This is a genomic window from Natronorubrum marinum (genome assembly GCF_052040125.1).
In the GTDB taxonomy this organism is placed as follows: Archaea; Halobacteriota; Halobacteria; order Halobacteriales; family Natrialbaceae; genus Natronorubrum.
The window spans coordinates 56,628-107,622 of the sequence record NZ_JBPPFV010000006.1; the positions used below are offsets into that span (position 1 = coordinate 56,628).

Here is a 50,995-nt window from a genome sequence, read left to right on the forward strand (position 1 = left end):
GCGGTCGCTCAGGTCGAAATCGGTTGGGCATGCCAATGACTAGTTTATTACAGAAATATAATCGAACTATGGCACACAAAACCAATGGCGATATAGACAGTGACGACGGCGACCTGTCGATCGGCCAGATCAAGCAGGTCGCACTCGAGGAACTGGAGACCGGCCCGAAGCACCTGTCGCACGTCCAAAGCGCGTGTTTCAGCGAGTATGGCACTCGAGTCGACGACAGCACGGTCTGGAATGTACTCGAGCAGCTCCGACTGGAAGGCGAGATCGAACTACTCGCCGATCCCGAAAACTGGTTCCAACTCGCCGGCTGGAACGATCGGCCGCTTCGGGTGCTCGCAGTCAGCAACCACACCGTCAAGTTAGACGGCGTCGGTGACCTCGAGACGGTCTGGTTCGACGAATCACTCCGGGCCGCTCGTCACGAACACGGGATCGAGGACTCGAGACTCGTGGGCATGGCGACGACGGACGATCGTCGACAGTACCTGATCTCGACGGCTCAGTTGGACGTTCTCGAGTCCTACCGATCAACGCTTCGGCGGCTCGCAGCCGATATGCGCGGGACGAACGACGAGAAAGCCGAAGTCTTCGATCGGCTCTCCGATGCAACCAGGCTCGAGGACGAACACGAACGCCGCGAAACGGAGGTGATTCTCCGTGACGACTGAAACCGTGACCTGCAGCGACTGTGGCGACGCGTTCGAAACGAAGCCGAACTGTCTCGAGCGCAACGCGGTCTGTCCGGACTGCTTTGAATTCCCGGACGTCCACTACGACGAGACGCCGAACACCGAGTATTCGGTCTATCTGGTGTCATTAACGTCGTCGGGGATGCACGGCGCGTTCCACGGGGCGTACTACCGCGTGGCCGCACAAAGCGAGCGAGACGCCCGATTTTTCGCGCGTGCGTACGCCGTACTCGAGGATACGACCAACAACACGCGTGACTCGCTGGCCGATATCGAGTTCGACGGCGAACGCGTCGTCGATACCCGCGTTGGTGCCGGCGTGACTGTGCTCCGGGCAATGGAACTCCCGATCGCCGAACGCCACGACGGCTACGCCGTGACGAAACTCGAGACACGCAACGGCGACGACTACGAGAAACAACTCGATTTCGGCCCGACGACGATGGACAAACTCCCGGATCCAGACATGACCTACAAAGACGTACTCGTACACACGACTGCAGAACAGATCGATCACAAACGCGACGGGAACGTCCCCGACGGCCACGAGTGCTACTGGACCGTCAACGGGACACCACAACAGACGCGTGCCCTCCAGCGGATCTGGTTCGAAGTTGGTGGCCGAATCGTCGCCGCCGGAGAAATTCGGGGCGTCGAAACCGGTCGGATCTGGTTCACCCCGCTGTGGGACGTTGACCTTGAGCCACCCGAAGAGCCGCCGAATCAGGGTTTCATGTACGTCGAACCGATCGAGACCGATCAACGAACGCCAACCAGGGCCGAGCAATGAGTTCGGACTATCCCGCGTTCGCGTTCCGCGTCGACGAAGACACACGGTCGTGGGCGCTGTTCCGACAGACCAAGACCCAAGAGCGGCCGGTCGTCGTTCGCACCCGCGAGCGCACATTCTGGTTCGGACAGGACCGAGAGGAAAGCAACGGCACTCGAGAGCCAGTCAGAAACGATTTTCTCGACGCTGTCGCCGCACTGTTCTTCCGTGGGCCTGCGGGTCAGGACTGGACGCTTGATCCGATTTTCGACGCCCTCGAGTGGTACGAATCGGAGTGCATCGACGATCTCCGAGAGATCCGAAACGAAACCTCGAGCGCACGGTCGCCGCCGGAGATCAACGACAAACTGCGCGAGCAGGGCTACGACGTTCCCGAGAACCCCCGTGCAATGCCGAGCGAAGCGTGGGATCTCGTCACCGCCGCTCGGTCACATTTCGCGCTCACAGACTCGCGGGCGTTCAAAGCCGGCGACACCAGCACTCGAGATCACGACCGCGGCGACCACCCGGACGATGGGTCGCTACTCGATTTCAGCAACTCAGAATAACAATGACTCGATTCAACCCACCGCAGATAGCGAACCGTATCGGACGTATCACCCTCGCAACCGTGCTTGCGGGCATCTTGATGATGGTCGTGAGCGTGCCGTTCCGAGCGATCGACGGCGACCTCCCGGGTGTCACGACTCCGATCGAACTCTTCGGGACGACGCTTATCGACCTGCTATTTATGTCGGTCGGCGCAGTGGTCGTCGTCCCGCCCGCTGTACTCGTACTCTGGCTACTCAAACGACGATATCCCCACACGACGGCGTGGAAGGCGCTCTCCGCGCTCGCAGCAATCGTAGCGGTCGGATACGTCGTCGCCGGCACCTCGAGTACGCCGCTCGAGTACGCGACCAGTACCGTCGCGACGGCCGGCTACGTGGTCGCAATCCTCTCGAGTATCGCCGTGAGCGAATCGATCTTCGCCGGCCAACTCGGTGACGAACTCTCGATTCGACAGCTCGCAACCGGCTACGGGTCGGTCGTAATCGCGCTCTTCGTACTGGTCGTCGTCGCAGCCGCAGGCGCGGGCGCTGCAGGCGTCGTCGCAGACAGTGCTGGCCTCGATTGGGACGAAGAGGACACCTCGGACCAACTCTCAGACGCTGCGTTCGAAAGCGAATACGGCCACCTCACGGACATCGAGGACGCAGACGCGTTCGTGTGTGCGGGCGAGAGCGAACCCACTGAGGGGCTCATTGATCGGCCGGCCGCCGAACATCACCAGAACAACCTCACAGAATGGGGTGTCGACGTAACCATCGAAGAACAGTTCTCTGGAACCTATCTCGAGGCGACGTTCGAACCCGACTCTGAATACGGCGTTCTCGATGCAACCACCTCGGCTGGTTCGATTAGCTGGTCCGGCGACGACGCAACCGTCGAAGTGATCGACAGTGAGACCGCAGCGGACAATCCGGGGACGATCGACGAGCGGACCGTCACGTTCGACGTGGTCTCCGACGACGGCGAGATCATCCGGTACACCGCCGACCTCTGTTTTGACGGCTCCGAATCCACCGAATAGACTCTCGAACGATACGAGACCGGCGAAATCAGTCTCGCAGCGTACGAAGACGAACTCGAGTTCATACTCGACGACCGAAACGAAGCGATTCAGACTCAGGTCGAGACGATCAACGGCGTCGGTCCTGCGACCTCGAAGACGATCGCCCAGGAGTTCGACTCGTTGGACGACCTTCGGAGCGCCGACCGGGACGAACTCGAGGCGGTGTACGGCGTTGGGGAGGAGACTGCAGAGGCGGTACTCGAGCGGGTTCAGTAATTCAGCAGAAACGCGGCATATTGAACTCGCAGACTATCTATTACAGATTTTCCTGGATCCAGTCAGAAATTTCGTCACTGAGGCCAGACCAAGCTGCGGCACCAGATAATTTCGTCACTAATATTTCATCGTTATAATCTGTTTCGTCCAACAGATCATCTCTGATGTCTGCCGCACTCTTGTCGGTTTTCACGATCCATGTCGCATTGAGACACTTCGCATATGCTGGATACGCTTTAATTGCCTCGTGAAGTTCTTCATAATCTTGACCAGGGGCGTTTAGCCGGTACGTGATCATGTAGCCTTTCATAAACCGATATTACCACGCCAAGTATATAACAGGTCGTTAACCAGAATGGAACTGAAACTACTCCCGAACCTCGTCAATACTTTTCGCAACGTCCTCCGCCTGGATATCGCTGTAAGCGTCGTGCGTCGTCTCGATCGAGTTGTGTCGTAACGCTTTCTGAGCGAGTTCAGAGTGGCCCTTTTCGTACAACTCTGCCCCGAGTGCTCGTCTCGCGCCGTGGGGCTGCAGATACTCGCCGTTTTCAACCTTGATTCCGGCCTCGTCGGTCAACTGTTTCATGAGCTGTCGGCCGGCCTCTTTCGTGATCGACGGCGGGGCGATCTCCTCATCGCGCAGTAGTGCGTCGATATCCGTGCCGGTTTCTGGACGGTCGCCCGTAGCGTTCTCGACGGCTTTGTACTTACTCGCAGCGTGATCAGTCGGAAACAGCGGCCACTCATCGGTCGGCGGCTTCTGGACTCGCTCGAGGCGCGAGAGCGCGTCGTGAGCGGCTTCCGTGAGTCCCACGGCCTCACGCGTACGTGACTTCCCGTAGACCTCGAGACGGCCGCGCTCGAGGTTGATGTCGCTCCAGCGGAGTCCGTCGCGTTTCTCGTCGTTCGCGTCGCGAAAGAGTTCGGCTCCACGGAGCCCGAGTTCTGCGAGGAGGATGACGATCGTCCGGTCGCGGTAGGCGCGTTCGAGTGGCACGCTGATCGTTTCCTCTCGAGCCATCCCTACGCGCTCGTCGACGTACGCGAGTAGCTGTTCACGTTGTTCTGGGTCCCAAAACTGTGTCTCTCGCGTCGGCGTGTCTTCGGGCAGGAACTCTTCGGCCGACTCGGTGGCCGCTGGATTCGTGTCGAGCTCTTCGTCGCGAACACAGAACGAGAGGAACGCACGGACATACGCGAAATACGTATTCGCCGTCGAACCGGCAATCTCGTCGTTCGTGTATTTCGTTTTGAGTCGAAGTCCGTACTCGCGAAGGTCGCCGGACTCCAGGTCAGCAACGTGATCGACGCCCTCCTGGTTGCAGAACGTCGCGAAGTCCTCGAGCACGGGCTCCATCGTCGTTCGACTGCCGCCCGACTCGAGTTTGTGTGTAAGATAGCGTTCGACCATGCTTTGGACGGTCTTACTCTCGGGGTTTCGGTCTTGAGTCACGACTGTAATTCCCTCCGTTTGTCGAGAATCCACTCGACTCGTGTGAGCGCTAAGGCAACCCATGCTGCGGCCAGCAAGTAGGCGACCCAGTGATCGAATAGAGCTGCGAGTACGAGACCCGCCGTTATTGTGACGAGACCCAGCAGCAGTGTCTGGATTCGTGGCCTTCCCGCCCCTGAACCCCCGGAATTTCCGTTTTGCATGATCCTCACTGTGGGGTACAGCTTCTACCCTAGTAAAACTACTTGGTCAAACTGGTATTTAGACAAGTAAGTTCTGTATTGTCCCTACGTGCTGTTCACGGCCTATCTGAGTTCTCTACCCTCGATATCGCGGATTGTCAACCCTATGCCGCTATACAAAACCTGTCCCTCTAATGCTAGAATTTATTCCGCCGGAAACGAGCGTCTAACTAGCTCTTGTAGGCCGACAATGTTTTGCAAGACACTCACATAAAGTGATATATGACATCCGACAGTGGGGGAGAATCCCCATCACTAAAAGAACTGTTCCAGGAAGGATTCCACACCTATCTTAAACGGGCACGGTCAATGATAATTGATGACCACGATCCAGGGGATGAAGTTAAAATACTGATAACCGCCCATCGAACCGTCAGCAACCGAAATATCTGGGATATTGGATTTGAAAACGATTCTGGAGATTTTATTCTGCTCGATACATGGGACATCGAATCGTATGATTCTGCGAGTAGTTTAGCCAACGATATGGCGAAGAAAGCAGGTGTTGACTTCGATCAAGACGATAGCGAAGAGGAAATAGAGTTTGGCCAAACTCCTGATTCGCCTGCGTTCAGATAGTCCATTCCAGATTTCTATGGCGATGAATCTCAGATCAACGTCTCGAGTTCCATTCTCTGACTAATCGCATCACCGATCTCGAGGCCGTGCATCGCGGCCAACTCGCACGCGAGTACCCACGCTCGAGCTGATCGCTCCGGCCGAACGTCGCGTTCTCTGTAGCTAAACTCGACCAGCGCCTCGACGACTAACAGATCCTCCTGCGGAGTTCGGTCGTGCATGAACGTCGTTGGCCGCGGCTTTGCATAAAAAGAGCCGGACCGCGTCCACAGAAATCAGTCATCTACGCGCTTCAGTTCAAGACGGCCCGTATTCTCACGGTTTGGGTCGGTATAGTACGTACCTGAGAAAGAGTCGTCCTCTGGATCATAGTCTAACATCGTCGTTCCATAGTGATGATGCAATTCGTCACTGTGGGTATCACCAGGGTTCTCGTAGTTGTACGTTAGCGTCGGCCACTGTCCTTCAAGCAGTATTGTTGCCCCCACGCTCTCGGATGTCGAATCAGGCCCGTCCAGAAAGACGCGAATTTCGTCCCACGTCTGGGTGATGATCACCGTCGCTTCCATCGGAGTGAGACCTTCGTGCTCGATCTCTGCGGTATCACTGGGCTCTGCGTCTTCGTGCGACGTATACAGATGCCCTTCCCACCGACCATTGAAATCAGGCACCTTCGTGAGACCAATTTTCCGGGTGATGCCCCAGTTCCAGGCGTACTTCGTGAAACCGTGGTACACGACGACTGAAACAATACCGAGCGAGAGGGAACCAGAAATGAATCCATACTGGTCAAAGAGGGACTGAACAAGCAACCCACTCCCAAGACTGATAGCAAGCGCTAGTGCCCCAAGGCGGAAATAGACCTTCCACCGCTTGTGATCAGTGGAGTAGCTGTGCATTTTTCCTCTTGTCGTACCAGTCATTCCACATCTCTGCGAGACGGTCGATCAGCGTCTCTGCTTCGGAGATGTCCCACTGCGTGTTGCTCGATCCGAAGAGCTTCTCCATCTCCGATACCTGATCGAACGTTGAGAGATCGGCGTTGCCCAGAAACTCGAGCACTTCGACGAATCGATCTGACCGGCTCGACCGCTTCAAGATGCTATCTGGGACGTTGTAGATCAAGCACTCGATCCCATAGGAATGTGCGCCGATCGTCCAGACTGTGTCGAAGTAATCGTTGTAGTGGTCCCGCGCGTTCTTGAAGATCCGCACGGTCTCCTTGTAGTTGCCGTGCTTCCCACATCCGTTGTCGTAGTGGATCCCTGGATAGTTGACGATCTTCTCTGTAGAAGATCGCGGATGAAACGCCATTCCCGTGTCGTATACCCCTTCGCCATACGAAGGATAGCTGGTATAGCGACGGTGTTCGACACAGGGAACGAGGTCAACATCGACGTTGATTCGGCCACTCTCTCTGCTGATCTCGATGGCCTTCCCAGACCAACTAATGACATCGTAGTCGAACTTCTTAGTGAGCCACTGCCAGACATCTTGCGAGAACTCATCGTAGCCGTAGTCTGCGGAACTGTGGTGACGTTCGTATCGTTCTCGATCCTCGTCACTGAGCGCAGAAAGGTCGCGAGACCAGGCCGACGTGAGTTTCGCGATGATGTCTACGTCGCTACTGCCTCGAGTGTAGGTATGGTTCTTGTACGAACCTTGTCGCCGTATATCGTAGTTGCCGTCGCTTTGTTCGGCGGGGGAGCGATCTAAGCGTAAGAGCCGCTCAATCTTGTCGCTCGCCTCTTTCGATCCCTTATCGGCACCGGTCTTCTTCCAGACTTCGAACTGTGATTCCGGGATCGGCATCTATCGCTTTCCTCCAATCTCGTTTTCCCCATCGGCAAACTTTCCGTACTGTATCATGCGGCAAGGCTTGCTTGTGCCGGGACTATATTTAAAGTTCCGGGGGCGCGGTGAAAGTGAAAACAGTGGAGAGGCCCGCCCATAACTACGCTAAACGACGATTATCGCTTTCGATAATCGCCGAACATTATGGAGTGGTGCCTATTCCTCCCGCGACTCGAGCATCGACGCCTCCCGAACCCAGTCACCGATCCAGTCCAGCAGCATCTGGAACGACAACCAGAGCGCGACGAACACCAGGATCGTCACCACAAAGAGGACGCCACGAACGAACGCCTCGAGCGGGCCGATCGGCTGGGCGTACGAGATCGGCAGTCCGACGATCGCACCGAGGCCGAACACGACCGCGATATCCGCGAGCGTGAGCTGACCAGCCGGCGTCGAAACGCCGTACCGATCAAGGATCTGGACCGGTCGCTCGAGGACGGTCGTGTAGAGAAACCCGAGTACGAAGATACCAGCACCCAGTCCGGCAATGAGCGTAATCGAACCCCAGAGGAGATAGACGGCAAGCGTCCCGAGATAGACCGTCTCGTCACGGGCCTGCTCGATGTTCCCGCTGACGGTATCCGGATAGTCGTCATTCGACGGGAACGACGACTCGAAAAGTACCTCGAGTCCGTCGGCCCGAAGGAACGCGTAGATCAGTGCCGCAGCAATTGCAGCGACGACGGCCGTCACTACGAGGTTCTGGACTACTCCGAAATCGTCGCCGTCGCCGCAGTCGGGGTTACGGCCCTGCTCTGCCATACCGAACCGTCGCGTTCCGCTAGGAAAACGGTTAGCGATGCCAACCTAATCGCTCTCCTATCAAAAGCAATCTTCAAAGTGTTTAAGATGGCAGGTGTACCAGTGGTACACGTGGGACGCCGGGACCCGAGTGTGAGCTCGGCGATCCGGCTTCTTAGAGAACGATACTAACGACGAGAGAGGTCACTGTCGTGAGTAGCATCATCATCCGAGGACTCGCAGCCACTTCGAGTCGGAGATCCAATCCCGGATTGGGACGATCTCGTTCTCGAGGGGACGATGACGCGTTCGGTTCGTGATCAGTGTCGGGGGTGTCTCCTTCCGTCATGGTCGTCACTCGCAGTGTAGTCTTCCAGAACGGGTTCGGAGTGTGTGGGACGCCGGAACCCAAGTTCGGTCAGACTACACCCCAGTCGATGTCCGGTACCCACAAAAAGCCACCCTTTACGCGCGAGCGCGACGCGGTGAGACGGAATTATCCCCAAATCAGAACATTAGTTTTCGGTTCGGGCCATGAATTTTGGGAAGGGGAAAATATCGTGTGATAGGGACGATGCTGCTGTAGGTGAACCCAACAAAGATATCGACGTGGATGATACATGCGTGAGGGGGTGACCATCGATAACATCATCGACGGGGCTTGAGAGATTAGGCTGAATCGTTATCTTCGAGCTGCCGCTCGAGCTCCTCGAGTCCACCTTCGAAGGCGACGATCGCGTGGTCGAACTCCTCGGGCTGGAACCGACCAGGAGTCGGCCGGATCGATGTTACGAAAAAGTGGGGCTCGTTCAACGGGACGGTCTCGCCTGTAACGACACAGGTCGCCGTCTCGTCGGCGTTCGCCGTCCGACGGGCCACGGTGCGGATCTCCCACTCCGAACTCTCGCCGGCCTTCCACGGCGGTCGTTCGCCTTTGAATCGGACTGTCCGCGACTGTGACTCGGATTCGCTCATAGAACAGTCTCGAGTCTGACGGTGCTAAGGTGTTTCTGCCGACGGATCGTCACCGTCCTCGAGCAGTGATGGAGATAGCCGATCGAACGGCAACTCTCGAGCCCACAGCGTCGTCGTACACGTACACTCCCGGTCATCGTTCGGCCACACACCGCAGTCGGGACAGGCGTCTCGAGTCTCCCTATAGTAGCCGTCGAACCGCTGGACCGGGACGAAGTCGTACTGTTCGAACAGCGGCCGGCTAGTCCGTCCTTCGGGCCGTTCCCATCCTATCGAGAACACCATATCTGCGCCGCGGGCCTGCGCCCATTCGAGACGTGCTCGAAAGAGTCGGTGACCGATGCCGTAGCCCCGCCATGCCTGATCGACGATCCCGAACCAGAGCATTGCGTTGCACTGTCCAGCGAGTGCGTCCCGATCGAAGCGACCGTCGGGGAGTTGCTCGACCATTGCGTCGTGATCGAACAGTTCGGCGAGCCCGCCGCCAACGTCGACCGCCTGGCCGTCCTCGCGACCGTGAGTCGCAATTACGCCACAGGCCTCCCGCGTCTCTTCGTCTTCATCTTCGGTTTCGTCGTCCCACCCGGCCACCTGATACGGGCCGTAGGGCAGCCAATTCGCTTCGTACTCGACGCCGAAATAGTGGTGCCACAATCGAACGAGGTAGAACGCGTCTGTGCGTCCATCGGCCTGCCGGATGTTCCAGACTCGAGGCTCCGGTCGCGTCGTCTCACCCGGCGTTCGTGGGCTGATCATCGACTCGCCTCCTCGGATTCCGAGAGCGGTTCGACAGCATAGCCGTTGCCGTCCTTCGGACTGTCCCAGCGGCCGTCCTCGAGTGCGTTCGCATGGGTTCGACAAACCGCGGTGCCGTCCTGATATGCCGGGACGTAGTACGATGCACCCTGTGCGAAGTGACACAGCTCGCAGAATCGCTCGTCCTGGTCGACGATCCCGTCGGCCGTCATCAGCTTCGTGAGTCCGACGCGGTCGGTCGCGAACTGCTGGTACTCGCCGTGGTCGCGACGATCGTCCATCACCCGACCACCTCTGACCACGGACACTCCGAACAGGATTGCTTGTAACTTCCAGAAGGCAACAGCATCGACGAGAGCGCATCACTCGAGGCCCCACAGCGCGGGCAACCCGGCGCGTCGAACTCCTCGCCACGCCCGTCGCAGCGGTGGCAGTCACCATCGACGACTTTCAGATCGTCGTAGGTGCCGGTCGGTTCGTCGACATCGGGATCACCGACGAGTCGCTGGACCGTCCCGGTGCCCTCACACTCGCGACACTCGACGAGCGGCCGGTCCGTATCGTCGGTACGGGAAGTCACCGATCGTCACCTCCACTATCGTCGGCCGACTCGAGTGGATGCTCGCGAAGCCACTCGGCAGCCCGGTCGAGCGCCGTCTGCAGGTCTCGAGTATTGTGCGGTGGAACCGCTCGCTTCCGACGGCTTCCGTTCCACCCGTGGTCGCTGGGTTCGATCTTGAACGTTTTCGCGGTCGAACCGGAGGCGTCGTGCCACCAGATCATGTCTTCGCTGACGAGCGCGAGATCCCACCCGCCACAGTCGAGCGATTCGATGTAGTCCTCGACGCGCTTGCGCTCGCTCACTCTCTTGAGCGTGAGTCGCAGGCAATCGGTGTCGCCACCGCCGAACGCAGAGAGGAGTTCCTGAGTCATCGGTCGGCCCTCCACTGGTCCGTAGCTGAATCGTATGCGGGCTCTTCAACACGGATCCGTTCGACCCGTTCCCCCATTCGGGGATACTCGTACCGGAGGTCCCCGCAGTAGGTCGTCTCTTCCCAGTCGGCTTCCTTGTAGAGCATCGGGCCGTAGTCGGGCTTCTCGATGCAGATGAGATGGTACGCCGTCCCGTTGCCCTCGAGTTCGATAACGGTGCATTCACCGTTCCTATGCCGTCGGTACGATTTCTCATGTGGTCGGTCGTGGCGACCTGTGACAGTGAGTGGGCGCTGTCGATCGTTGAATAGGACTCGGTCTCCGTCGTCGAGTGCGAGACCGATCTCGTGGATCTCACTCGGGGATCGCTCAGTCGGACTCGAGTCGGGTTCAGTCCCGCCGTCCGTGACTGCCCGGTCGTGATCGAAACTCGAGAGATCGGACTGGTGTGCCGCCCGCCCGTCGATCTCGAAGGCCGGCGTTTCGAGATAGTCCTCTCCGAACCGACTGTACACGTCGCCGTCGCGAGCGATCAGTTCGTTCATCCCGCGCCACTCGGGGTCGCCGTCGACGAGGTCGACGTCTGGATCACAGAAACTGACCGTCCACGTTGCGAGGCCGAACACGCGCGTTTCCGTGACACTGTAGACCATCTGTTCGCGGTCGCCCGGCAGTCGAATCCGGTCACCGCGTGCGACGAGTTCGGACACGTCGCCGGTCGTCCGCGGAAACGTCGGCCGATCGGCCTGGATCGGCGTCAGTTGGTCTCGATTGGACTCGAGACACTGCGCTCGAGTGCCGTCGACGAGGAAGACGACCGTGTACGACGACGGCCCGTAGTGACAGCGGTCGGAGTGGGTCTGGATGGCGTCGTCGGCGACCGTCCCGTCGGGGAAGAGCCCCATCCACTGACAGTCGTGACAGCTCGCGAGATAGCCGGCCTCGGTGTTCCGAACGAGTTCTCGAGGGAGCGGGCTACCGACCTGGATCTCGTCGCGGTGATCGATACACGTGGGCGGCATCTAGTCGTCACCTCCGGTAGATCCGGTAGCCGTCTCGTCGTAGCGTTCCCGTTCTGGAATGATCTCGATGAAATCGAACATCCCGTAGTTGCCGACAGACGGCATGTGCTTGCGAGCGTGATCTCTCGCCCTAACTTTGTGCGAGAACGTTTCGCCACAGTCCTCGTGGATACAGCGGTAGGTATCGCCAGAGACGGTGCCGCCGTCGGCCCGGATCTCCCGATCGTCACTAGCGTCGTCGACCACTTCGACAGGGAGATAGGCCGGACGAACAGCGTCCGGCCCTAGCCCGTTGACCTTCCGGATCTTGCCCTCTTCGCGGAGCGTCGTGAGGTAGCCTTTGAGTGCACCGCGAGTGAAGACCAACTCCTCGAGAAGTCGCGAGACCGGAACACCGCCGTTCATGGCATCCGTCTCGCCACGCTCGGTCAGCGTTCGGATGGTCTCGAGCGTTTCCTGCCGTTTCTGCTCGGCACGCTCGAGCATCGCTTCTCGCGAAGACATCACGAACCACCTCCTGGTCGGACGGTATCCGTGTATAGGTATCGAACAGGCGTCACATCGGGCGCACAATCCCAACAGAGTTTGACTCGAGTCGATCCTGCCGGTGGGATCGGAGCCTCGTAAACGCCAGTCGCTCGGTTTTCGCAATCGCCTGCGCACTGTTCAGTCTCGTCACTGGACATCCTGATCATCCTCCATTCGCGTGTGGAGTTGCTGGACAGTCCACTGCTCCAGTTCGGCATCGGCCGGCTGGTACAGTGGATGGTTCGGGTGTCCGCTCTTCGTCGTGTCGAGAGCGAACAGATCCGACTCGAGTGTCTGCGCGACCTCTCGGGCGCGATCGTCGAACGATCCGTTCGCACCCCACGCCACGACGACCGTTTCGGCTTGCCCACAGACATCTCGAAGATGCTCGTCGTTCTCCGGGCCGACCGGGTCGGGATGCTCGCGAAGGTTCGACGGATCCGTACTGCGAAGCGCGAACAGATTTGCGACGACGAGTGAGCCGTGGCCCCAGTCCTTCGCGAAACCGAGACAGCGCCGGATCGTCGGGTCGTCCTCGGATGCGTCGGCGGTGCTCGGATTCAACATCAGGAACGCCACGGTCGGCTTCTCGACGTTCCACGTTCTCGAGAGTCGGTAGCGGTACTCGCCACAGTCGCTGAGTACGGCGTCGCTCCGATTGTCTTGGAGCGGGGGCGAGTGGGCTGTTCCGTCGTTCGCGTTACTCATTCCGATCACTCTCCGTGTCTACGTAACGCGCCGGAACCGGTACCCAGTGCGTCACTCCGTCCCGGAACTCGACTTTCAGACCAGCCATACTGTCGTTGAATCCGGGAGCATCGGGGCCGTGGCAGTTAGACGGAAACGTGAGGTTACAATCGTGACACGACCAACCGAACGCTTCTGCGTCCGTCTCTGGTAGAGGCTTTCCGCCGGATTTAGTGTGGCCGACGTAGCTCCCGCAGTCGGGACACATCGGCTTACGGCCGTCCCGCTCGAGCCGTGCGACTTCCCGCTCGGCAGGATTGCGAGACAGCACCACCTGTTCAGTACTGTCCATCACCACAACTCACCCCATTCGATTACCTCGAGTCGCGTGTTCGGTCCGATCTCCTTGCCGGGATAGTAGCCTTGCAGTTCCTCGAGAAGTTCGTCTACATCGGAGTATTCATGGTGACCGTCCCAGTCCATCTTGGCAGCCATCTCGACAGTCGTGTAACCACGATCTTCGACGCCAGCCTCGGCGAACCAGTCCCCGTTTTCGTCGCAAAGAAGGATCGGATCGCCTTGCTGAAAGTCGTCCGAATCCACGCCAACACGCAATGTAACGGTTTTGTCACCGTGGAGGATGGGCGTAATGTGCTTGTCGGCGAACTTGAGTTTGAGCGCCTGTCCGCGTACAGTATCGTTTGAGTCCGTGTCGAGCTGGTCGTCGATCGTCTCGCAGTCCGAGTCAGCATGTCGCGGGCAGAAGTCTTCGTCACCGCCCCGAATAACGGGATTCGAGCACCGATTACCGTCGTTCGTGAGTCCGCGACACTGCGACCGCGTGAATTTGTAGTCCTCGCTGGTGTCCTCCGGTGGCCGTTCTGTGGCTTCGGGACAGTCGACGCCGAACGCCGAGAGATCCTGCCCGCCGTCGGTCTCGAGGTTGTCGTCTGGCTCAGTAGCCGTATGTGTACGGCCGCCGTCGGTAGACGCGATCGGCAGCGATGACTGCTCCGTGCAATCTTCGACACTCCTGTCTGGTCGGATTTCAGCCCGACGAACGTACCGAATCCAGCCCTTGCACTCGTGGCAGGTTGTTCCACCGAGCCTGTCGCTCAAGGCTTCCCGGAAGGATTCGCCACAGCCCGGACACTCGATTGGGACGGACGTGATTTCATTGACGGAGTCCACGACGACCTCGTGGTCGTACTCGATTTCGGTCATAACGACTGTACCCCCGTTGATTCACCGCCCCCGAAGTCCGCCTTCTTAGAGCGGATTGGTCGGCGGCTAACGTCCCTCACTTCGATTGTGTCGGCCGGGTAAACACTCATCGGCTCGTAGATCTGTTTCGCCTCTTTGTCCACAGTCGGCTCATCGATCTCCTCAACCGCGCCGTCTGGAGACTCGTAGAGGATCGAGCCGTCGCCTCGGATGTCGACCTCGGTGCCGTCGTCCGCGATGAACACCGGGAGGTCCGGCGTGTACCAGCGGACTTCGGGGCACCACTCACCGTCGATCCGCACCGACAGTTTGAGCGCCCCCATCTCGGCTACTGCATGTTCAGTATCGCTCATCTATCGATCACACTCCACTCGCCACACTCTCCGCGACAGAGAACGACTGTTCGTCCATCTTTGCTCCGCTCGGCGAAGTCGATCGGGCCGCCGCAGGCCGGACACTCCGAAGGAACTCCGAACGTGATTAGCGGACGTTCAGTATCGCTCATGCAACGACCACCTCGGGCGTCTCGAGTCCGACCGGCCCGGACAGCGTGTACTCGCCGGGCAGGATCTCCCGGCCCGACAGATCCAGACCAACCGTATCCTCGAGTTCGACGCGCTCGAGATCGGCGTCGATCTCGTTTTTGATGTGCCGGCGGATCGATCGGCCGACCGTCTCGCCGTATCGGTAGAAACACCGGACACCGCCGTCATGTTCGGGGTGTTCGATGTGGATCGCCACACGCTCGTTCGTCACGGGCGTCTCGTCGACGCGGACGAACACGACCGACGCCTCGAGTTCGCGGCCGGTATTCTTCGGTCGCCCGTCCGACGTTCGATGCGGGCTCGATTCTCTCTCGTCGTCTGCAAAGGGGTGTGTGCTGTTCATTGTCACCGTCGCGCTGTTTCCAGCGCCTACACCACACTCTATTTGCCAGTGACTTATAATTTACTATTGAAATAGCATATTGTCCGGTGAAAACCCCTAATTCACTCTTGCTGGCGGTCTTTACGGATGATTAGCCCGGCAACTGTGCAAGCGCAAGCGACGCTCGTTTTTATATCCCGGTTGACCGTCGAAATGGCTCTCACACTGTTGTCTCTGTCACTGTAACCCCCCACAATCCACAGAAAGAGAGCCGACCGTTGCTGAATGAGCTTCGGAGCGTTCCGGCGGGCGAATGCGGACACCCTGCGGCTGCGGCTTTTTCGAAAAATTAGTACGGCTCAACGACACGCTGGATGGACCGATCGTCCTCCATCGCAGCGTTCAGTTTGTCGACCGGACAGACCGGGAGTTCGTCCCACCCGCGTTTTTCGGCGACATGGAGCTTCCAGTCTTGGATGTCCTTGTCTTCGTAGTCCTCGAGACAGACACTCTGGACGACCGGTCCCGAAACGCGAAACCAGTACAGGCCAGCGTCGTCGGGAAGGAATCGCTCTCGGTCGGTCGGCGTCACGAACACCGTCATCGTTCGCTTGTCCATGTGGTGATACGCACCTTCGGCGTCGCGACCGATGTAGCCGTACCAGGAACCGGAGAGTTCCAGTGCCGTCTCGTCTTCGCCGGCCGCTGGGTCGGCGATTTTTTCGCGCTCGCACACCGTGTCTCGAGCCCGGTCCGTCGTGGTCACATCGGCGTCGGTTTCCCGTGCCATACCCTAGCCTAGTCGTGCGGCCACTTAGCTATTACTATTGAATATACATATTTATAATCCACCGAGATTGTCCAATGAGAACATGAGAACGAGAGAAGGTGCTAAAAGTCGAATTCAGGCCTAAGACGAAGCACTCTGATAACAGTATTGCCTAGAAGACATACTGAAAGCGGAAGGAAAACTATCGACATCATTCGAAAACCAGGCGCGAACAGTGCGCCGATCTCCAAGGCAACACGTGGTGGTAATTCTCCCATCCACGAATTTTGATACTGCTCGTCTGCTGGCTGAGAGTCAAACACTCGCTCATCGTACTGTTCAAGCGTCCCCTCAGAGAGATTGGCTTCGGCCGCGAGGTAGGCCTGGAGGTCGTCGTAATCTGTACTTCGATCGGTATAGATCCAGTCAAACACATCGTAGATTGATGTCTCAGAGTTCTCGAGATCGGAATCTAACTGTGCAAAAACTGCAGCCCCATGATGATAGGCGGCTTGGTGATGGATCGAGCGGTCTAGCGTAACGTTCTCATAAGCCATATATCCAGGCGCAAGTTGTGCATCGTACTCGACAGAGGTAGCTAGGCCGTGATCAAGTGCAATCTTGTAAGAGAGGTAGTTTGCCGAAGCTTCAACTGTCCAATATAGGTTTGAATCTATGGTATCTTGCTGGAGAGAATGCACGTATTCGTGAATCCAAAGGAACGACGGATTGCGGTTGGAGTTGTAGTCCTCAATGACGATGCTGTTCCCGAATCCGCGGTTGAAACCACCAACATCGCCAAGATCGTGAGGTGTTACAAAGATAGAGACCGTTTCAAACTGTTGCCCTCCGTTGATTGCTTTTGCCGCGACCTCGAGATCATCGAGGCGGTCATTTGCATCAAACCATCGTGATACGTCATCGTCGACGACGACTTCGAACGTTTGACAGCCAACGTCTCGGGATTCGACAGTATGGTCACCAAGATAGGCCAGATCCGAACCAATATGTCCCTCATCCGTCGGTTGTATCGTCACGTTTTCTATCGCATGATCGGGAATCTCGATGATAATGGAATTCTCCGAGTGGGGATAGTCAATAGTGTGATGTCCTGGTGAGGCGTCATCGTGACTTTCAGTAGATTGAAAGCTACTCATTCGATAGCTAATCCAGTGACTATCGGACGACGTGTTCCAGTAGAAATCCGAACCGCCAATATAGTGGTCGTCAAACCCCGCTGAATCGACCACCTCAAGTCGACTAGGGATATCAACTCCGAGATTTGGATCGTCGTTTGTGATGGAATCGTATGTGATTGTGACGATGTCTGGATTAGTATCGTCTTGTTCGATCATTGCTGAAACTGTCGACTCTTGAGCTGCTGGGCCGGTTCGATCAGCGACATTGACACAATCGTCCGGGATGTCCAATGATTGGGTCGAATCGTCGGTTGCCATAGCCGGATAGACGAGAGAAATTGTACAGATAACGATTAGGAAACAGCACGCAACAACTGCAAAGGCATTTTTAAATTGCCGATAGCGGGTCCGAAATCGATTTGGGATCATCTAACAGTTCCTGTAGAATCATCATTGTGTCGTCATCATTATCCTTCTGGTTCAATGGAGTCTCTGTAGATCATTATTGTGGGCTGTGGCGAGACTTCGTCAGCCAGACGCAACACATACCTTGGCGAGCCGAGAGATTAAGTACAAAACGTCCATCGTTTCAGATACGATTCCGGAACTGAACGTCCGGAGTCCTGAAAGACGATGACAGCACACACCCCTTTGGAAGACCGCTCAGCAGCACCGCCTACGGAATCCAGCAGTGACGATTCCGCTAGCGATCAGCCACCGTCGCTCGACGATCTCGAGGCCGACGAGTTGATCCGCTGTTGTAACCCTGGATTCGAGTTTCTGACGTGGTATTACGAACTCGATTCCGATGGTAGCGTCCTCACGTACCACTGTTTCGACGATTTCGAGGTGTCAACGGACACCGACCGCGAGCAAGCCGACAAATCGATCGAACACGAGAACGTCACCGCGACGATCGTCACTCGCGAGACACTCGAGGCGCTGCAGGGAGGTGACGCCTAATGGAGCGTGTCACCCACCGAATGCCGGAACAACTCGTCGACGGACTCGAGTCACTCGTCGATGCCGGCCACTATCCGAACCGGAGCGAGGCGCTTCGCGACGGCGCTCGGGCGCTGTTGAACGAGCACAGCCAGCTCGCACTCGAGAGCGACCAAGACGACAGCGCGGACAAGCCCGTCCGAACCGACGGCAACGGGCTCGCAGTGGATCCCGACGCCGAACGCGAACGCCGCATAGAACGTCGCGAACAGTACGGGACGCTCAACCCCGCCGGCCAGTTGTTGACCAGCAGCGAACTCCGGGCCGAACTGCCGATGCTGTTGGCCCGATCGAACGCCGACGGTGGGCGGATCTCGAGCGCCAACGGCGGCGAGGACACGGTGACCGTCGAGTTGACCTATCACGTCGACGGCCGACTCGGTGTCTTCGGCGACGGGAAGACAGATCCCGAGACTATCCGCGTCGTTCGACTCGGAAACGTCTACGCGGCGCTTGAGCCCGACGATACGGTCCGTGATCTGTTCTTGAAAACGGGCGTTCCGACGCACGTCCCGGAGACGCTCGCGGACGCCCTCGAGTGCTACGCAGTCGTCAAGAGCGAGCACATGGGCCACTACGAGCCAGATCCCGAGCAGTACGTGCCCTACGACCTCTCGGATGTTGAGGACGGTGACGACCTCGAGACGCACCTCGTGTCGGATCTCAAGCAACCGGTGTATACGGGTGATTCCGATGAATAAGGACGTACAGTCCTCGAGCAGTAACGACAGCACCGGAATGGAACACGAGTGCCCCTCGTGTGGCAACGAAACGACGTTCTCCGCGAAAGCGGGTGGAGTAGGGTCTGGGAACCTTACGTGCGACTCCTGTGGTTACATGCCCCGGAAGAAAGTCCGCGACGAAATCCGAACACTAAGTGCGGACGCTGATCACCAGGAGGCTGATCACGATGAGTGATCAGTCGGCATCCTCGAGCAGTAACGACAGCACTGGTTCTGAGCAAAAGAAGGTGCGGTTCTTCGAAGACATGGGCGTCTCGAGTCGGCCCGCAAAAAAGCTGGCACAGAAGTTCTACACCGAAGACCATATTATCGATTATCTCGTCAACGACGGGAAATTGACTGACTTCTCCGGTGTCGGAGACCAATCAGCACAGCACGTCAGAACGTGGTTTGTCGGAGAGTATCCCGAGAAAGAGCGAGAGCGCAAGGAACGGTCCGAATCGTACTGCACGGAGTACACTACCGACCACGGGATTCCAGAGGGTGAAAAGAAAGAACCATCCGAACCGTACTGGGCGTGGATCTGCCCGCGCTGTGAAAACAAGAACCCGATGTACGGCCACCCGGACGGGTTCAAAAACCGGCCATACGCTTGCGTCACCTGTCGGTGGGTGCCCGTACTGGATGCTGAATCAATCGACGAGTGGCTCGAGGAGGCTGATCTCGATGAGTGATCAGGACTCAGTTGAAGTCTTTCGCGCTAGCTGCGGCGACTGTGACTGGACGTTCGAACGGCGACTCGACGAAGCGGGTCTCTCTAAAGCGACCAACGAGGAGATCGGCGAGTCAGTCACCCGCAATCACGAGTTCAACTGCGGCGAGAACGGCCCGAAACCGCCCGGCGTGATCGAACAGGACATCGAGCAGGTGGAACCAGAGCAGGCGGTGATCGCCGATGACTGACGGTGGAACCGCCCCGAGTGACGATTCCGAGTACCAACTCGAGAACGCCCGCGTAGTCGGCTACGAGTGGGACATGAAACTCGCGTTCGTCACGGAATACGAGTTCTCGCTGGTTGCCGGACACGTGCGCGACGACGCAATCGAGGACGCACGAGAACTCGCGCTGTACGGCAACAAGAAAATTTCCGAGCGGGAGCTGTTGCACTCCGAAGCCGATCCAGTTCGGGATATCTTCGAGGACGATGTCGAAGCCGGCGAAATCCCGTGGATCGACGAACCGAGCGCCCCGAGCAACGAGACGTTCTGGGACGACTCGAGGCATTTCGACGCCGAATACGTCGATACGGAGGGCAGATTCCGATGAGTGAAAGCCAGACCCAGACGCAGACCCAGACCGCTCGAGACAATCACCCGGACGACGTCGAACAGGAGCTAGCTGAACTCCCGCCGAGTGCCAAACTCGTCTACAAAATCCTCGAGTACGAGGGCGGACAGACACAGGCCCAACTCGCCGACCAAAGCCGACTGCCCGTCCGGACAGTCAGATACGCGCTTCGAAAACTCGAGACCATCGACGCAGTCGACGATCGGCCGAATCTCGAGGACGCCCGGCAGTCGATCTATTCGACTGCGACCCCGGAGACAGGGGAGGTGACCGACGATGGGGCGTAACGAGCGATACACCCCAGACGACACGTTCGAACCCGTCGAGCAGGACCAGATCGAAGTCCACTGGCAGCACCCACGGACGGAACTCGAGCTCCCGTTGCTCCTGGTGTGGCCGAGTCCGGTCGTCGACGAGTGGGCGGCCGTCGTCGAAAACGGCGTCGCGACCGTCGTCTGCCACGAGTGGCTGGTCGAAATCGAGATCGACGGCGACGTCGAAGAGACGGAGATCCAGAAACGCGCCGAAGAGTGGGGCAAAGACGAAGAAATCCCCGGCTACGTCGCAGAAGCGTTGCTCGAGTACGACAGCGAGTACGGCCCCGTCAATACGGTCGCGAACCCGTACACGCTCGAGGACGAAGACTGCGAACCCGAATCCTCGAGAGACGACAAGCAGATGACGCTCACCGACGGCGGCCAGACGGTCGACGACAGTAACTCGAGTTACGAAACGGCTGAGGCGTTCGTCGACGGGACCGCGTTGGTCCCCCATCCGATGACGGGCGCGGTGCCGATCTACGAGAGTCACCCGCCCGATACGCACCTTCCGGCCTGGCGCTGTCACAAGTGCGGCGAGACGGCCCCGACTATCCTCGAGTTCTGGCGGGCCGATCGGAACCGTCACCGACTCGCTCGAGAGCGCAGTGAGCACGAGTACGGCACCGACGAGTGGGACGCCTACACCGAGGGACTCCATCACTACCGTAATCGGATCGATCGGCTGTACTCCGCGCTTCCGGCGACCATCTCGTCGTGGGTCTCTCAGGAGGTGATTAATCGCGACGGTCGCTTTTTCGAGCCCTACCCGGACGAACAGCGGGCGGTGGCCGACGGTAGCGGGGAAGCACTAGCCAGTACGGTCGCCGAAATCGACATCACAGCGAGTGATCCGAGCGATTTCTCCGTGTTTGCCTTCGAGACGATCTCCGAAGCCGTCTTCGACCTCGTTGGTGAGCCCGACAACTGTAGTGTGCTCCCGGAGCCGGTTCGGATCCACGGTGAACTCGAGATCGCTCGTCAGGACGACACGGTTACGGACGGTGATCACGATGTCTGAGGGCGGTACTGAACGATCACACCGACCGTTACGCAATCAGTTGGGACGGGAAAATTGCCCCCGCAATCCCCGCATCGGCGAAGAACAGCAACAGAGCGAACCAACCATCAAATTCGTGTTCAGGGGTTCGAACCGACGCGTAGACGTACGCCGCCAAACTGAGTACCATGCTCCAACTCAAGAATCGACTTCTAATAAAATAGTACGACAACCCTATACAGATCGTTTTCTCCAGACGGCCACTGATCACATAGAAGGTGAGTCCGATGAGTGACCAGGACCGGTCTCGAGACTCGAACGACCACCCGAGCGGTCTGGACGGCCCCCAGGAGACCGCGGCCCGCGTCCAGCGCCGAGTCGCGGCGGTCAACGCAACGGCCAGCCGTGCGGTCGACGAGTCGATCAACCTCACGGACGCTCAGTACCCGGCCTCGAGCCTGTCGAACACGCATTCGGAACTCCGTAAGCTCATGGGACAGACGCAACAGGCCTTGTCCCAAACGGAACGGGCGATTGCGGCGACCGACTCCGAGTACGGCGAACCGACGCCCCGACAGATCACGGACGACCACGCCGGCCGATTACGGGAGACGTACGACGGCCCCGTCCGAAATCTGGCGTTGATGCTGCTCGAGTTCAACCGTCGAAAGTGGCTCTACGAGAGCCCGGAGACACGCGGCGCACAGGAGGTCGAACGCCACGGACTCACTGCGAATCAACGAGAGTGGCTGAACGATCTTCGGGACGCATGGAGGGCTTACGATGTCGAGTAACGACGCGACGGGAGCGACGGCCCACGTCGAGCAATCGATGTTCCCGGAGTGGCGGGCGTTCTCACACGCCGGCCACACGCTCGTTGCCCACGATGTTCCCGAAGGACTGGCGAGGTGTTACCGAGTCGTCGGGACCACACGAAACGTGCGGGCGCTCACAGCCTCGAGCGTCGACGCCGTCCTCCACGGTGGAACTCTCGTCGAACCGTTCTACGACGAAGCTACGCGGCGCGTGTTGCTCCAGCACGATTACGCAGGGACGAAAGCGCGACTCGATCCCGAAGCGTGGCTCGAGGACCCCGTCGTAAAACTCGCACGCTGCGAGCGCGTCGATCTCGGCCAGCGCCTCGAGTCAGTCGAGACAGTCGAGACAGCATCCAGCGGTGGTCGTGATGTCTAATCGGACACCGGCACTCGTCGAGTCGCCTGCAGACACAACCGACGATTGCCCGCCGATCGAGGCGATGAACCCGGCGTCGAAACTCGTCTACGTCGTCCTCGAGCGAGAGGGACCGCTCCCGACAAGCGATCTCGCCGAACGGACCAGGCTGAACCCCGACACTGTTCGTCGACGAGCAGCACGACTAAACGATTCCGGGCACGTTCGCAGTCGGCCGAACCTCCGTAATCCGAGTGAGAATGTCCACGAACTCCGAACGTCGGAAACAAGGGGTTATTGTGATGGATAAATGGAAACCGGACGACCTCATGCGGGCGTTCGTCAAGCAACTCGAGGCCGGCGAAACGATCGTCGTCGACGCTCGGGACAAGACGCGCTCGCTCGAGGTAGCCGAACCCGCACGTCACGTTCGCGACGCCTACCGGACGAACGGCTACTATCTCCCGTTGGAGGGCCACGGAACGCACTACACGCTCTGTGTTCCCGATTCAGAAGTCGAAGCGATCAGGCTTCGCTATCCCTCGAAGCCGGGGCTTGGCGTTCCCGTCAGTCGACTCGACCGGCAAGGGACGGCAGCGGCCAGCCGGGACACCCCAAAGCGACCGAACGCTACCGGAGCGACCGACCAGGATCAGCCACCGATCACCTCGGATACGACGGCCGCCGATATCATGGATCCCGGACCGGAGGGTGATTTCCGATGACGAGCGTTTCCGACCGCCTGTCGCGGCCTCGAGCCGGCGACGAAAGCGCCCAGTCGGTGCTGGACGTCTTCGAAACGCCGGCAGCACGCTCGGTACTCGGAACGCTCGCATGGGCTTTGCTGGTCCTCGCTGCGTTCGCCGACGTGTTCACGACCGTCTACGGACTCGGGATGGGCGCTCGAGAGACGAATCCCGTCGGTCGCTACCTCTTTTTCGGCCACGGGATCGGCGCTGCAGCGGCGTTCAAACTCATCGTGATCGGCGTGGTCGCCGCCGGATCGGTCGGCGTCTACGCCCTCGAGCGGCGATACGTGACAGGGCCGCCGGTCTGGTGGCTGTACTACCCGGCGCTTGTCGCACCGATCTGGATGGGCGCGGCAGCCTGGAACGCCATGCAACTCGCCGGGGTGTCCGGATGACAGAGTCAATCGTTATCGAGGATCTCGAGAGCGCCGATCTCGCCGAACAAATCGACGCAACCAGGATCACCTACCCCAACGAAGACGGACGGCCGGCCATCGAGGGGACGACCTTCTCGCTCGAGTTCGACGACCCCGTCGACCCGGAAGCGTTCTGTGAGGAGATTAGCACGCCGGAGGATCCGTGGCGCATGTTCGGCATCAAACGCAAACTCGCCGACGAACGAACAGACGAGGACGGTACCGTCGTCGCGAGCGAGTACTGGTCGCTTGCCGGCGTGTTGATCCACGTCGAAGACGGAGGGCACACCGGCGCATCGAAGATCAACCTCGAGATCACGTCCGAATGGGTCCGCGTCTACGTCAAAGGAACATACAAGAAAAAGTAGAGCAAGAAGCCGATCAAAATTAGCACTCCTAATAAAAATATCGCGCCGAGAGCTTTCTGCTCTGATTTTGCAATTTCGCTGAGAGGATGGTTATTATTTTCATAGTGTATTTCACTATCAATTTCGTAGAGAGTATATTTGGAATCTTCATAACGGTACTCTATTTCTTGAACAGGAACAGTCCGAGCTTCCATTTCTGTACGGATTACTACCTCTTTTTCTGGATCAGGACTATTATCTGGTTCTTCGGTCTTTCTATCCTGCAAATGTCCTTCGGAATTTCTAACTTTCTCTAGCCCCTTCCTCCCTACTCGTTCTCGTATTTTCTCGGCATCCGCGACTTCTTTACACGTTTCCGATCTATATTCGATCTCACCAATTTTTGCGTAGAACAATTCTCCAGTTTGGTCGCAAACTTCACATGGGTCATTGCCTCGTCCATCGCATGAGTCACACGGTATTGTGCCTTCTCCTAAACATTCCTTACATCTGCTAATTGGATTTCCCCCACAGTCTTTGCATACTATCCGCCCGTTCTCGCAGTTATTACACGGGCTTGAACCAGACCCATCACAGCTTGAGCACTCATTGTCTCCTTTCCCACGACATATCTCACAATTCTTTTCCCCCGATCCATTACAAGTGCCGCAAGTAGTCGTTTCTTGATTTGTTATTTCTTCTTCATGCGACCCATCTTTCATACTCCTCCCGCGAACATCTCTCTTTTTTTCAACCGTTCGTCTCTTTTTAGTTACTGTCGTTCGTTTGCCTCTTTCTCCATGGATAGTACACTCGCAATTAACCCTTCCGTCATCACAGTTGTCGCAATCCACTCTTCCTCGTTTGCATTTTGTACAGTCAATTACTTCTGATCCTCCGCAGCTTGTACATTGTTTAGTACCACTCGAGCACCCACAAATAATTTCTCCAGAACTATTACAATTCCCACAACGGTTTTCTGTATCTCCACCACATTCTGAACATTGTATTTTTCCCTCCCCCAAGCACTCCTCGCACCGCAATGGCTCCACTTCATTCTCAATAAATTGAATTGACGAGTCTTCGAATCCTTCGGGCTGGTTAGTATATCGATTTTCAAAAGCAAGTCTCTTCCCCACCTGTTTCCCGTAGTCTGTTCTAGTTAATTCACAATTATCTAAATTTTCTTCTGCGATTAACTCTCTCTGAATTTCTATATTTACGTCAAATTTACTCTGATTTTCAACTCGTGCTTTTGAACTCAGGTCATTCACCCATTGACGATCCGTTTCGAGTTTTTCAAAAATGGTTTTTGGCTCTGAATATTTGTTTTCTCCTGTGTTAACCATACCTCCGTCAAGATATTGACAGAGTATAAATTCAGCTATTTAGTTATGTGAGATAGGGTACTGGTGAACCTGAGAATGGTTTGTGGTATAGTCCACTTTGCATACTGGTGTGTTGTTGGCCTGTACTTATCGAGATTTTACAGTCCGGTCTGAATAACAAAATCGTTCTATTATCTACTGCTAAGCGGATTGCGTCTCTGTTTCAAGCCCGTCGGCCCGATGATCCTCAAGTTCACACTCGAGTTCGATCAGCTTCGCGGCAACCTCCGTCTCCGCGAGGCGGTAGCCCGATGCACTCCCGAAATCGACTTTCTCGAGAATCCCGTACTCCTTGAGCTGGTCGGCGTGCTCGTAGAACGTGCCCCTCGAGATACCTGCATGGTCGCAGATATCCGACGCACTATGTGGCTCGTCACGGATATCTAGCAGTACCGACACGAGGCTTGCCACAGCACCCGTTTCGAACACCAACGCGATCTCCGGCTCGAATCCGTTTCCTTCGAGTCCCATCGTGTTGGTAATGTGTGTCCGATATAATAAACAAAGTGTCTCACCAATCGGACGGGTGTTGTCATACGTGCAGTTCTAGGGCATAATTACCCCTGATTCTCTCGTGAATAGCACCATTTCCATAAGGATTATTACGTTCGGCAATAGAGCGACTGGTGCCGCAATTGATAGCACACACCCCTACGCGTCGCTCATAATACCGACGCGGCACTGTGGGCGGGCTTTCGCCCACATTTCCAACTTTCCATCTACTACATAGTAGACAGGTCACTATTCTCATACGCTGAAAAAGGTTTCAGAGAATTGATGCTGGTTTCCTCAAGTTCGACGAGAGTCGAGAGTCGCCCGCCGTCAGAACTCGCCGTCGCGAGCGAACTGGAGCATCTTCGCGACCGTCTGCGTTTCGCACTTCTGGAGCAAGATGCCCTGTGTGCGGGTCGACCAGAGTGCGCGTTGTGGGATCGACTCCTTCCCCTCGGAGACGAGGACGTTGAAGCCGTCAGAGACGCTCGAGGCTTCGATTCGGACCCACGCGCCACTCGAGTGCTCGAGGCAGACTGACGTTGCATCCGGCCGCGTTTTCGCTGCCCACTCGTTTTCGACGCCGGCCCAGTCGTGGATCGTCTCGCCGTCGCCGGCCGTACGGATGATCTCGACTGCGTCGGCCAGCTCGGACAGCACGCGTTCGCCGACGGCGTCCCAGTCGGGATCCGTGACGATCGCCGACACGTCGCTTTGCGAGTTCGATTCAACCGATTCGATCGTTGGCTGCAGGTCACCGCTTGGATTTGTGTTTGCGCCCATTGTCGTGGTCACCGCCCCGGTTTCCCGGCGCGTACTACAGACATTCAGCGGGACGCACTTAGTTATTACTATTTAATTTGCATATTCAGTAGAACGGGAGATTCTCGAGCGGCGATTACTCGTCCGAGATCGGGACTAAGCCATCCATCGTGATCCGGTGAACCTCCGGCTCTTCCCCGTCGTCACGGTCGCCGGAATCGGCGGGGAACAGCGCTGCTTTGAGCTTTTCAGAGACCTCGCCCTGGTCTTTCAGTTCTGCGAGTGTATCGTGACTCGCCGGTCGGCCGCGACCGTCGAAAACGGTGATCGACGCGACTCGAGCCGCCGGATCGTCGGCGTTGTAGTTGAGGCGGAAGTGTCCCGGCCCGTTCCACGGGTACGCGCGAATTTCGCCCTCGGTTGGGTCGTGATCGACGACCGCGCCGATCGTCTCCGCGCGGTCGCGAAGGCTGGCCGCGACCTCGCGGGCCGGTTGGTCGGCCGGGAAGTCCAGCTCGCCCTCGAGCAGAATCTGGCCGTCCTCCCAATCGGGATTGGAGTTCTCCCATTCCGGGCGGTAGGCGGGCTCGAGGTGTGTCGCGCCGGTCAGCAACGTCCCAGTCAGTTCGTCGTCGAGCGGATCGTCCGTCGTCAGGATTTCGTCTACAGTCATGTCGTGGTCACCGCGCCGGTTTCCCGGCGCATACCACACCATTCGACGGACGGTACTTAGCTATTACTATTGTATTCACATGTTCAAAAATTGAGTGTCGACCGTCGATCGGTCGGTGATCGTCCGAGTTAGGATTCGGGCTCTTTGACCGTCTCGAAACCGAGCGCGACGACCGCCCGAAGGACGTACTCCGGGTGCCGGCTCGCTGGTTTTCGCGCCCGAACCGTCGACTCGCTCAGGATATCGAACTCTGAGACGAGCGTACAGTTCGGATACCGGCGCTCGAGCAACAGAACGTCGCGGTCGTGATTACGGTAGGCACGAACCAGGACCTCCTGTTCCTGATAGTACGGCGGATGGGCCACCGTCCCGGAATGTTCTGCGATCGGTTCGCCGTCGATTGGGATTGACTGCATTCGTCGTAGTCACCTTGCGACCGAGTTTCCCCGGTCACACTCGGCTAGACGAACGTGACCCACTTAGTTGTTACTATTGTATATGCATATCTTAGCGTGTTTGAGTTGGTTCGGTTCTGCAGTTCGGCGCTGTTCTAATATGCTTACTCAATAGTAAATACTAAGTCGGTGGCGTTCGTTCGCATAGACGCGGACGCGCGAAAGCGACAGTCCGCAGGTGACCACGACGAATGGACTATCACTACAACTATCCGAATCACTTGGACGAACCGACGCCGATCGCCTCGAGCGGTCGCGAACTGCCGGACCCGCCGGCCTATGACCTCCCGTATGAACCCGGCGACGCCGGCTACGATAACGCCATTCTGTCGGGCCACTACGGGCCGATGTACGCCGGAGAGTACGCCTGGAGCAACGTGCGGTGTACTGCCGAAGCCTACGGCGAAACCGACCGTGACGGGACCGAGAGCGGCAACGGCTGGGACCACGTCGTCAACGGCAAGCCCCGCCGGTCGCTGAAATTCCACACCGAGTGGATGGACCTCGCAGAGACGGTCGCGTGCGTTCGCGAGATCGGCGACTACAACCGATTCACGGACGACCGCGTGATCGACGTGCTCGAGTCCTGTCCCGACAACACACAGTTCGTTGTCGGCCGGGAGAGTTCGCCCGCACTCTATCTGTGGACCGATCGGCCGGTCGACGTGATGGATCTGCTCACGATTGCGCTGCCGGACGAACTCGACGCCCACCCCGGGGCTGAGAGCTATCCGACGCTGTTCATGGGTGAGCGGCTTCGAGACCTCGAGAACGACGGCGAAGCCGTCCTCGTACGGTGCTGGTGGGACTGAGAACCGAGTAGAACGACCGACGCTCATTTTTTCGGAGTGGCAACGCCGTCCTGGTCGGCGTCTCGAGTACCAATTCGGCGTATATGCATATACAATAGTAAATACTAAGTACCCCCCGACGAATGGTGTGGTATGCGCCGGGAAACCGGCGCGACGGTGACTACGACTATGACCGATACAACTGACGACGAGACGGCCGCCGACGGTGACAGTATTGAGACGATCGACAAACGCGAGACCCACCACGACCAGGGCGTGTCGTTCGAAGTGACGATGCAACACGGCTCCTCGAGCGACCGAACGCGAGTGAAAGCGAAGCTCAAATCGGAGACGCTCGAGGACTTCGCCGACGAGAAAGGCGAGTTCCTCGATGAAGTCCGCGACGGCGCTGCGCAGGCGCTCGACGACCACGAAGACGTCTTCCACGACGACGCGTAACGCCGGTCGAACCCCTGCTTTTCCACTGCAGTTCACCGCTCTCACGGCCCCCATTTTTGCCGATCCGTGTTGGACACCGCTAGATATTTTACACACCCTCGTCTATCAAGGAGTGCCGCGTCTGCCGGTTGGCCGTCGATTAAGGTTTTAACACCGTCGTGGTCACCGTCGCGCTAAGCGATTACACGATGACGTTCCAACCGTCACGGCGGCACTTTCGAACTCAAGACTGCTGAGCGCGAGCTGGTTGATCTGCCCGAGAGTGACCACCTGTCGGATAGACACAACGCCTTTCCCAGCCGATCACCTATTCTCGAGTGCCGACGCTGTCGGCAGCCAAAATACCAGCTCTGCTGGGGCGGCTCCTGCCGCCTGTGACTCCTACACGCCCTCGAGTGGCTACATCAGCGACTTCTCGGAAGCTACGCACACTGGCTGAATCGGCCAAATTAGGAACCTTAGGTAGCTTAGTTTACTCAGTTAGCTTAGGCAACTCAGCTAAGTATTCTAATTCACCTAAGGTCGCTAAGCTCCCTAAGTTGACTAAGTTAGCTAACGTCGGTAGAAATAAGTGCGATTGATTGAATGTGATGAGTGTCCGCTGAAACAGGATTTCGGTATGCAGGCAGTCCGATCCCTGCAGCGGGCGGAGTCACAAAATGGCAACACACACTGCAGAACCACGAGCGGTTTGTCTCCCGATGCTGAAGGGAGGATTCGGGAAGAGTACGTTTGCAGGATCCATCGGCGGGATTCTCGGCGACTTTCGAGGACACAACGTTCTCGTCGTCGACCTTGATCCAGCCGGCCACCTATCGACCGGACTCGGCTACTACACCCGACAGAACGAAAGCGCGACCGACCTAGCCGATGTCCTCCTCGGGGACGCCGCGCTCGAGGAGATCGTCAAGAACCCAGGCCACGGATTCGATTTCGTCCCGTCGCTCAATCTCGAGCGCGTCACAGACGAACTGTCGAAGGACTCAGTCCTTGCGTCGGATTTGAAGATGAAACAGGAACTCGTCGAGGAACATCTCGGCGACCGCTACGACTACATGCTGTTCGACGTGCCGGGCTCGAGGAACAAACTCACGAACAACGCTGTGGTTGCAGCGCCGAACGCTATCCTGCCGTTGATGCCCGTTCCCGAAGCCCTGAACGGACTACGGGAGACGGCTACGCGCCTGGTCGCACCGATCCGCGGCCAGCTCGGTGAGTTCGAAATTCTCGCGACGGTTCCGAACGACCTCGAGTCGCGGATCGATCACCAAACCAGCGACCGGAAGCTTCTCGAAGCGATGAACACACAGGAGAGTTTCGCGAGTTTGCTGCTGGCCGGTCGTGACGGCGTCGACGCGACACAGGGGACACTCTCCGACGAGTACGATCTCGAGGCCGTCCTCGACGATCACGTCCCACCGTTCGCGCGGATCCGGCCCGACGAGTGGGCGGCGATCGACGCCGGAGAGATGACGCCACCGAAGCCACCGATCCGGCATACGGCCGACGTTGGCAAAGCCTACGAAGAACGAATGCCACTGACGGCCTACAATCCAGAGAACCCCCAACTCGAGTACTTCGGCGAAATCGCCGATATCATCGAGCGCGGAGGCATCGTACAATGACCGGCTTCGATCTCGGCGAACCCGCAGCGGATGCAGACGAAGAATCGGAACCAGAAACAGAGTCCGAACCAGAGACCGCAGACGAACAAGAACACACAAACTCGAGTCCAGGCGCGGACACAGCGTCGATCGAGCGGAATCGGACCGACGATTCGCCCCAAGATCGGCGGTCTGGGGAACAGAAAGACTCGATCGACGAGTCAACCGCCGACCCAGATCCGGGAGAGGTCGGGCCAGCGTTCCCATACAGTGACGTTCGACAGGGCGCAATGTACCCTAGAGAGGAAACGTGGGACCAACTCGAGGATGAAATTGGGATGGCACTCACGCCAAAGTTCCGTGAGGAAGCCGTCAGAGACGAAGAACTGCGTGAAATCCACGACGCAATGTTGGAGTTGGTGATCGACAATATCGATGAGGTTGCTGACCGCGTTATGGAAAAGCGAATCAAGTCGTATCGAAACGAAGAGTTCTAACGCGGCAGATCAGCGAAACTGGTAACGGACAGAATTGTAGTTCGTCGGTGTTTTTTCGAACGCTCTACTGACCGTGAACAACGTCCACTAACCGTGTTCCCCTTCGACCCGTATTATATGCTTATTCAATAGTAACAACTAAGTCAGTACAACCAGAATGAGTGCGTGTGGCCGGGGAAACCTGGCCCAAGGTGACCATGACGGGACGCAATTCAAATTCAAAGAGTACAGCACGGGCCGCATCGCCCATTATCGGAGTTGTATTGCTTGTTGGACTGACGATCATCCTCAGCGCCGTCGTCGCAGTTTACGCGCTCGAGGCAGTCCAGAGCCACCAATCGCAAGCGCAGGATCTGCAGCCGTGGGACGAAGACGCTCCCGACGCGTCGTTCGATATTCAGCGTATCGGCGGCGACGTGCTCGTCACGCACGCTGGGGGTGAGTCGGTGAACGCCCGCACGCTCGAGATTCACGGCAATCTCCAGTACACGAAAGCGCAGTTCGACGGCCAGACGATCACCGAGGGCGACTCGGTGACCGCAGGATTGGACGGCGAGAACGCGACCGTTCGCGTCGAGTGGTCGACCGCCTACAACGAGGAGACGCTCGCGGAGGCGGTGGTCTGAATGGTCGACGCCGAGATAGAGGCAGAGACCGCGACGGACCAGTTCGGAGCCGGGGATATCGTCCGTGATAGCGTCCAAGACGAGCGCGTGATCGTCCTCGAGCAGACCGAGGCCGTGGCGACCGAGTACTATCTGCTCGAGACCCAGTGTACGGTCGCACAGTGCCGCAAGAACAAGCGCGAGTGGGCCGACGATCCGGTCGTCGAAGCGGTCTATGAAAGCGACGTCCGGCGTGTCTTCGGCGATGACTGGTTCACTGGGGACGTGTTGATGGCCTACGACGAAGGAACGCTCGAGGATAAGATGACTCGGTATCGGTTTCCGAGCGGGCGACTCGAGGTGATCGTCGAGGACTAGGGGACTCAAAACGACCAGTCGACGGACTTATCAGATCTATTTAATTCTTTGTTTCGCAATTAAGAACTTGGATATGCTGGCGGACCGAGCTTGTGAGTGTATCAGATCAAGATTTCCTCAATCCTTCTCGAAATCCGTGATTTCGCTTTTTTGTCTTCCATCTGCTCGATTGTCTCCTCTGTTTGCGTCACGAGTCGTCTAGCGGTGTCCTGATCGTCAAATGTATTAGCCAACTCAATCATGTCGCGGAATACCAATGCTTCCGTCTCTGGATCCTCGATCTGATCGATTGCCTCCTCTGCTTGCCTCAAGAATTGTCTAGCGATATTCTCATCGTCCCAATAAGCACTCTCTGCGAGGACACTGAATACCCATGCTTTTGCCTCCGGATCCTCAATCTGCTCGCCTATTTCCTCTGCTTGTCTCAAGAATTGTCTAGCGGTATTCTTATCGTCTTCTGATAAAGCACAGTTTGCGAGGACGCTGAATCCCCATGCCTTCGTCCTTGGGTTTTTAATCTGCTCGACTAGTTCTCTGCCGATATCCCGATCGCCGCCGTTGTATACCAGCCCTGCGAGGTTGACAAGTTCCTGTTCTCGCCTTGGATCCTCCATTTTCTCGATTGTTTTATTTGCTTTAGCAACTAATCTTCTGGCGGTGTCTTGGTCGTCACCTCCGTATGACACCTCCATGAGTTTGTTAATCAACTCCAGTCTCCCCCCCAGATCCTCTAATTGTTCGATTACCTCCTCTGCTTGTGTCACAAGTCGTCTAGCATCGTCTTGGTGGTCCTCTTCATAAGCCAGCCCTGCGAGATCGCGGAAGTATGCCCACCTATCCAGACTCCATTCGCTTGCAGGCCCTCCCGGATCATCAAGTTGCTCACTTTCCCCCTGTTCTCTCCCCGAGGTAGTGCTATATTGAGTAGGTTCAGCTACCTCTCTAAGAAAAGCAATCGCCATGGTTCCTAATTCATAGACAGGATCAACCTCTGCTTCTCCGATTTTACCGTTTTCATAGGCGACGAGTGTCATGTCGATCAGTGAGAGTAAATCGTAGATCGCACTCATTTTAAGAGGACTGAGGTCCGGATCCCCTCCATCTGTCTGAGTTCTTTGTTTTTGATCTTCCTTATTGCCAACTCTACTACCCCCGTTAGTACTCAAAGCGATGAGAAGGGAACGTAATTGTCTTCGAACGTCTTTTAGCGCATCATCAGGGTCTTGAGTGGGTTCTGGTAGTTCAATATCATAAACAAGACCCAGCCGATCAAATCTTTCAATTAGCTCTGTAGTTCTGGCCGTTATGAGTTGTAATTCTATAGAGGTATCTCCATAACGTAAGCTGAAAGAGCCAATCCGGTCAAGAAGAGTGACTCCAATCAATATTACCAAAAGTGCAATAGTAGTAGAATTTATTTGAACTACCAATACATTGAATATTTGTAATATGATGAGTATAAATATAAATAAGAAAAGAATCACTTGTACGGAATGAAGTATAATAAGACGTCTCGATGAAAAGTGTTCTTCGCTTATCGTAGAAATGCTTGGCTGGTCTCCTTCATCCTCGCTCATGTATATCTTTACAGTACAATACCTGAATACACTTGGGGGCTGGCAAAAAAACGACTTTTAAACAACAGTGGACGTTCTCGGCTCTTTCCTCAGTATCGTAGGATGTTAGATGAGCAGGGCACCTAATGTGTCGGCAGTCGTCAGTACTGACCTTAATGGCGATCCAATGTAGAGGTATTCACGACGTAGTTAGAGGAAGGTTGAGCACCTCCATTGTTATTGGATCACTGGCAGCCTCACCATGTGGACATGCTCGAATCAAATGCCCCGATTCTAACTCGTCGATAGTAGGTCCAGTATCCCGACTCATTTGTCATCCTCATTTGCTAGTCGATCAGCAGCCCTTGCGATTACTTCCCCGTGACAAGCTGGCGAATCGTCGAGGCGCTGGCACCATCAACCGAGACGATCTCCCTCGAGTTGCCGGACGGCCGCGCGAAACTCCTGATCGTCCTCGAAGTCCTCACGGAACAGTTCGATGCACTCCGCGCGACCGTGATCGTCTTTCGGGTGCGGATTACCGAGCCACCCGCGTTCGCCGATCGGCGTATTCAGTAGGTGACCATCCCCACCGTCGGCCCTGCCGATATAGACGTCTGTCTCGTCTTTGCGACAGTGGCCGACTCGAGTCGATGGGACAGTGCCATCGAGTCGGGCTTGGGTTGTGTCCGTCGACTTGTCACTCATGGTCCATCCCGTCCCGAACGCCCTCGCGGGTTCGCTTTCGCTCCCCGGCGTGATCGGCGACCATCTCGAGTGCTCGCGCGAGATCCGTCTCGGTCATCGAGTACAGCGGAGCGTTGGCGGCTTCGCCGACTTGCTCGACGACGCCGTACTCTTCGAACGTCTCGAAGTGCCGGTAGAACGTATCTCGAGAGATGTCCGCAGCATCGGCGATCGCCGACGGATTGACCGGCGTCTGCGTACCGGCGAGGACGGCGAGAATCTTCGCTCGCGAGGAGTTCCCTAAGAGTTCGACGAACGCATTCGCGGCGATAATATCGTCGACCGAGTCGGCGACCAGCTCGCCGTTGGGTTCGATCTCTCGACGTTCGGCGTCTGGGTCTGGTTCGTCACTCATCGGATCCGTCCTCCATCGCACGGTTTTCCCGGCGCTGTGCGCCCGCGAGATCGGACGCCTTCCGGAGTGCGCCGACCAGTTCGGGATTGCCTGCGTCCGCGTCGTCGGGATCGTCCTGGTCAGTCTCGACATCACCTAGGACGTACAGCGGCGAGTTACCGTGGCGTCCGGCCTGCTTGATCACGCCGTACTCCTCGAGCACACCGTAGTTGTCGTACCACGCGTTGCGGCTAATAGCGGCGTTCTCGGTGATATCGTGTGGGTTCAGCGGACTCGAGGCGTCCTGCAGCGTCGCGAAAATTTTCACTCGCGTTCGGTTGCCTAACAGTTCGACGATCGGATGGTTTTCGATCCGTTCGCCCTGTTCGACGGTCTCACCCTCCGGTTCGGGCTCTTGTTCTGGCATACGTTCTGCTACGGACAGGTCATACAAAATACTATTGGTCACAAAGTCTGGTACTGTACTTTCAAACGCACAGACTTATGTATATGCGTTCTCAATAGTGGTGTATGGAGGTGAAAATCAAGATGTCTGAAAATGACCGGGACAGTGAAATTCGCGCCACCGTCCTCGCTAAACTCCACCGAGAGGGGTTCTACCAGCCCCGAGGGGTGTCGATCGACGCGGCCGCGTCGTTCGGCATAGCTAGCCACGACCGTGGCAGAGCCAAGGAGTTGATCCGAGAGATGGCGACCGATGACAGCTATCCGCTGAAATACCACGTCGTCAAGGAGAGCGTGTATCTCGAGCAACAGTCCGCCTCATGGGTGGCTGCGAAGATACGCCAGCACGCTGGCGATGAAGCGGTCCCGTGGGACTTGAAAGGTTAGGAGGCCTCCATCCCACGGGAGCACGTGCCGAGTCCCCGGTGCTGGTACACCGGGTGAATAACCCCGGCAAGAGGGGTTTCGAACGCGAACGAAAAGGCGATTGCGGTCATTTCTGTGATCGATATCGAGTTCAGTAGTCTCAACGACACACCACGTTTCCGGTGACCGGGCGCGATTTGATATGCTTATTCAATAGTAACAGCTAAGTGGATGGGAAATAGAGTGGGTAGTATGAACCGGGAAACCGGTCGCAACGGTGACCACGACGGTGCGGATGCACAGTACAGCCAGACGCTTACGGTCGATGTCTTTCAGAGCTACCGCGGCAACCGTCGCGAAGAACAGCGAGCGGCCGACTCCGAACAGCTCCGACACGACGTTCGATACAACGAAAAGTCGACGCTCTCGTTTGCTGAGTTCAGTCGACTGTACGACCACGCCGGTTCCGACGAGATCCCGGCCAAACGAAACCCTGATCTCCTGCGCGTCGTCTCGGCGCTGTGGCCCCGCTGGAACCGCGGGGGTGGCAAGGAGAGTCAAGCCTTTATCGACGCCGAAACGCGGAGCCTCGAGATCGGCGACGTGGCGGCCGTCGGCGAGACGCTGTATTTGATGACGCCGGGCAGTTGGACCGAGATTGAACTCGAGGTGGATCCATGAACACGAACGCGACCGTGATCAACCTCGAGCGCATCAGCCGCTACGACCGCGTCGACGTTCCCGCGCTAGATCTGGAGTTGACGATCGTCGACGTTCTCGGGAGTTTCTTCGGCCGGCCCGGTCTCGTCGGCGTGGACTCGGGCGACCAGGACCAACGCTACCTGATCGCAGAGCGCGACGGCGACGGGCTCCGAGTCGAGCGGTGGACCGGCGCGACCTATCGCGAAGAGTTGCACGCACGGGCGCTCGAGGCCACGGACGGCCCGGCCGACGCTGTGGTCCCAATCGAGGACAGTACGCGCGTCCGAGATAGCCAGCGCGTTCACGCGGGGGCATAGAACCGTGACGAACGAAATCACGACCGGCGCGGTGCCTGGTACGGAACTGAATCTCCGGCCGGAGACTCGAGACACCGACCACGCCGATGTCTATCTCAACGGGACGTTAGTCCTCGTTGCCGGTGGCCCGGATCGTCGAGATCCCGAAGACGAGATTGACCTCCATATCGCCGAGTACGGGCCGGGCGAACAGATCCGGGGTCATGATGGACCGACCGGACCGGCGTGGCGGGCCGAAGACTACTATACGTCCACAGAGTTTGCCGCCTGTCGAGAGTTCGCCGAGATCGTCACTCAGTGGTCCCGTGGCTACGACGCGACGCCGTGGGCGGTCCTGTCGGCAGAGAACGGTGTGGTCCGCAACTGGGAACCTGTCCAGCCCTACGGGATGACGATCGACGATATCGGCGACGATCCAACGAACGTGGATCACCACGTCGAGAATCGGCTGCTCCGACGGCGACCTGACGGACAAGAAATCATCACGGAGATGGATAAATGGGCCGCGAAGGTTGCGACGATGCTGTGTGCGTGGATTTCAGCCTACCGACCACAAGGTGCACAGCGGTGGGAAAACGACGCTGGTGAACTGTTGGTCCTCGGTGATCCGGCGTACGTCGACTCACTACGGGAGCGCGGTGTCTTCGAGTACGGAATCGCCCGCATGACCGGCAACCCGAACGAGGGTGTGAAATTCCCACTGTCGGTTCGGACGCCGTTCGACGAAGACACCGACCGCATAGAGTGGCTCTCCGACGCGATCGGGCGGCTCGAGCCCGCAGCCAACAGCGAGCCTGAAACCGATCAGCCTGAGCTGGGGTCGTGGACGGGTGAGGAACGGACCTGTGAGGACTGTGGCATCGGTGCGAGCGACCGCGACCTTGCGGAGTTCGGCGGCGACGTGTACTGTGAGGACTGCGAGCCTATCGGTCGCTGCAATCGCTGCGATACGTGGACACACGAAACCGGACTCGGACGGTATCCACTCTGTCCGGACTGTCAAACCCAGTATGGGGGACAGAAACGCGAACCGCTTGAGGACGGATTCGGCGGCGAGCAGTCCACGCTGCCCGATGGAGGTGAACAGCGGTGAACGACGGTCGTGAACCGGGCTGTTGCCCGCGCTGTGACTCTCCGCTAGCCGTGTACGGGACTGAGCCCGGCATCCGATCCTACTGGGTGTGCTCGGACCACGGCCAGCCGGTCGTGATCCTCCCGCCGGAGAACGTCGGCTGGGCGCTGACTGACGCCCGAATGCCACTCTCCGACCCGTTCGACCATCACGGACCCGAGGCGTTCGACGAAGACGTGACCTTCATCGATCGGTTCTGCGACCGACTCGAGACGGTTTCTCAGACAGTCCGCGAGCACAACCGCGAACGGCACCTTTCGAACGCCGATCGGGATGCCGACGGCAACCAGGTTGCACTCGGACGGTGGTCGGCGTGACCAACGACCAGCAGTTCGATCTCGAGACGTTCGCGGCCGAACACGGCACGACGGACGACATTCGAGACGGTGTGGAACTGAACCCGCCCGTAGACGGCCACCTCCGACGCGTGAACGAGATTCACGACTACTGGCGCGGACTCGAGGCGATGGCCGACGGTTACTACAACTCGCAGTCGATGGTCCCGCCGGGCTCATTCACGATCGTTCTCAACCCCAGCGAACCCGACGTTGAGTTTGGGTGGCCGAACGAGAACACGCTCGAGGCCGGCGTCTGGCTCTCCGGCAAAGACGGAATTTCATCAGTAAAGCCACCTGTGCCGGTCGCGATCGACGACGACTACCTCCGATTCGCTGCAGAGGCGTGTCTGCTAGCTGCCAAGCAGATCGTTCCAGAGGAGGATGTCGTCGCAATCAGGACCAGCCAGAACGAAACGCTGTCGGTCGGCGTGACCAGCGAAGCGTACGACTATCAGGAGGAACTGTTCAACGGCGGTGGACTCGGTGGGATGCCGCCAAAAGAGGGTACCGATACGCGCCACGGATTCTTCCATATCCGGAAGATGGGGACTCCGTTCAACGTGTATACCCACGCAGAGGCTCCGCGGCTCGGACTCGAGGAACTTCGTGTCGATATTCCTGAGGGGTGGTCGGCGTGAGGCTCTACTACACCGGAGCATCCCCGGATAACCTTCGGAAAGCCCGCGAACACGCGCCCTCGCACTCGCACGGATACGGCTGGACGCCCCAGAAGATGACGCCCCACGACGACCACTACTTTCTGGACAACGGCGCATTCGGCGGCCACTTCGACGGCGACGTTTGGGTCAGCACGCTCGAGGAGGCGTTGACCGAGATGCCGACCGAACCCGATTTCGTCGTGTTGCCGGATGTCCCCGGTGACGCCGCGGCGACGATCGACAAGCATCGGGAGTGGCTGTACGACCGACCGCTGCCCCTGCGGTCAGGGGAGATCATGCGCTACTGGGTGCTCCAACCCGGCGTCCCGATCGTCGAGCAGTTCGACGCTATCGAAGGCTGTCAAGGCGTGTTCGTCGGCGGGTCGAAGCGGTGGCTTCGCGCTCACGGTGACGAGATCGTCGCCGAAGCCCGCGACCGTGATCTGCGAGCACACGTCGGCAATCCGGGTGGCGTCGATGGACTCGTCTGGGCCTACGAGACCGGGTTCAATAGCTGCGATACGACGACGATCTTCCAGAACGGCTATTGGCACTATCTCGAGCGACTCGAGGACGCGACGGAGGAAACCGATTCTCCGGACCCACAGCCAGGCGAGTCGGGGAGCAAGCAAGCGACAGTCACGGAGTGGTCCGTATGACCGAGCACGGCTACGTGCCGACGCCCGAACCGGTCGCCGATCTCGCCGCTGCGAGTACGTTCGCGGTCGACCGGCCGGGACACTTCGACGACGATCGCCGCGGTCGGATCCTGTTGCCTGGACTCGGGACCGGTCGGCTTTTCGACGCCGTCCAGCGGTACTGTACGTCCGGCGAGGGCTGGTCGCCCTGTCGGTCGTTCGACTATCCAGTCCCCGAGTGTGTCGGCGTTGAGACCGACCCGAAACGTCTCGAGGAGTTCCACGCCGCACATTCGAACGCCGAAATAGACGTCCACCACGCCGACTTTTTGCTCGACCCTCCAGACGGGCAGTTCGACTGGGTGCTCTCGAATCCGCCGTTCGTCCGCTATCGGGCTCTCGAGGCCGAGACACGCGACCAGTACCGCGAGCAGTTTCGAACGGCGGTCGACCAGTTCGATCTGTTCGTCCCGTTTTTCGAGCAAGCCCTCCGACTACTGAAACCGGGCGGCTGGCTCACGTTTTTCTTCCCGGTCTCCGCGCTGTGTGCGCCGATGTTCGAAGCACTCCGGTGGGAGATCCGCTCACAGTTCGTCGAGCCGATCTGGTATCTGCCCCCGGAGACGTTCGACGCGACCGTCGAGACCGTGCTGATCAGCGTGAAGAAAGAACAGCACGCACCGGGCCATTCGCTGTGGCTCGAGGCGTTGCATGAGTGGGACGTTCGTGATATTCTCGAGGGAATCGGCGTCGACGATGTCGAAGCCGCCGTCGACCGCTACTACGACGAGCATACGATCACCGAACGGATCGTCAAACACGAGGATTATCGAGACCGGAAGAACCGTGACAACGGTGGGCGACAGTCCGGGCTCGAGCAGTTCGCAAGCGGAGGTGAGGTGTAGATGCCCCAGTGGACCGGTCCCGACGACGCCCCCACCGCTGTCGATCTGTACGCCGGCTGTGGCGGGATGACCTTCGGGCTCTTCCTCGCGGGCTTTCACGTCCGCGGAGCGTGGGAGATCCGCGCCCCCGAACGCTACACCTATCACGTCCAGCACTGCCAAGAGAACGACCTTGCGCAGTACGGCGACGCGACCGACGTTGATCCCTCGAAGGTGCCGGACGATCTCTCGGTGCTCGCAGGTGGTCCCTCCTGTCAGGGATGGAGTTCGGCCGGTGGCGAAGTGGATCCCGACGACCCACGAAACGAGCACGCCTTCGCGATGGCTGAGTGGGCCGACGCCTGCGAACCACAGCTCGTGCTTATCGAGAACGTCGTCGGGATGACCGAACTCCACGGGCCGTTGCATTCGGCGCTCGTCGACGCGCTCGCAGACGCCGGGCCGGGATACGAGGTTCGAACGCTCGAGTTGAACGCCGCCGACTACGGCGTTCCTCAGCGCCGAAAGCGCGTGTTCATCGTCGGTGTTCGCGACGGCCTGCCGACGCCCGACACCTGGACGCCGCCCGAAACCCATCGTGACGGACAGCGCCGACTCGTCGAGTTCGGGACAGGCCGTGCGCTCGAGGGATACACTACGGCGCGGGAAGCGTTCGAAGACGGCGGAGAGGGACCGTTGCCCCGGCCGCTTGAGTCCCAATCGCCTGCGGACGATCCCGTACACGCGACGATCGACGAACTGGTCGCCTACCGTGACGACGCGTTGGATCGACACCGCGTCGATCCGCACTCGGTGAGCGAGTTCATCGAGCGCGACGGTGAGGAGGTGTGGATGCCCCCGAATCACGTCGTAATCGACCACCGCCGCGGGGTCCGCGAAGGATTCGCCGAGTGGTCGCTCGGATTCTGTGGCTCGTCGACGACCGATCGGCGGTTGCATCCCGACGAACCTGCGCCGACGATGACTGTGTCTGAGGGGACGCCTCCGGTGCATTTTGCTGGCCGATCGCCGTCGACGCCCGGCGCTTCGCTCGAGGACGTTCGCCGGATGACGGTTCGCGAGGTCGCCCGGATCCAGACGTTCCCCGACTGGTATGCCTTCGCCGGGAACAAGCACGAACAGTATCGACAGGCTTCGAACGCCGTCCCGCCGCTGCTGGCCGCTCACGTCGCGTCGCACCTGCGTGAGTGTGTGCTCGAGGGCGAGACTCTCAGCAAGGTGGTCGCATGAGCATTCGCCGACCCGAGTACCTGCGTGAGACGCCCCGGATCGATCGAAACACGGTTCCCCAAGAGTGGACCTCGAAGTGGCGACCCCAGGTCGTCGATCTCTTTTCGGGACGTGGTGGCGTCGGACTCGCCCTCTCGGAGTGGCTCGAGTTTCAGATGTTCGCCGGCTTCGATATCGAGGACTACAGCAAGACGTATCCTGGCCGGTTCGCCCAGCAGGATCTGCTCTGTGGCGGCGATCAGCCGTCGGTCGAGACGCTCGTCGGGTCGGTTTTCTCACTAAGTTATACGAAAATCATATCTTAGAGGTGAGAATCCTCTATTTTGCTAGGGATGGGGACAGTGTAGACTCAAAACCCACAAACTTTTTAGCTCCTTCTGGTACTGAGTAATTAGTGCTCAACACAATCAAAAAAGTCCTTTTCCGAAAGCCTGATGGAAGAGAACGAGGATTAGCTTTACTTTCATTAGCAGTTGTATTGATTGGGTACTATATATACCAGGTAAGAGTACATTCTTTCTATATCCAACCAGCTCTCATTATTGGGATTGCCTTTGCAATCTTTGCACTCTCTGAATCTCTTCCAGAAGATAAACAAAAATTAGCAGGTGTAATTCGGATAGTGGTTATTTTAGGCGCGATTGTTTGCATTATATTGATTTGACTTTGATTTTCAGAGAGAGCTTAGCACCTGGTTTGATGACGCTATACCCGAAAACAGCTCTAGGGGCAGAAGCCGTTAGTCTCGGGAGCAGCAACAGCGTACAGCTAAAACAGCTGGCCGTTGATCCGAATAACCATCTTATCAAGCATGATAAGATTCAGATTTCGACCGCTTTCCGATTGTAGATCGGTTGTGATGGTTCAATATGATGCGGTCTGGTGATTCACGAGAGACCGACCAGTCTACTGAGAATCCCAGTCTGTGTCATAGAAGACATAAAGATCTCCCTCTAGTGGACCAAAACTAATATCGTCACAAGTACCACCAGGAATAATCAACCCACATGTACCAAATGTGGGAACCTCTGCCCAGCGGAATGTGAATTCGACACCCTGCCCATCATTGTAATAATCAAATCGGTTTGCACGAGTGTGCAGATAGACCACTCCAGCCGTGGCAAGTACAGCAACTTTTGTAGCATAAGCAAACCCTGCCGCAACAATAAGGATAGGTAGAAGAGTCGAATACGAGGCTGCTTGTGAGAGAGCATATTCAAACTCTTGGCTGACCTCATCATCGAGTTTAACTCGATGGGTCTGATATGGGGTCCCCCATGTACTTCTATCCCCAGAGAAACTGTTTTCACCCGCGGACATCAGCCCCACGTCACCTTGACTAACGTCACTCTCAGAAATATCCTTAATACCATTGAAATCAGTTATTTCAAATGATTCGGAGGTGTACGTATCTATACCAGTGTTAGGTGAGTCTATTTCTATAACCCCTTCTGAAATGAGATTATTGAGACCTTCTACAGTTCGATCAAGAGATCCAGAATGTTCCGCCTTTGCCTGAACTTCTCCGTCGACGATTTTCAGTAGATTTTCTGGTTCTATCTCTTTTGCGGGCCTATTATAATCATCAATCCTGCGGTCATTGTTTGCCGAAACAGCGCCAGTCATACCGATCGAAGTAGCGCTAATCGCTGCAGATGTTCTCAAGATTTTACGCCGGCTATGTTTGGAATTCTTTGACATTCCGATTGTATTTTATATTCGTATTATAATAAATCTAGGTATTTATCTATTCCCGAACATAATTACTATCCGATACTATAAGATAATCCCAATAGACATTGGAAATTGGTCTTTAGTTAGGTCCTATAGTTGGTTTGATGGAGATAGCGAGTTGTTCTTAAAGAATCGGCCGTTGTTTGTGGATCTTCTGCGCGTCAGCGATCAGGCAATCAAACAGTGGTGGTGGAGAATACCCGAGTTCGCTACTCAACCGGTAGAGAACTAGTTGAGCGTGCGATCTGAGGGTCGCCGCTCAGTGTTCCGGTGGAAACACGAGGTTGTCATCTACGTACTCAATGACCAAGCTGAGCAATTTACGGCTCACAATCAAAGAACTAACAGTCGAAACAGTTGGAGGGCGATAGGTTCTTTATCAGTGCGTGGCTTGTGTTAGGTGGCCCACGGCGGTACCGGGGGCCAACTGGATGTGGGCAACCACAGCACAACACCCTAGGGGGGTGACGTGTCCGCAATCACGGTCACCAACTGACACCGCCGATCGGTTCGCACCCACCAGACGATCGGCGGACACACCTCGGTCGCAGTTCGCTGACTCATCCACCACTCATCGCCGCTTTTCGACGGTTCTGATCGACTCAAGTACAGAGCCGACGCCCGTGTAATTCTGAAAAATGCGTTGGTGATAGTAATACTTTTCAGAGCAGGGGGAGAAGCACCACTCGCGAAAGCGCCAGGTGACCACGAACGATGTCAATAGCACTCAAACAAGAGATGAGTACGAAGATTTCAGAACAGACGAACGGTCGGATTCGAACGACACTACCGAAGGCGACCGTCGAAGAGACGGGCTTCCACGATCTCGAGTCCGATCACCAGAAAACCGAAGTCCGAATCGGCTGTGGTGGGGTTGATGAAAGACCACTGTTGACGGTTCGCTTTGGGCCTGGTGTTCCAGACGGCCCGGCGACCACGAAGCCGAACGTGTCCAGTTCGACCGGGCAGGTGCTTATCGAGTTCCCGATCTTTCTGGCCCACGCATGGGGGATTGTCGACTGTCACGCCGCATGGGGAGATGGATCGATCACGACCGATGACGAAGGAACGGTGACCGTTACCGCGCCGATCGACGGTTGGGATTCGGATCTCGAGATGGATATGTGGGAGCTGGCCGCGAGCGAGACCCACCGATCGACGATCCAGCGGGTCGGCGAGGATGTCGAAAACACGATTGCTATGCTCCCGATGCCGGCCGTTCGCGAGATCGGTATCGAGCGCGGCGGGAAGACACGCGTCGACCCGTCGTTTCACTGTCTCGAGGGACGGGTCGTGCTTGTCCTTTCGCCCACGGACGCGACACGTGAGGAGGACAAGATCGGCCGGTCGGTCGTCTTCGCCGGCCCGTCGAACAGCCAGCCCCGGATCGCAGCCGGCGAGATCGCCGCCGGGCTCGGTGGGGACGCCGCCCTCGAGCGTGGCGAGTCAGTCCCGATGCGCTGGGTCGTCCGAGACGGTGACCTGATTGGGTTTGTCATCGAGCAGGATAATAGCGAGGACTGAGGATGGCAACTGAACAGACGGCACTCGAGGGCGAGACGCTCGAGGAACCGGACCCGAAGGTACTCTCAGTCGTCTCCTGTGGCTCAAGTAAGCAGGCGCTCGAGGACGGCGAAACCGTCCCGGCGCGGGAGCTGTACAACTCGAGTGTCCACACGTGCAAGGATCGGTTCGGTCGCCACTCGCATGGCTACTATATTGCGTCGGCGAAGTTCGGGCTCGTTCACCACGACGAAGAACTGCCGTACTACGACCAGACGCTCTCGAAGATGAGTGACGACAAGGTTTGGGAGTGGGCCGACGACGTGGCTGGTGATCTGCAGCGGATCGTCGATCGCGACGGCTACGACGCCGTGGTGATTATCGCAGGCGAAGACTACGTCGATCCGCTCGAGGCGCACTTCGAATCGATCGATGCCGATATCCTGACGCCGTGGCAGACCTGCGACGACGTTGGTGGCGTCGGCGAAGGAATGTCCTGGTGTAACGACGAGAACAATTGGCCCGAAAACGTCCATCATCCTCGGCAGATCGAGGAGATCGTCTCGAACGTGGCCCCCGACTGGCTGCCGGACGTTGTGGTCGAGAGTGACGGTGAGACCGATTTTGAGCAATTGCTCGAGGAGATGGGCGTTCCACTGTCCGTCTACACGCTGCCGACGACGCCCGATGGCGAAGACAAGGAGTGGCTTGATCGGCTCGCTGTGCTGAAAGATGCTGTTCGTGAGGAGTACGATATTAACTGGAGCGAAGTGGTCTGTTAGGGAATCAACTCACTTATACTGCTTTCCCCCGGGATTCAGTCTCGGTACCGCTACAGAAGTCCACACAACGAGTCGGACTACCGCTGATTCGTTTAGAGGACATGTTTTTATTATATCTCTTTCTAGAAGTCATTGTATGACCGAGAAACTCGAGAATCTTCCGGGAGTTGGTCCAGCAACTGCAGAAAAACTTACTGAGGCAGGATATGACTCTCTCCAAAGTCTTGCTGTCTCAGCTCCTCCAGAGCTAGCGAAAGTGACAGACATTGACAAGAACACTGCAGGAGAGATTATCCGAGGTGCTCGAGATGCCGCCGATGTTGGTGGGTTTCAAATTGGGGAGGGTGTTCTCGAACGGCAAAATAGAATTAAGAAGCTTTCAACGGGACACGACGGTTTTGACGATCTCCTCGGCGGAGGAGTAGAGACCCAGTCAGTTACAGAAGTATACGGCAATGAAGGATCAGGACGTACTGCGTTCGCTCACCTACTTGCGGTTAGAGCGCAACTTCCAGAAGAATACGGCGGTCTCGGAGGACAGGCCGCCTATATCGATACTCGTAGATTATTTGACCCGGAACGAGTCATCGAGATCGTGAATTCATTTTCGCCTGATAAGAGAACAGCACTCGCCGAACAATACGATTGCTCTGCAAACGATCTCGACAGCATTGCCGAATCCGTACTTGACCATATCCATGTTCAGTCTCCAACCGATTCAAACTCTCAGATGCTAGCTGCGGAACAGGTACAAGAGCTAGGTGAGTCACTAGCAGAACAGGGTAGGCCCCTCAGAATAGTCGTTCTTGACTCGCTGACAATCCATTTCCGGGCAGAGTATCAAGGTCGTGGGGAACTTGCAGAACGGCAGCAAAAACTCAACAAGCATTTGCACGATCTAGATAAAGTCGCCAATCTACAGAACGCAGCTATACTCATTACAAACTCGACTGGTAGTAGCGGAGACGCATACGGTGGAAATATCTTAGGTCACAAATCGACTTTCCGTATTCAGTTCAAGAAAACTTCTGGAGAGGTTCGCCATGGAAGACTTATAGACGCACCCAATCTCAGCACGGGAGAGGTGTCGTTCTATATTCGAAATGGACTGCTTGTTTCCGACTAAAAATGCCCTTTCGAGCGGTTCTCGACAATGATATCGTCCCGCCGGCGTCTGTCCCGGATCAACAGCCCGTGACCTGTCCCGATTGTGGCGAGACGATGTATACACGGAAACGGGACGGCGAAGCCCGCCACTTCTATCACCCAAATTCTGCTGCAGGAGGGCACTGTCCGGCCGCTGGAACTGGCGAGTCAGATATTCACGCTCGGTGTGTCGCACTCGCCGCCGAAGCGCTCGGCGATCGGTTCGACTCACAGCCCACCCAGTGCGGGATTGAAAAGCGAATTGAACTCGAGGACAGCTATCTCAACCACGACTATCGACGCGCGGACGTCTGCCTCGAGTTCGAATCTAAAAATCCCTATTTTGGACACGGGATCGTGATCGAGGTTCAGCACAAGAATCACGAGAAAAACATCGAAGCAGCAACGTACGACTATCTCAAAGCAGGCTACTCAATCGCATGGCTATCGACGAGTGACTTTGGGACGGACTCCTTAGATTACGATATTGTCGAAGAAGCGTTCCAATCCAATGGTGGGGGCAGCTATAGTCCGCGTGAGAAAAACCCACTATATCTGGTAAGGTGTGAGGAATACCGGTATGGGGGTAAGCATAGTTGGAGGGAGGTTCCGTCATCTGTCTTGGACGGCACCGACGGGTACGAACTGTGCATCGGTCGGGGGTGTGACCTCCGACGGCGATATGACGAGGAGACAGACAGCTATGAGTACGGTATTAGCTCTGGCCTGCCGTCCTATTTCCGGCCAAAACTACTCCGGAAAGCGATTATCAGAGAGAGTACGTTCGAAGACTTCGATAGCTGGCTTACGCAAACCTACCACATTTCCGCGACAGAGAAGGCGATGGCCGCCCACCCAGAGGTCGAATACTGTCGTGGTCCAAAAGGGTTCCACGAGTGGAAATCTCCAGAAACAGTGGTATCGAATTCATTCGGGAGTTCGAGAAGGCAACTCCGAGAGTGCCGGTACTGTCCAGTTCACCTCTTGACGGACTCTGAAAGACATCGCCATGATCGAATGTATATCTTCTTTGGCGGCCCACCTGATCCGGATGTGAATCTGGGTGCGATCGAGAAGAATCCTGAAAGATGCAAGCATCGAAGTCACGGTCCGGAAATGTGGGTTGAGTACTGCCCCAAATGTGGCGACACGGATCCGCAGTAAGGAGTGGGTGGGCGTTCGTTAGCACATAGTGCTAACTTACAGCCGCCGATCGTTCCGCGTCTCGAGTTCGACCGGATCACACGTTGAACACTCATTTCCGAATGCGTTCTGTCGCGTCACGTCGCCACAGGACGGACAGTAGCCCATCTCCTCTTGGTTTTCCAGTCGGGCTCGAAGCCAGCTTTCGGGATGCTCCGAGTGGCCCTTACAGATCGGTCTCGTGACCAGCGTTCCGAACTTGTCCGTCTGGACGAACTCCTCGTCGTCGACGACCGGCACCTTACAAAAGATACACCGCTTGCCGTCCAGGTGCTCGCGAACGTCGTCGGCACCACGATTGGCAGTCGGCCGTCGAATCTCGATGTTCGGGAGCGGGCGACTCGGACCTACAGCAATCTCGCCAGAGGAAGTGTCACCGGACATCACTCGATCACCGTCCGGTTTGGGAGACCGATTACCGCCCCACCACACCGCGGGCAGCTATCCTCGATCGGCTGGCTGGTGATCAGCTCCTCGAGCGGCGTATTCCGAGCGCGGGTTTTGAAGTGGTAGTGCGACCGGTTTTGAGCACACTGCTCTTCGTACGTGACGCGGAAGTCGACGCGTTCGGCCTCGAGTACGCCCGGCGGTCGTGCTGGTCCGTGGGCAGGATTTCGGAACGGGTCGTCGCGGCTGTCCTCACCCATCGGACGGCCCTCGCTCCTGGTCGTGGTCGTGATCGCGACGTTGGTTTGCGAGTTGGTCGAGCACCGCTGCAAGAAGAGATACGCCGACGACAGTGAGGAGTGCGTAGTCTGCGACCGCGCCCGCGTCTGCGGTCGAAGCGACTACCTCGAGCACTGCGGGTCACCTCCCTGAATCGTGCTCTCGAAGGACTGCCACGTCTCGAGGACGCGTTTCGCGTACTCCTCGTTCGTGATCTCACCGTCGCGATGGGCGCGAATCCAGTCCAGCGAGACGTACGCGTACCCGACGCGAGTGCCGTCGTCGACGAGTTGTATTTGGCCCGTGTCCGTGAGAAGTTCGGGGAACGCCCGCAGGACGATCGCTGCGGTCAGTATCGAAACGCCCCGCGATGCCGCTGTATCGCCTGCCTCGATTCGGACGTAGGGATCGGCCGCGACCTCATCGAGTACGTCGATCGGGACGCCGTTGCTCTCGAGTCGGCTTCGGAGTGTCGCATAGACCGGCGCGTGGGCTGGCATCGTCTCCGATCGGGTATGCGGGTGCGCACGTGACGAGTGGGTGCTCACGAGAGATCACCGTTCGTTGGGGCTGCGTTCGGAGGCGTTTCAGTATCGGGCGCGTCTCCGTGGAGATCGACATCGGGCGATTCCTTGTGGAGATCCAGGATCTTCCGATAGTGTTGCCGTACCGTGACGGGTGAGACGCCGCAGTAGTCGGCGGCCTCTTCTTGAGAGAGTTTCCGTGACGACCCGCGGTACCTCGGTTGGTTCGCAACCAGCGACGCCAGGTAGATCGTCGCCGCTGCAAGTCCCGATGGGGAGCGACCGGAGCCGTAGTGGTGTCCATCGAGAATCGTTCCGCACTCTCGAGCGTACGATTCAGCCGCGTCGGTGATCGTCCCCGGCGGCAGCTCGTCGAGTGTTGTCTCGATAGCGTCACTCGGGAAGGTCAGACTCGTAGTGGTCTGTTCCTGGTCGGTGCTCATCGGTCCACCTCAGAGAGATCCATGTCCACATCGTCGTCCGATAGGTGAGCCGGATCGTCGACGCGAATCGTGAGTTTTCCTTCGATCACGTCGGCCGCTTCGATAACGCCCGACGAGAGGACACTCGAGTCAGCGTACGCGAGTGCGAGATCCCCGGTTCGGTCAGCGAGACGATTTGCAGTCGCGTTGTCGATGCCACCGCGTTCGTACAGGCCGATCGGGATATCCGTCTCCCAATCGCCGCCGTCCTGTCGGAACGAATACGGCCCACGGTACTCGAATGCCTGTCCGGACTCGCGGTCGACGATGACGACCGCGTTGATCGTATCCGGCGTGCCGAGTCCGGGCGTCCCGAGTTTGCGTTCCGAATCGGAATCGCTCATCGGTCAACCACCTCTGCGTCGCTCGTAGCTCGGCGTTTCTTCCAGCCGTCGACGTCGTCGGCCCGATCGACTGACTCGATATCGGCGGTGTTACCGAGACACGACCAGTCGTAGACGCGCATGTAATCGCGGTCGCGCTCGAGGACGATTGCCTCCGCGTTGTCCTGTGACCGAGCGAAGACCGTTTCGTGATCCCAGTCGAACTCGTCGTCCTCAACGCCCAGTTCGTACATTTCGAACTCGGATTCGAACGTCTCGCGAGCCTCCGTTCGCGACATCGCTTCGACGAGAATGTGGTACTCGAGTCCGGCGTCGATGGCCGTGATGATCCACTGCTCGGGTTCGCCGGGCTCGAGTCCAGGGAGCGCGCCCTGCTTGGAGTTGGCTTCAGACATTCTGGACCGCCTCCATCTGCTGGTTCTGGTCGTCGCTTCCGGTCTCGTCAACGCCAAAGAACTCGCGAACGCGTTCGGGAAAGTCCGATGTAGCCCAGTTCGCGAGGATGGTTGCTTTCGAGACTGGGTCCTCGAGTTCGACGATCTCGGCTGATTCGGTTTTGATCGCTTGGTCCTCGAGATAGGTATCGCCGTCGTGACGACCGAGTTTCATCGATCGGGTGCCGTCGTCACGGTCGATCAGCGTGATCGCGTCGATGGTCGTCATCGGACGATCACCTCGAGAGGTGCCGCCGGATAGGAGTGGTAGTCAGTAGTCGCTACGCCGCTGTCAAAGGGGTGTGTGCTGTTTCGCATCGTGCGAGCGACGGATTGTGACCGTCTATCACGATAGTCACAGGATTTGACTATAAAGATACGGGACGCCAAACATCATAGAGACGGCTATTATCGGAAGGTTTCGGAAGATCGGGACTAGGCAAGAGGCACCAAAACCCCAGTACACCGTAATCCACGTTCAAGCCCTTTCGTTGACTGATTCCACTGGGACGCCCACACCCCAGGTGTCGAGTGTAGATGGCTAAAAAGGACGGA

78 protein-coding genes and 1 pseudogene are annotated in these 50,995 nt (G+C 57.5%); 40 read left to right on the top strand and 39 right to left on the bottom strand.

The features are described 5' to 3' along the window. Positions 1 to 68: 68 nt before the first annotated feature. The 5 genes from ACSFC5_RS22845 (at position 69) to ACSFC5_RS22865 (ending at position 3,319) form a co-directional block, all read left to right on the top strand. Entirely contained in the window at positions 69 to 677 is a 609-nt protein-coding gene (locus tag ACSFC5_RS22845) for a hypothetical protein (RefSeq protein WP_440767518.1), read from the top strand. Next, on the top strand, positions 667 to 1,488 hold the full coding sequence (locus tag ACSFC5_RS22850; RefSeq protein ID WP_440767519.1) for a hypothetical protein: 822 nt from the start codon (positions 667 to 669) through the stop codon (positions 1,486 to 1,488). The genes ACSFC5_RS22845 and ACSFC5_RS22850 overlap by 11 nt, the downstream gene beginning before the upstream one ends. Continuing rightward, positions 1,485 to 2,036 (top strand): hypothetical protein, encoded by a 552-nt coding sequence (locus ACSFC5_RS22855; protein WP_440767520.1) that lies wholly within the window; start codon positions 1,485 to 1,487, stop codon positions 2,034 to 2,036. Before ACSFC5_RS22850 ends, ACSFC5_RS22855 begins: the two co-directional genes overlap by 4 nt. 2 nt (positions 2,037 to 2,038) lie before the next feature. Continuing rightward, positions 2,039 to 3,061, top strand: a complete 1,023-nt coding sequence (locus ACSFC5_RS22860; protein ID WP_440767521.1) for a hypothetical protein — start codon at positions 2,039 to 2,041, stop codon at positions 3,059 to 3,061. 108 nt (positions 3,062 to 3,169) lie between these two features. Then, positions 3,170 to 3,319, top strand: coding sequence for a helix-hairpin-helix domain-containing protein (locus ACSFC5_RS22865; RefSeq protein ID WP_440767606.1), 150 nt, complete (start codon positions 3,170 to 3,172; stop codon positions 3,317 to 3,319). A gap of 40 nt (positions 3,320 to 3,359) precedes the next feature. Here the strand turns inward: ACSFC5_RS22865 and ACSFC5_RS22870 are convergent, their stop codons facing one another. Further along, entirely contained in the window at positions 3,360 to 3,629 is a 270-nt protein-coding gene (locus ACSFC5_RS22870) for a hypothetical protein (protein WP_440767522.1), read from the bottom strand. A gap of 57 nt (positions 3,630 to 3,686) precedes the next feature. Next, positions 3,687 to 4,733: a tyrosine-type recombinase/integrase gene (locus ACSFC5_RS22875; protein ID WP_440767607.1), complete on the bottom strand. Its 1,047-nt coding sequence runs from the start codon at positions 4,731 to 4,733 to the stop codon at positions 3,687 to 3,689. Between the two features lie 506 nt (positions 4,734 to 5,239). Between ACSFC5_RS22875 and ACSFC5_RS22880 the strand changes: the two genes are divergently transcribed. Beyond that, positions 5,240 to 5,596 carry a hypothetical protein gene (locus ACSFC5_RS22880; RefSeq protein ID WP_440767523.1) on the top strand — a complete coding sequence of 119 codons (357 nt, stop codon included), beginning with the start codon at positions 5,240 to 5,242 and terminating at the stop codon, positions 5,594 to 5,596. Positions 5,597 to 5,625: 29 nt separating this feature from the next. Here ACSFC5_RS22880 and ACSFC5_RS22885 read toward each other — a convergent pair whose 3' ends face one another. From ACSFC5_RS22885 to ACSFC5_RS22965, 17 genes are all read right to left on the bottom strand, one after another. Then, complete coding sequence (locus ACSFC5_RS22885; RefSeq protein WP_440767524.1) at positions 5,626 to 5,817, bottom strand: hypothetical protein; 192 nt, start codon at positions 5,815 to 5,817, stop codon at positions 5,626 to 5,628. A gap of 54 nt (positions 5,818 to 5,871) precedes the next feature. Continuing rightward, entirely contained in the window at positions 5,872 to 6,495 is a 624-nt protein-coding gene (locus tag ACSFC5_RS22890; RefSeq protein ID WP_440767525.1) for a Cap15 family cyclic dinucleotide receptor domain-containing protein, read from the bottom strand. Continuing rightward, positions 6,476 to 7,408 carry a nucleotidyltransferase domain-containing protein gene (locus ACSFC5_RS22895; protein WP_440767526.1) on the bottom strand — a complete coding sequence of 311 codons (933 nt, stop codon included), beginning with the start codon at positions 7,406 to 7,408 and terminating at the stop codon, positions 6,476 to 6,478. The genes ACSFC5_RS22890 and ACSFC5_RS22895 overlap by 20 nt, the downstream gene beginning before the upstream one ends. 198 nt (positions 7,409 to 7,606) lie before the next feature. Then, complete coding sequence (locus ACSFC5_RS22900) at positions 7,607 to 8,215, bottom strand: hypothetical protein (RefSeq protein WP_440767527.1); 609 nt, start codon at positions 8,213 to 8,215, stop codon at positions 7,607 to 7,609. Between the two features lie 648 nt (positions 8,216 to 8,863). Further along, positions 8,864 to 9,169, bottom strand: a complete 306-nt coding sequence (locus ACSFC5_RS22905; protein ID WP_440767528.1) for a hypothetical protein — start codon at positions 9,167 to 9,169, stop codon at positions 8,864 to 8,866. A gap of 24 nt (positions 9,170 to 9,193) precedes the next feature. Further along, positions 9,194 to 9,925, bottom strand: coding sequence for a GNAT family N-acetyltransferase (locus ACSFC5_RS22910; protein WP_440767529.1), 732 nt, complete (start codon positions 9,923 to 9,925; stop codon positions 9,194 to 9,196). Then, positions 9,922 to 10,206: a hypothetical protein gene (locus tag ACSFC5_RS22915; RefSeq protein WP_440767530.1), complete on the bottom strand. Its 285-nt coding sequence runs from the start codon at positions 10,204 to 10,206 to the stop codon at positions 9,922 to 9,924. The genes ACSFC5_RS22910 and ACSFC5_RS22915 overlap by 4 nt, the downstream gene beginning before the upstream one ends. After that, positions 10,206 to 10,505 carry a hypothetical protein gene (locus tag ACSFC5_RS22920; protein WP_440767531.1) on the bottom strand — a complete coding sequence of 100 codons (300 nt, stop codon included), beginning with the start codon at positions 10,503 to 10,505 and terminating at the stop codon, positions 10,206 to 10,208. The genes ACSFC5_RS22915 and ACSFC5_RS22920 overlap by 1 nt, the downstream gene beginning before the upstream one ends. Next, complete coding sequence (locus tag ACSFC5_RS22925; protein ID WP_440767532.1) at positions 10,502 to 10,858, bottom strand: hypothetical protein; 357 nt, start codon at positions 10,856 to 10,858, stop codon at positions 10,502 to 10,504. Before ACSFC5_RS22925 ends, ACSFC5_RS22920 begins: the two co-directional genes overlap by 4 nt. Next, positions 10,855 to 11,880, bottom strand: coding sequence for a hypothetical protein (locus ACSFC5_RS22930; protein WP_440767533.1), 1,026 nt, complete (start codon positions 11,878 to 11,880; stop codon positions 10,855 to 10,857). Before ACSFC5_RS22930 ends, ACSFC5_RS22925 begins: the two co-directional genes overlap by 4 nt. Then, the gene (locus ACSFC5_RS22935; protein ID WP_440767534.1) at positions 11,881 to 12,384 is read right to left on the bottom strand and encodes a hypothetical protein; all 504 of its coding nucleotides are present in this window, start codon (positions 12,382 to 12,384) and stop codon (positions 11,881 to 11,883) included. It lies immediately after the preceding gene. A 171-nt stretch (positions 12,385 to 12,555) separates the two neighbouring features. Next, positions 12,556 to 13,116, bottom strand: coding sequence for a DUF1643 domain-containing protein (locus tag ACSFC5_RS22940; RefSeq protein WP_440767535.1), 561 nt, complete (start codon positions 13,114 to 13,116; stop codon positions 12,556 to 12,558). A 330-nt stretch (positions 13,117 to 13,446) separates the two neighbouring features. After that, positions 13,447 to 14,319, bottom strand: a complete 873-nt coding sequence (locus ACSFC5_RS22945) for a hypothetical protein (RefSeq protein ID WP_440767536.1) — start codon at positions 14,317 to 14,319, stop codon at positions 13,447 to 13,449. After that, positions 14,316 to 14,672, bottom strand: a complete 357-nt coding sequence (locus tag ACSFC5_RS22950; protein WP_440767537.1) for a P-loop NTPase family protein — start codon at positions 14,670 to 14,672, stop codon at positions 14,316 to 14,318. The genes ACSFC5_RS22945 and ACSFC5_RS22950 overlap by 4 nt, the downstream gene beginning before the upstream one ends. A gap of 148 nt (positions 14,673 to 14,820) precedes the next feature. Further along, on the bottom strand, positions 14,821 to 15,207 hold the full coding sequence (locus ACSFC5_RS22955) for a hypothetical protein (protein WP_440767538.1): 387 nt from the start codon (positions 15,205 to 15,207) through the stop codon (positions 14,821 to 14,823). A gap of 328 nt (positions 15,208 to 15,535) precedes the next feature. Further along, a complete protein-coding gene (locus tag ACSFC5_RS22960; RefSeq protein WP_440767539.1) occupies positions 15,536 to 15,976 on the bottom strand; it encodes a hypothetical protein in 441 nt (146 codons plus the stop codon). A gap of 101 nt (positions 15,977 to 16,077) precedes the next feature. After that, positions 16,078 to 17,412 (bottom strand): hypothetical protein, encoded by a 1,335-nt coding sequence (locus tag ACSFC5_RS22965; protein ID WP_440767540.1) that lies wholly within the window; start codon positions 17,410 to 17,412, stop codon positions 16,078 to 16,080. Positions 17,413 to 17,727: 315 nt separating this feature from the next. Here ACSFC5_RS22965 and ACSFC5_RS22970 point away from each other — a divergent pair, with 315 nt between their 5' ends. From ACSFC5_RS22970 to ACSFC5_RS23000, 7 genes are all read left to right on the top strand, one after another. Further along, complete coding sequence (locus tag ACSFC5_RS22970) at positions 17,728 to 18,057, top strand: hypothetical protein (RefSeq protein ID WP_440767541.1); 330 nt, start codon at positions 17,728 to 17,730, stop codon at positions 18,055 to 18,057. Continuing rightward, positions 18,057 to 18,797 carry a ribbon-helix-helix domain-containing protein gene (locus ACSFC5_RS22975; protein ID WP_440767542.1) on the top strand — a complete coding sequence of 247 codons (741 nt, stop codon included), beginning with the start codon at positions 18,057 to 18,059 and terminating at the stop codon, positions 18,795 to 18,797. The genes ACSFC5_RS22970 and ACSFC5_RS22975 overlap by 1 nt, the downstream gene beginning before the upstream one ends. A 176-nt stretch (positions 18,798 to 18,973) precedes the next feature. Further along, the gene (locus ACSFC5_RS22980) at positions 18,974 to 19,513 is read left to right on the top strand and encodes a helix-hairpin-helix domain-containing protein (RefSeq protein ID WP_440767543.1); all 540 of its coding nucleotides are present in this window, start codon (positions 18,974 to 18,976) and stop codon (positions 19,511 to 19,513) included. After that, on the top strand, positions 19,506 to 19,742 hold the full coding sequence (locus ACSFC5_RS22985) for a hypothetical protein (RefSeq protein WP_440767544.1): 237 nt from the start codon (positions 19,506 to 19,508) through the stop codon (positions 19,740 to 19,742). Before ACSFC5_RS22980 ends, ACSFC5_RS22985 begins: the two co-directional genes overlap by 8 nt. Then, the gene (locus ACSFC5_RS22990) at positions 19,735 to 20,106 is read left to right on the top strand and encodes a hypothetical protein (protein WP_440767545.1); all 372 of its coding nucleotides are present in this window, start codon (positions 19,735 to 19,737) and stop codon (positions 20,104 to 20,106) included. The genes ACSFC5_RS22985 and ACSFC5_RS22990 overlap by 8 nt, the downstream gene beginning before the upstream one ends. Continuing rightward, entirely contained in the window at positions 20,103 to 20,414 is a 312-nt protein-coding gene (locus tag ACSFC5_RS22995; RefSeq protein WP_440767546.1) for a winged helix-turn-helix domain-containing protein, read from the top strand. The genes ACSFC5_RS22990 and ACSFC5_RS22995 overlap by 4 nt, the downstream gene beginning before the upstream one ends. Continuing rightward, positions 20,404 to 21,465 carry a hypothetical protein gene (locus ACSFC5_RS23000; protein ID WP_440767547.1) on the top strand — a complete coding sequence of 354 codons (1,062 nt, stop codon included), beginning with the start codon at positions 20,404 to 20,406 and terminating at the stop codon, positions 21,463 to 21,465. Before ACSFC5_RS22995 ends, ACSFC5_RS23000 begins: the two co-directional genes overlap by 11 nt. Before the next feature lie 28 nt (positions 21,466 to 21,493). Here ACSFC5_RS23000 and ACSFC5_RS23005 read toward each other — a convergent pair whose 3' ends face one another. Next, positions 21,494 to 21,634, bottom strand: a complete 141-nt coding sequence (locus ACSFC5_RS23005; RefSeq protein WP_440767548.1) for a hypothetical protein — start codon at positions 21,632 to 21,634, stop codon at positions 21,494 to 21,496. A 97-nt stretch (positions 21,635 to 21,731) separates the two neighbouring features. Between ACSFC5_RS23005 and ACSFC5_RS23010 the strand changes: the two genes are divergently transcribed. From ACSFC5_RS23010 to ACSFC5_RS23030, 6 genes are all read left to right on the top strand, one after another. Next, positions 21,732 to 22,238, top strand: a complete 507-nt coding sequence (locus ACSFC5_RS23010; RefSeq protein ID WP_440767549.1) for a hypothetical protein — start codon at positions 21,732 to 21,734, stop codon at positions 22,236 to 22,238. After that, a complete protein-coding gene (locus tag ACSFC5_RS23015) occupies positions 22,228 to 22,638 on the top strand; it encodes a hypothetical protein (protein ID WP_440767550.1) in 411 nt (136 codons plus the stop codon). The genes ACSFC5_RS23010 and ACSFC5_RS23015 overlap by 11 nt, the downstream gene beginning before the upstream one ends. Positions 22,639 to 22,702: 64 nt before the next feature. After that, positions 22,703 to 22,927, top strand: a complete 225-nt coding sequence (locus ACSFC5_RS23380) for a winged helix-turn-helix transcriptional regulator (protein WP_502263162.1) — start codon at positions 22,703 to 22,705, stop codon at positions 22,925 to 22,927. Then, a complete protein-coding gene (locus tag ACSFC5_RS23020; RefSeq protein WP_440767551.1) occupies positions 22,920 to 23,342 on the top strand; it encodes a hypothetical protein in 423 nt (140 codons plus the stop codon). The genes ACSFC5_RS23380 and ACSFC5_RS23020 overlap by 8 nt, the downstream gene beginning before the upstream one ends. Continuing rightward, entirely contained in the window at positions 23,339 to 23,761 is a 423-nt protein-coding gene (locus ACSFC5_RS23025) for a DUF5658 family protein (RefSeq protein ID WP_440767552.1), read from the top strand. The genes ACSFC5_RS23020 and ACSFC5_RS23025 overlap by 4 nt, the downstream gene beginning before the upstream one ends. Continuing rightward, positions 23,758 to 24,150 carry a hypothetical protein gene (locus tag ACSFC5_RS23030; RefSeq protein WP_440767553.1) on the top strand — a complete coding sequence of 131 codons (393 nt, stop codon included), beginning with the start codon at positions 23,758 to 23,760 and terminating at the stop codon, positions 24,148 to 24,150. The genes ACSFC5_RS23025 and ACSFC5_RS23030 overlap by 4 nt, the downstream gene beginning before the upstream one ends. Here the strand turns inward: ACSFC5_RS23030 and ACSFC5_RS23035 are convergent. From ACSFC5_RS23035 to ACSFC5_RS23055, 5 genes are all read right to left on the bottom strand, one after another. Continuing rightward, entirely contained in the window at positions 24,120 to 25,478 is a 1,359-nt protein-coding gene (locus ACSFC5_RS23035; RefSeq protein WP_440767554.1) for a molecular chaperone DnaJ, read from the bottom strand. The two genes, ACSFC5_RS23030 and ACSFC5_RS23035, sit on opposite strands and share 31 nt — an antisense overlap. A 180-nt stretch (positions 25,479 to 25,658) precedes the next feature. After that, positions 25,659 to 25,988 (bottom strand): winged helix-turn-helix domain-containing protein, encoded by a 330-nt coding sequence (locus ACSFC5_RS23040; protein ID WP_440767555.1) that lies wholly within the window; start codon positions 25,986 to 25,988, stop codon positions 25,659 to 25,661. A 351-nt stretch (positions 25,989 to 26,339) separates the two neighbouring features. Next, positions 26,340 to 26,792, bottom strand: coding sequence for a hypothetical protein (locus ACSFC5_RS23045; RefSeq protein WP_440767556.1), 453 nt, complete (start codon positions 26,790 to 26,792; stop codon positions 26,340 to 26,342). 115 nt (positions 26,793 to 26,907) lie between these two features. Further along, positions 26,908 to 27,444, bottom strand: a complete 537-nt coding sequence (locus ACSFC5_RS23050; protein WP_440767557.1) for a hypothetical protein — start codon at positions 27,442 to 27,444, stop codon at positions 26,908 to 26,910. A 128-nt stretch (positions 27,445 to 27,572) separates the two neighbouring features. Continuing rightward, positions 27,573 to 27,860 carry a hypothetical protein gene (locus ACSFC5_RS23055; protein ID WP_440767558.1) on the bottom strand — a complete coding sequence of 96 codons (288 nt, stop codon included), beginning with the start codon at positions 27,858 to 27,860 and terminating at the stop codon, positions 27,573 to 27,575. Between the two features lie 230 nt (positions 27,861 to 28,090). Here ACSFC5_RS23055 and ACSFC5_RS23060 point away from each other — a divergent pair, with 230 nt between their 5' ends. The 6 genes from ACSFC5_RS23060 (at position 28,091) to ACSFC5_RS23085 (ending at position 32,233) form a co-directional block, all read left to right on the top strand. Beyond that, positions 28,091 to 28,711: a hypothetical protein gene (locus ACSFC5_RS23060; RefSeq protein ID WP_440767559.1), complete on the top strand. Its 621-nt coding sequence runs from the start codon at positions 28,091 to 28,093 to the stop codon at positions 28,709 to 28,711. A gap of 168 nt (positions 28,712 to 28,879) precedes the next feature. After that, entirely contained in the window at positions 28,880 to 29,149 is a 270-nt protein-coding gene (locus ACSFC5_RS23065) for a hypothetical protein (RefSeq protein ID WP_440767560.1), read from the top strand. A 659-nt stretch (positions 29,150 to 29,808) separates the two neighbouring features. Continuing rightward, positions 29,809 to 30,774, top strand: coding sequence for a ParA family protein (locus ACSFC5_RS23070; protein WP_440767561.1), 966 nt, complete (start codon positions 29,809 to 29,811; stop codon positions 30,772 to 30,774). Further along, complete coding sequence (locus ACSFC5_RS23075; RefSeq protein ID WP_440767562.1) at positions 30,771 to 31,250, top strand: DUF7970 domain-containing protein; 480 nt, start codon at positions 30,771 to 30,773, stop codon at positions 31,248 to 31,250. Before ACSFC5_RS23070 ends, ACSFC5_RS23075 begins: the two co-directional genes overlap by 4 nt. A gap of 197 nt (positions 31,251 to 31,447) precedes the next feature. Beyond that, entirely contained in the window at positions 31,448 to 31,876 is a 429-nt protein-coding gene (locus ACSFC5_RS23080) for a type IV pilin domain-containing protein (RefSeq protein WP_440767608.1), read from the top strand. Next, on the top strand, positions 31,877 to 32,233 hold the full coding sequence (locus ACSFC5_RS23085) for a hypothetical protein (protein ID WP_440767563.1): 357 nt from the start codon (positions 31,877 to 31,879) through the stop codon (positions 32,231 to 32,233). Positions 32,234 to 32,334: 101 nt separating this feature from the next. Here ACSFC5_RS23085 and ACSFC5_RS23090 read toward each other — a convergent pair whose 3' ends face one another. The 4 genes from ACSFC5_RS23090 to ACSFC5_RS23105 form a co-directional block, all read right to left on the bottom strand. Next, on the bottom strand, positions 32,335 to 33,810 hold the full coding sequence (locus tag ACSFC5_RS23090) for a hypothetical protein (RefSeq protein ID WP_440767564.1): 1,476 nt from the start codon (positions 33,808 to 33,810) through the stop codon (positions 32,335 to 32,337). A gap of 396 nt (positions 33,811 to 34,206) precedes the next feature. Next, on the bottom strand, positions 34,207 to 34,497 hold the full coding sequence (locus ACSFC5_RS23095; RefSeq protein WP_440767565.1) for a DUF4326 domain-containing protein: 291 nt from the start codon (positions 34,495 to 34,497) through the stop codon (positions 34,207 to 34,209). Then, complete coding sequence (locus tag ACSFC5_RS23100; RefSeq protein WP_440767566.1) at positions 34,490 to 34,891, bottom strand: winged helix-turn-helix domain-containing protein; 402 nt, start codon at positions 34,889 to 34,891, stop codon at positions 34,490 to 34,492. The genes ACSFC5_RS23095 and ACSFC5_RS23100 overlap by 8 nt, the downstream gene beginning before the upstream one ends. Beyond that, positions 34,884 to 35,297: a winged helix-turn-helix domain-containing protein gene (locus ACSFC5_RS23105; protein ID WP_440767567.1), complete on the bottom strand. Its 414-nt coding sequence runs from the start codon at positions 35,295 to 35,297 to the stop codon at positions 34,884 to 34,886. Before ACSFC5_RS23105 ends, ACSFC5_RS23100 begins: the two co-directional genes overlap by 8 nt. 104 nt (positions 35,298 to 35,401) lie before the next feature. On the opposite strand from ACSFC5_RS23105, the gene ACSFC5_RS23110 reads away from it, so the two are divergent. From ACSFC5_RS23110 to ACSFC5_RS23160, 11 genes are all read left to right on the top strand, one after another. Next, on the top strand, positions 35,402 to 35,722 hold the full coding sequence (locus ACSFC5_RS23110; protein WP_440767568.1) for a hypothetical protein: 321 nt from the start codon (positions 35,402 to 35,404) through the stop codon (positions 35,720 to 35,722). A 231-nt stretch (positions 35,723 to 35,953) separates the two neighbouring features. Further along, positions 35,954 to 36,382, top strand: coding sequence for a hypothetical protein (locus ACSFC5_RS23115; protein ID WP_440767569.1), 429 nt, complete (start codon positions 35,954 to 35,956; stop codon positions 36,380 to 36,382). After that, a complete protein-coding gene (locus ACSFC5_RS23120) occupies positions 36,379 to 36,720 on the top strand; it encodes a hypothetical protein (RefSeq protein WP_440767570.1) in 342 nt (113 codons plus the stop codon). Before ACSFC5_RS23115 ends, ACSFC5_RS23120 begins: the two co-directional genes overlap by 4 nt. Positions 36,721 to 36,724: 4 nt before the next feature. Then, on the top strand, positions 36,725 to 37,813 hold the full coding sequence (locus ACSFC5_RS23125; RefSeq protein WP_440767571.1) for a hypothetical protein: 1,089 nt from the start codon (positions 36,725 to 36,727) through the stop codon (positions 37,811 to 37,813). After that, positions 37,810 to 38,169, top strand: a complete 360-nt coding sequence (locus tag ACSFC5_RS23130; protein ID WP_440767572.1) for a hypothetical protein — start codon at positions 37,810 to 37,812, stop codon at positions 38,167 to 38,169. Before ACSFC5_RS23125 ends, ACSFC5_RS23130 begins: the two co-directional genes overlap by 4 nt. After that, the gene (locus ACSFC5_RS23135) at positions 38,166 to 38,828 is read left to right on the top strand and encodes a hypothetical protein (RefSeq protein ID WP_440767573.1); all 663 of its coding nucleotides are present in this window, start codon (positions 38,166 to 38,168) and stop codon (positions 38,826 to 38,828) included. The genes ACSFC5_RS23130 and ACSFC5_RS23135 overlap by 4 nt, the downstream gene beginning before the upstream one ends. Beyond that, on the top strand, positions 38,825 to 39,508 hold the full coding sequence (locus tag ACSFC5_RS23140) for a hypothetical protein (protein WP_440767574.1): 684 nt from the start codon (positions 38,825 to 38,827) through the stop codon (positions 39,506 to 39,508). The genes ACSFC5_RS23135 and ACSFC5_RS23140 overlap by 4 nt, the downstream gene beginning before the upstream one ends. Beyond that, entirely contained in the window at positions 39,505 to 40,392 is an 888-nt protein-coding gene (locus tag ACSFC5_RS23145) for an Eco57I restriction-modification methylase domain-containing protein (protein ID WP_440767575.1), read from the top strand. The genes ACSFC5_RS23140 and ACSFC5_RS23145 overlap by 4 nt, the downstream gene beginning before the upstream one ends. Further along, complete coding sequence (locus tag ACSFC5_RS23150; RefSeq protein WP_440767576.1) at positions 40,393 to 41,622, top strand: DNA cytosine methyltransferase; 1,230 nt, start codon at positions 40,393 to 40,395, stop codon at positions 41,620 to 41,622. Beyond that, positions 41,619 to 41,927: a hypothetical protein gene (locus ACSFC5_RS23155; RefSeq protein ID WP_440767577.1), complete on the top strand. Its 309-nt coding sequence runs from the start codon at positions 41,619 to 41,621 to the stop codon at positions 41,925 to 41,927. Before ACSFC5_RS23150 ends, ACSFC5_RS23155 begins: the two co-directional genes overlap by 4 nt. Before the next feature lie 89 nt (positions 41,928 to 42,016). After that, a complete protein-coding gene (locus ACSFC5_RS23160) occupies positions 42,017 to 42,286 on the top strand; it encodes a DUF8011 family protein (protein WP_440767578.1) in 270 nt (89 codons plus the stop codon). Between the two features lie 242 nt (positions 42,287 to 42,528). Here ACSFC5_RS23160 and ACSFC5_RS23165 read toward each other — a convergent pair whose 3' ends face one another. Together ACSFC5_RS23165 and ACSFC5_RS23170 are read right to left on the bottom strand one after the other, a co-directional pair. Then, a complete protein-coding gene (locus ACSFC5_RS23165) occupies positions 42,529 to 43,248 on the bottom strand; it encodes a hypothetical protein (RefSeq protein WP_440767579.1) in 720 nt (239 codons plus the stop codon). 232 nt (positions 43,249 to 43,480) lie between these two features. After that, positions 43,481 to 43,696: pseudogene (locus ACSFC5_RS23170) on the bottom strand (IS4 family transposase); the annotation flags it as partial. A gap of 374 nt (positions 43,697 to 44,070) precedes the next feature. On the opposite strand from ACSFC5_RS23170, the gene ACSFC5_RS23175 reads away from it, so the two are divergent. The 4 genes from ACSFC5_RS23175 to ACSFC5_RS23190 all read left to right on the top strand — a co-directional run bounded on the left by ACSFC5_RS23175 (position 44,071) and on the right by ACSFC5_RS23190 (position 47,951). Further along, a complete protein-coding gene (locus ACSFC5_RS23175) occupies positions 44,071 to 44,880 on the top strand; it encodes a hypothetical protein (RefSeq protein WP_440767580.1) in 810 nt (269 codons plus the stop codon). Positions 44,881 to 44,882: 2 nt separating this feature from the next. Beyond that, positions 44,883 to 45,641, top strand: a complete 759-nt coding sequence (locus ACSFC5_RS23180) for a DUF6884 domain-containing protein (protein ID WP_440767581.1) — start codon at positions 44,883 to 44,885, stop codon at positions 45,639 to 45,641. A 136-nt stretch (positions 45,642 to 45,777) separates the two neighbouring features. Beyond that, a complete protein-coding gene (gene radA, locus ACSFC5_RS23185) occupies positions 45,778 to 46,767 on the top strand; it encodes a DNA repair and recombination protein RadA (protein ID WP_440767582.1) in 990 nt (329 codons plus the stop codon). Between the two features lie 95 nt (positions 46,768 to 46,862). Then, positions 46,863 to 47,951 carry a competence protein CoiA family protein gene (locus tag ACSFC5_RS23190; protein WP_440767583.1) on the top strand — a complete coding sequence of 363 codons (1,089 nt, stop codon included), beginning with the start codon at positions 46,863 to 46,865 and terminating at the stop codon, positions 47,949 to 47,951. 36 nt (positions 47,952 to 47,987) lie between these two features. Here ACSFC5_RS23190 and ACSFC5_RS23195 read toward each other — a convergent pair whose 3' ends face one another. The 8 genes from ACSFC5_RS23195 to ACSFC5_RS23230 are packed head-to-tail and all read right to left on the bottom strand — an operon-like array spanning position 47,988 to position 50,669. Next, positions 47,988 to 48,374, bottom strand: coding sequence for a hypothetical protein (locus ACSFC5_RS23195; protein WP_440767584.1), 387 nt, complete (start codon positions 48,372 to 48,374; stop codon positions 47,988 to 47,990). Then, entirely contained in the window at positions 48,374 to 48,637 is a 264-nt protein-coding gene (locus ACSFC5_RS23200) for a hypothetical protein (RefSeq protein WP_440767585.1), read from the bottom strand. The genes ACSFC5_RS23195 and ACSFC5_RS23200 overlap by 1 nt, the downstream gene beginning before the upstream one ends. After that, positions 48,630 to 48,791 carry a hypothetical protein gene (locus tag ACSFC5_RS23205; RefSeq protein ID WP_440767586.1) on the bottom strand — a complete coding sequence of 54 codons (162 nt, stop codon included), beginning with the start codon at positions 48,789 to 48,791 and terminating at the stop codon, positions 48,630 to 48,632. The genes ACSFC5_RS23200 and ACSFC5_RS23205 overlap by 8 nt, the downstream gene beginning before the upstream one ends. Then, a complete protein-coding gene (locus ACSFC5_RS23210) occupies positions 48,779 to 49,156 on the bottom strand; it encodes a DUF8159 domain-containing protein (protein WP_440767587.1) in 378 nt (125 codons plus the stop codon). The genes ACSFC5_RS23205 and ACSFC5_RS23210 overlap by 13 nt, the downstream gene beginning before the upstream one ends. Before the next feature lie 44 nt (positions 49,157 to 49,200). Next, positions 49,201 to 49,623: a transcription initiation factor IIB family protein gene (locus tag ACSFC5_RS23215; protein ID WP_440767588.1), complete on the bottom strand. Its 423-nt coding sequence runs from the start codon at positions 49,621 to 49,623 to the stop codon at positions 49,201 to 49,203. After that, complete coding sequence (locus ACSFC5_RS23220; RefSeq protein ID WP_440767589.1) at positions 49,620 to 50,006, bottom strand: hypothetical protein; 387 nt, start codon at positions 50,004 to 50,006, stop codon at positions 49,620 to 49,622. Before ACSFC5_RS23220 ends, ACSFC5_RS23215 begins: the two co-directional genes overlap by 4 nt. Continuing rightward, complete coding sequence (locus ACSFC5_RS23225; RefSeq protein WP_440767590.1) at positions 50,003 to 50,401, bottom strand: hypothetical protein; 399 nt, start codon at positions 50,399 to 50,401, stop codon at positions 50,003 to 50,005. The genes ACSFC5_RS23220 and ACSFC5_RS23225 overlap by 4 nt, the downstream gene beginning before the upstream one ends. After that, positions 50,394 to 50,669 (bottom strand): hypothetical protein, encoded by a 276-nt coding sequence (locus tag ACSFC5_RS23230; protein WP_440767591.1) that lies wholly within the window; start codon positions 50,667 to 50,669, stop codon positions 50,394 to 50,396. The genes ACSFC5_RS23225 and ACSFC5_RS23230 overlap by 8 nt, the downstream gene beginning before the upstream one ends. Between the last annotated feature and the right edge of the window lie 326 nt (positions 50,670 to 50,995).

Bases quoted from the DNA above. Each gene is read 5' to 3' on its own strand.
- ACSFC5_RS23030 (WP_440767553.1), top strand. From the start codon at position 23,758: ATGACAGAGTCAATCGTTATCGAGGATCTCGAGAGCGCCGATCTCGCC.
- ACSFC5_RS22945 (WP_440767536.1), bottom strand. From the start codon at position 14,319: ATGACCGAAATCGAGTACGACCACGAGGTCGTCGTGGACTCCGTCAAT.
- ACSFC5_RS22985 (WP_440767544.1), top strand. From the start codon at position 19,506: ATGAGTGATCAGGACTCAGTTGAAGTCTTTCGCGCTAGCTGCGGCGAC.
- ACSFC5_RS23110 (WP_440767568.1), top strand. From the start codon at position 35,402: ATGGAGGTGAAAATCAAGATGTCTGAAAATGACCGGGACAGTGAAATT.
- ACSFC5_RS23020 (WP_440767551.1), top strand. From the start codon at position 22,920: ATGGATAAATGGAAACCGGACGACCTCATGCGGGCGTTCGTCAAGCAA.
- ACSFC5_RS22910 (WP_440767529.1), bottom strand. From the start codon at position 9,925: ATGATCAGCCCACGAACGCCGGGTGAGACGACGCGACCGGAGCCTCGA.
- ACSFC5_RS23000 (WP_440767547.1), top strand. From the start codon at position 20,404: ATGGGGCGTAACGAGCGATACACCCCAGACGACACGTTCGAACCCGTC.
- ACSFC5_RS23220 (WP_440767589.1), bottom strand. From the start codon at position 50,006: ATGAGCGATTCCGATTCGGAACGCAAACTCGGGACGCCCGGACTCGGC.
- ACSFC5_RS23180 (WP_440767581.1), top strand. From the start codon at position 44,883: ATGGCAACTGAACAGACGGCACTCGAGGGCGAGACGCTCGAGGAACCG.
- ACSFC5_RS23215 (WP_440767588.1), bottom strand. From the start codon at position 49,623: ATGAGCACCGACCAGGAACAGACCACTACGAGTCTGACCTTCCCGAGT.
- ACSFC5_RS23055 (WP_440767558.1), bottom strand. From the start codon at position 27,860: ATGCAGTCAATCCCAATCGACGGCGAACCGATCGCAGAACATTCCGGG.
- ACSFC5_RS22905 (WP_440767528.1), bottom strand. From the start codon at position 9,169: ATGAGCGAATCCGAGTCACAGTCGCGGACAGTCCGATTCAAAGGCGAA.
- ACSFC5_RS22960 (WP_440767539.1), bottom strand. From the start codon at position 15,976: ATGGCACGGGAAACCGACGCCGATGTGACCACGACGGACCGGGCTCGA.
- ACSFC5_RS22900 (WP_440767527.1), bottom strand. From the start codon at position 8,215: ATGGCAGAGCAGGGCCGTAACCCCGACTGCGGCGACGGCGACGATTTC.
- ACSFC5_RS23075 (WP_440767562.1), top strand. From the start codon at position 30,771: ATGACCGGCTTCGATCTCGGCGAACCCGCAGCGGATGCAGACGAAGAA.
- ACSFC5_RS22845 (WP_440767518.1), top strand. From the start codon at position 69: ATGGCACACAAAACCAATGGCGATATAGACAGTGACGACGGCGACCTG.
- ACSFC5_RS23050 (WP_440767557.1), bottom strand. From the start codon at position 27,444: ATGACTGTAGACGAAATCCTGACGACGGACGATCCGCTCGACGACGAA.
- ACSFC5_RS23080 (WP_440767608.1), top strand. From the start codon at position 31,448: ATGACGGGACGCAATTCAAATTCAAAGAGTACAGCACGGGCCGCATCG.
- ACSFC5_RS23225 (WP_440767590.1), bottom strand. From the start codon at position 50,401: ATGTCTGAAGCCAACTCCAAGCAGGGCGCGCTCCCTGGACTCGAGCCC.
- ACSFC5_RS22935 (WP_440767534.1), bottom strand. From the start codon at position 12,384: ATGTCTTCGCGAGAAGCGATGCTCGAGCGTGCCGAGCAGAAACGGCAG.
- ACSFC5_RS22885 (WP_440767524.1), bottom strand. From the start codon at position 5,817: ATGCACGACCGAACTCCGCAGGAGGATCTGTTAGTCGTCGAGGCGCTG.
- ACSFC5_RS23040 (WP_440767555.1), bottom strand. From the start codon at position 25,988: ATGGGACTCGAAGGAAACGGATTCGAGCCGGAGATCGCGTTGGTGTTC.
- ACSFC5_RS23120 (WP_440767570.1), top strand. From the start codon at position 36,379: ATGAACACGAACGCGACCGTGATCAACCTCGAGCGCATCAGCCGCTAC.
- ACSFC5_RS23010 (WP_440767549.1), top strand. From the start codon at position 21,732: ATGAGTGACCAGGACCGGTCTCGAGACTCGAACGACCACCCGAGCGGT.
- ACSFC5_RS22955 (WP_440767538.1), bottom strand. From the start codon at position 15,207: ATGAACAGCACACACCCCTTTGCAGACGACGAGAGAGAATCGAGCCCG.
- ACSFC5_RS23100 (WP_440767566.1), bottom strand. From the start codon at position 34,891: ATGAGTGACGAACCAGACCCAGACGCCGAACGTCGAGAGATCGAACCC.
- ACSFC5_RS23165 (WP_440767579.1), bottom strand. From the start codon at position 43,248: ATGACTGGCGCTGTTTCGGCAAACAATGACCGCAGGATTGATGATTAT.
- radA (WP_440767582.1), top strand. From the start codon at position 45,778: ATGACCGAGAAACTCGAGAATCTTCCGGGAGTTGGTCCAGCAACTGCA.
- ACSFC5_RS22950 (WP_440767537.1), bottom strand. From the start codon at position 14,672: ATGAGCGATACTGAACATGCAGTAGCCGAGATGGGGGCGCTCAAACTG.
- ACSFC5_RS22895 (WP_440767526.1), bottom strand. From the start codon at position 7,408: ATGCCGATCCCGGAATCACAGTTCGAAGTCTGGAAGAAGACCGGTGCC.
- ACSFC5_RS23090 (WP_440767564.1), bottom strand. From the start codon at position 33,810: ATGAGCGAGGATGAAGGAGACCAGCCAAGCATTTCTACGATAAGCGAA.
- ACSFC5_RS23200 (WP_440767585.1), bottom strand. From the start codon at position 48,637: ATGGGTGAGGACAGCCGCGACGACCCGTTCCGAAATCCTGCCCACGGA.
- ACSFC5_RS22855 (WP_440767520.1), top strand. From the start codon at position 1,485: ATGAGTTCGGACTATCCCGCGTTCGCGTTCCGCGTCGACGAAGACACA.
- ACSFC5_RS23155 (WP_440767577.1), top strand. From the start codon at position 41,619: ATGAGCATTCGCCGACCCGAGTACCTGCGTGAGACGCCCCGGATCGAT.
- ACSFC5_RS22940 (WP_440767535.1), bottom strand. From the start codon at position 13,116: ATGAGTAACGCGAACGACGGAACAGCCCACTCGCCCCCGCTCCAAGAC.
- ACSFC5_RS23095 (WP_440767565.1), bottom strand. From the start codon at position 34,497: ATGAGTGACAAGTCGACGGACACAACCCAAGCCCGACTCGATGGCACT.
- ACSFC5_RS23190 (WP_440767583.1), top strand. From the start codon at position 46,863: ATGTATACACGGAAACGGGACGGCGAAGCCCGCCACTTCTATCACCCA.
- ACSFC5_RS22925 (WP_440767532.1), bottom strand. From the start codon at position 10,858: ATGACTCAGGAACTCCTCTCTGCGTTCGGCGGTGGCGACACCGATTGC.
- ACSFC5_RS22995 (WP_440767546.1), top strand. From the start codon at position 20,103: ATGAGTGAAAGCCAGACCCAGACGCAGACCCAGACCGCTCGAGACAAT.
- ACSFC5_RS22890 (WP_440767525.1), bottom strand. From the start codon at position 6,495: ATGCACAGCTACTCCACTGATCACAAGCGGTGGAAGGTCTATTTCCGC.
- ACSFC5_RS22875 (WP_440767607.1), bottom strand. From the start codon at position 4,733: ATGGTCGAACGCTATCTTACACACAAACTCGAGTCGGGCGGCAGTCGA.
- ACSFC5_RS23015 (WP_440767550.1), top strand. From the start codon at position 22,228: ATGTCGAGTAACGACGCGACGGGAGCGACGGCCCACGTCGAGCAATCG.
- ACSFC5_RS22975 (WP_440767542.1), top strand. From the start codon at position 18,057: ATGGAGCGTGTCACCCACCGAATGCCGGAACAACTCGTCGACGGACTC.
- ACSFC5_RS22990 (WP_440767545.1), top strand. From the start codon at position 19,735: ATGACTGACGGTGGAACCGCCCCGAGTGACGATTCCGAGTACCAACTC.
- ACSFC5_RS23065 (WP_440767560.1), top strand. From the start codon at position 28,880: ATGACCGATACAACTGACGACGAGACGGCCGCCGACGGTGACAGTATT.
- ACSFC5_RS23060 (WP_440767559.1), top strand. From the start codon at position 28,091: ATGGACTATCACTACAACTATCCGAATCACTTGGACGAACCGACGCCG.
- ACSFC5_RS23145 (WP_440767575.1), top strand. From the start codon at position 39,505: ATGACCGAGCACGGCTACGTGCCGACGCCCGAACCGGTCGCCGATCTC.
- ACSFC5_RS23230 (WP_440767591.1), bottom strand. From the start codon at position 50,669: ATGACGACCATCGACGCGATCACGCTGATCGACCGTGACGACGGCACC.
- ACSFC5_RS23150 (WP_440767576.1), top strand. From the start codon at position 40,393: ATGCCCCAGTGGACCGGTCCCGACGACGCCCCCACCGCTGTCGATCTG.
- ACSFC5_RS23175 (WP_440767580.1), top strand. From the start codon at position 44,071: ATGTCAATAGCACTCAAACAAGAGATGAGTACGAAGATTTCAGAACAG.
- ACSFC5_RS22965 (WP_440767540.1), bottom strand. From the start codon at position 17,412: ATGGCAACCGACGATTCGACCCAATCATTGGACATCCCGGACGATTGT.
- ACSFC5_RS23105 (WP_440767567.1), bottom strand. From the start codon at position 35,297: ATGCCAGAACAAGAGCCCGAACCGGAGGGTGAGACCGTCGAACAGGGC.
- ACSFC5_RS23070 (WP_440767561.1), top strand. From the start codon at position 29,809: ATGGCAACACACACTGCAGAACCACGAGCGGTTTGTCTCCCGATGCTG.
- ACSFC5_RS23025 (WP_440767552.1), top strand. From the start codon at position 23,339: ATGACGAGCGTTTCCGACCGCCTGTCGCGGCCTCGAGCCGGCGACGAA.
- ACSFC5_RS22930 (WP_440767533.1), bottom strand. From the start codon at position 11,880: ATGCCGCCCACGTGTATCGATCACCGCGACGAGATCCAGGTCGGTAGC.
- ACSFC5_RS23005 (WP_440767548.1), bottom strand. From the start codon at position 21,634: ATGGTACTCAGTTTGGCGGCGTACGTCTACGCGTCGGTTCGAACCCCT.
- ACSFC5_RS22870 (WP_440767522.1), bottom strand. From the start codon at position 3,629: ATGAAAGGCTACATGATCACGTACCGGCTAAACGCCCCTGGTCAAGAT.
- ACSFC5_RS22970 (WP_440767541.1), top strand. From the start codon at position 17,728: ATGACAGCACACACCCCTTTGGAAGACCGCTCAGCAGCACCGCCTACG.
- ACSFC5_RS23210 (WP_440767587.1), bottom strand. From the start codon at position 49,156: ATGCCAGCCCACGCGCCGGTCTATGCGACACTCCGAAGCCGACTCGAG.
- ACSFC5_RS23085 (WP_440767563.1), top strand. From the start codon at position 31,877: ATGGTCGACGCCGAGATAGAGGCAGAGACCGCGACGGACCAGTTCGGA.
- ACSFC5_RS22915 (WP_440767530.1), bottom strand. From the start codon at position 10,206: ATGGACGATCGTCGCGACCACGGCGAGTACCAGCAGTTCGCGACCGAC.
- ACSFC5_RS23195 (WP_440767584.1), bottom strand. From the start codon at position 48,374: ATGTCCGGTGACACTTCCTCTGGCGAGATTGCTGTAGGTCCGAGTCGC.
- ACSFC5_RS23035 (WP_440767554.1), bottom strand. From the start codon at position 25,478: ATGGTTAACACAGGAGAAAACAAATATTCAGAGCCAAAAACCATTTTT.
- ACSFC5_RS23380 (WP_502263162.1), top strand. From the start codon at position 22,703: ATGAACCCGGCGTCGAAACTCGTCTACGTCGTCCTCGAGCGAGAGGGA.
- ACSFC5_RS22860 (WP_440767521.1), top strand. From the start codon at position 2,039: ATGACTCGATTCAACCCACCGCAGATAGCGAACCGTATCGGACGTATC.
- ACSFC5_RS23045 (WP_440767556.1), bottom strand. From the start codon at position 26,792: ATGGGCGCAAACACAAATCCAAGCGGTGACCTGCAGCCAACGATCGAA.
- ACSFC5_RS23115 (WP_440767569.1), top strand. From the start codon at position 35,954: ATGAACCGGGAAACCGGTCGCAACGGTGACCACGACGGTGCGGATGCA.
- ACSFC5_RS22880 (WP_440767523.1), top strand. From the start codon at position 5,240: ATGACATCCGACAGTGGGGGAGAATCCCCATCACTAAAAGAACTGTTC.